General features: G+C 44.8%; 46 protein-coding genes, 1 tRNA gene and 5 pseudogenes. 27 read left to right on the forward strand and 25 right to left on the reverse strand.

Annotation, left to right across the window (positions count from 1 at the left end; all coding sequences use genetic code 11):
- Positions 1 to 462: 462 nt before the first annotated feature.
- Positions 463 to 897 carry a CAAD domain-containing protein gene (locus QT998_RS08005; RefSeq protein WP_333093038.1) on the reverse strand — a complete coding sequence of 145 codons (435 nt, stop codon included), beginning with the start codon at positions 895 to 897 and terminating at the stop codon, positions 463 to 465.
- A 366-nt stretch (positions 898 to 1,263) separates the two neighbouring features.
- Positions 1,264 to 2,685 (reverse strand): annotated as a pseudogene (gene gltX, locus QT998_RS08010) (glutamate--tRNA ligase); the annotation flags it as partial.
- 324 nt (positions 2,686 to 3,009) lie between these two features.
- Here gltX and QT998_RS08015 point away from each other — a divergent pair.
- Both QT998_RS08015 and QT998_RS08020 read left to right on the forward strand, forming a co-directional pair.
- Positions 3,010 to 3,486 (forward strand): thiol-disulfide oxidoreductase DCC family protein, encoded by a 477-nt coding sequence (locus QT998_RS08015; RefSeq protein ID WP_333093006.1) that lies wholly within the window; start codon positions 3,010 to 3,012, stop codon positions 3,484 to 3,486.
- A gap of 119 nt (positions 3,487 to 3,605) precedes the next feature.
- Complete coding sequence (locus QT998_RS08020) at positions 3,606 to 3,815, forward strand: hypothetical protein (RefSeq protein WP_333093007.1); 210 nt, start codon at positions 3,606 to 3,608, stop codon at positions 3,813 to 3,815.
- A 152-nt stretch (positions 3,816 to 3,967) separates the two neighbouring features.
- Here QT998_RS08020 and QT998_RS08025 read toward each other — a convergent pair whose 3' ends face one another.
- The 5 genes from QT998_RS08025 to QT998_RS08045 form a co-directional block, all read right to left on the reverse strand.
- Positions 3,968 to 4,561 carry a nucleotidyltransferase family protein gene (locus QT998_RS08025; protein ID WP_333093008.1) on the reverse strand — a complete coding sequence of 198 codons (594 nt, stop codon included), beginning with the start codon at positions 4,559 to 4,561 and terminating at the stop codon, positions 3,968 to 3,970.
- 43 nt (positions 4,562 to 4,604) lie between these two features.
- Entirely contained in the window at positions 4,605 to 5,270 is a 666-nt protein-coding gene (locus QT998_RS08030; RefSeq protein WP_333118524.1) for a Uma2 family endonuclease, read from the reverse strand.
- 163 nt (positions 5,271 to 5,433) lie between these two features.
- Positions 5,434 to 5,507 (reverse strand) — tRNA-Asp (locus QT998_RS08035).
- A 56-nt stretch (positions 5,508 to 5,563) separates the two neighbouring features.
- Positions 5,564 to 6,691 carry an esterase-like activity of phytase family protein gene (locus tag QT998_RS08040; protein WP_333118526.1) on the reverse strand — a complete coding sequence of 376 codons (1,128 nt, stop codon included), beginning with the start codon at positions 6,689 to 6,691 and terminating at the stop codon, positions 5,564 to 5,566.
- 66 nt (positions 6,692 to 6,757) lie between these two features.
- Entirely contained in the window at positions 6,758 to 8,617 is a 1,860-nt protein-coding gene (locus QT998_RS08045) for a TM0106 family RecB-like putative nuclease (protein WP_333118528.1), read from the reverse strand.
- A 224-nt stretch (positions 8,618 to 8,841) separates the two neighbouring features.
- Here QT998_RS08045 and QT998_RS08050 point away from each other — a divergent pair, with 224 nt between their 5' ends.
- Positions 8,842 to 9,993, forward strand: coding sequence for an aminotransferase class V-fold PLP-dependent enzyme (locus QT998_RS08050; RefSeq protein WP_333093012.1), 1,152 nt, complete (start codon positions 8,842 to 8,844; stop codon positions 9,991 to 9,993).
- A 123-nt stretch (positions 9,994 to 10,116) separates the two neighbouring features.
- On the opposite strand, the gene QT998_RS08055 is transcribed toward QT998_RS08050, so the two are convergent.
- The 6 genes from QT998_RS08055 to QT998_RS08080 form a co-directional block, all read right to left on the reverse strand.
- Positions 10,117 to 10,350 (reverse strand): hypothetical protein, encoded by a 234-nt coding sequence (locus tag QT998_RS08055; RefSeq protein ID WP_333093013.1) that lies wholly within the window; start codon positions 10,348 to 10,350, stop codon positions 10,117 to 10,119.
- Between the two features lie 26 nt (positions 10,351 to 10,376).
- Positions 10,377 to 10,505, reverse strand: coding sequence for a hypothetical protein (locus QT998_RS08060; protein WP_333093014.1), 129 nt, complete (start codon positions 10,503 to 10,505; stop codon positions 10,377 to 10,379).
- A 6-nt stretch (positions 10,506 to 10,511) separates the two neighbouring features.
- Entirely contained in the window at positions 10,512 to 10,823 is a 312-nt protein-coding gene (locus tag QT998_RS08065; protein ID WP_194063589.1) for a DUF433 domain-containing protein, read from the reverse strand.
- A 26-nt stretch (positions 10,824 to 10,849) separates the two neighbouring features.
- Positions 10,850 to 10,975 (reverse strand): hypothetical protein, encoded by a 126-nt coding sequence (locus QT998_RS08070; protein ID WP_333093016.1) that lies wholly within the window; start codon positions 10,973 to 10,975, stop codon positions 10,850 to 10,852.
- Positions 10,976 to 11,075: 100 nt separating this feature from the next.
- Complete coding sequence (locus QT998_RS08075; protein WP_333118530.1) at positions 11,076 to 11,204, reverse strand: hypothetical protein; 129 nt, start codon at positions 11,202 to 11,204, stop codon at positions 11,076 to 11,078.
- A gap of 91 nt (positions 11,205 to 11,295) precedes the next feature.
- Positions 11,296 to 12,489: a ferrochelatase gene (locus QT998_RS08080; protein ID WP_333093017.1), complete on the reverse strand. Its 1,194-nt coding sequence runs from the start codon at positions 12,487 to 12,489 to the stop codon at positions 11,296 to 11,298.
- 338 nt (positions 12,490 to 12,827) lie between these two features.
- Between QT998_RS08080 and QT998_RS08085 the strand changes: the two genes are divergently transcribed.
- From QT998_RS08085 to QT998_RS08100, 4 genes are all read left to right on the forward strand, one after another.
- Positions 12,828 to 13,412, forward strand: coding sequence for a hypothetical protein (locus tag QT998_RS08085; protein ID WP_333118531.1), 585 nt, complete (start codon positions 12,828 to 12,830; stop codon positions 13,410 to 13,412).
- Positions 13,405 to 14,130, forward strand: a complete 726-nt coding sequence (locus QT998_RS08090; protein WP_333093019.1) for a DUF3120 domain-containing protein — start codon at positions 13,405 to 13,407, stop codon at positions 14,128 to 14,130. Before QT998_RS08085 ends, QT998_RS08090 begins: the two co-directional genes overlap by 8 nt.
- Positions 14,131 to 14,620: 490 nt before the next feature.
- A complete protein-coding gene (locus QT998_RS08095; RefSeq protein WP_333118533.1) occupies positions 14,621 to 15,469 on the forward strand; it encodes an alpha/beta fold hydrolase in 849 nt (282 codons plus the stop codon).
- A 108-nt stretch (positions 15,470 to 15,577) separates the two neighbouring features.
- Positions 15,578 to 16,675 carry a pentapeptide repeat-containing protein gene (locus QT998_RS08100; protein WP_333118536.1) on the forward strand — a complete coding sequence of 366 codons (1,098 nt, stop codon included), beginning with the start codon at positions 15,578 to 15,580 and terminating at the stop codon, positions 16,673 to 16,675.
- 264 nt (positions 16,676 to 16,939) lie between these two features.
- Here the strand turns inward: QT998_RS08100 and QT998_RS08105 are convergent, their stop codons facing one another.
- Positions 16,940 to 17,797, reverse strand: coding sequence for a choice-of-anchor L family PEP-CTERM protein (locus QT998_RS08105; protein WP_194069993.1), 858 nt, complete (start codon positions 17,795 to 17,797; stop codon positions 16,940 to 16,942).
- A gap of 301 nt (positions 17,798 to 18,098) precedes the next feature.
- Entirely contained in the window at positions 18,099 to 19,826 is a 1,728-nt protein-coding gene (gene ggt / locus QT998_RS08110) for a gamma-glutamyltransferase (RefSeq protein WP_333118538.1), read from the reverse strand.
- 849 nt (positions 19,827 to 20,675) lie between these two features.
- On the opposite strand from ggt, the gene QT998_RS08115 reads away from it, so the two are divergent.
- A complete protein-coding gene (locus QT998_RS08115; RefSeq protein ID WP_333093023.1) occupies positions 20,676 to 21,677 on the forward strand; it encodes a glycosyltransferase family 2 protein in 1,002 nt (333 codons plus the stop codon).
- A 278-nt stretch (positions 21,678 to 21,955) separates the two neighbouring features.
- Positions 21,956 to 22,723: a DUF1350 family protein gene (locus QT998_RS08120; protein ID WP_333093039.1), complete on the forward strand. Its 768-nt coding sequence runs from the start codon at positions 21,956 to 21,958 to the stop codon at positions 22,721 to 22,723.
- Positions 22,724 to 22,739: 16 nt separating this feature from the next.
- Here the strand turns inward: QT998_RS08120 and QT998_RS08125 are convergent, their stop codons facing one another.
- Positions 22,740 to 23,249 (reverse strand): ATP-binding protein, encoded by a 510-nt coding sequence (locus QT998_RS08125; protein ID WP_333093024.1) that lies wholly within the window; start codon positions 23,247 to 23,249, stop codon positions 22,740 to 22,742.
- A 528-nt stretch (positions 23,250 to 23,777) separates the two neighbouring features.
- Between QT998_RS08125 and QT998_RS08130 the strand changes: the two genes are divergently transcribed.
- Positions 23,778 to 24,914 (forward strand): PP2C family protein-serine/threonine phosphatase, encoded by a 1,137-nt coding sequence (locus tag QT998_RS08130; RefSeq protein WP_194011011.1) that lies wholly within the window; start codon positions 23,778 to 23,780, stop codon positions 24,912 to 24,914.
- 56 nt (positions 24,915 to 24,970) lie between these two features.
- Here the strand turns inward: QT998_RS08130 and QT998_RS08135 are convergent, their stop codons facing one another.
- From QT998_RS08135 to QT998_RS08150, 4 genes are all read right to left on the reverse strand, one after another.
- The gene (locus tag QT998_RS08135) at positions 24,971 to 25,297 is read right to left on the reverse strand and encodes an STAS domain-containing protein (protein ID WP_194011010.1); all 327 of its coding nucleotides are present in this window, start codon (positions 25,295 to 25,297) and stop codon (positions 24,971 to 24,973) included.
- Between the two features lie 217 nt (positions 25,298 to 25,514).
- Positions 25,515 to 26,102: a helix-turn-helix domain-containing protein gene (locus QT998_RS08140; protein WP_228050239.1), complete on the reverse strand. Its 588-nt coding sequence runs from the start codon at positions 26,100 to 26,102 to the stop codon at positions 25,515 to 25,517.
- 164 nt (positions 26,103 to 26,266) lie between these two features.
- Entirely contained in the window at positions 26,267 to 26,818 is a 552-nt protein-coding gene (gene dps / locus QT998_RS08145; RefSeq protein ID WP_333118545.1) for a DNA starvation/stationary phase protection protein Dps, read from the reverse strand.
- Positions 26,819 to 26,913: 95 nt separating this feature from the next.
- Positions 26,914 to 27,174 carry a ParB N-terminal domain-containing protein gene (locus QT998_RS08150; protein ID WP_194069975.1) on the reverse strand — a complete coding sequence of 87 codons (261 nt, stop codon included), beginning with the start codon at positions 27,172 to 27,174 and terminating at the stop codon, positions 26,914 to 26,916.
- A 575-nt stretch (positions 27,175 to 27,749) separates the two neighbouring features.
- On the opposite strand from QT998_RS08150, the pseudogene QT998_RS08155 reads away from it, so the two are divergent.
- Positions 27,750 to 28,599 (forward strand): annotated as a pseudogene (locus tag QT998_RS08155) (IS630 family transposase).
- Between the two features lie 292 nt (positions 28,600 to 28,891).
- Here QT998_RS08155 and QT998_RS08160 read toward each other — a convergent pair.
- Complete coding sequence (locus QT998_RS08160) at positions 28,892 to 29,929, reverse strand: aldo/keto reductase (RefSeq protein ID WP_333118547.1); 1,038 nt, start codon at positions 29,927 to 29,929, stop codon at positions 28,892 to 28,894.
- Positions 29,930 to 30,425: 496 nt separating this feature from the next.
- Here QT998_RS08160 and QT998_RS08165 point away from each other — a divergent pair, with 496 nt between their 5' ends.
- The 5 genes from QT998_RS08165 (at position 30,426) to QT998_RS08185 (ending at position 38,607) form a co-directional block, all read left to right on the forward strand.
- Positions 30,426 to 30,827 carry a fasciclin domain-containing protein gene (locus QT998_RS08165; protein WP_333118563.1) on the forward strand — a complete coding sequence of 134 codons (402 nt, stop codon included), beginning with the start codon at positions 30,426 to 30,428 and terminating at the stop codon, positions 30,825 to 30,827.
- A 454-nt stretch (positions 30,828 to 31,281) separates the two neighbouring features.
- Positions 31,282 to 32,445: a glycosyltransferase gene (locus tag QT998_RS08170; protein WP_333118549.1), complete on the forward strand. Its 1,164-nt coding sequence runs from the start codon at positions 31,282 to 31,284 to the stop codon at positions 32,443 to 32,445.
- 124 nt (positions 32,446 to 32,569) lie between these two features.
- The gene (locus QT998_RS08175) at positions 32,570 to 33,703 is read left to right on the forward strand and encodes a CobW family GTP-binding protein (protein WP_333118551.1); all 1,134 of its coding nucleotides are present in this window, start codon (positions 32,570 to 32,572) and stop codon (positions 33,701 to 33,703) included.
- 182 nt (positions 33,704 to 33,885) lie between these two features.
- On the forward strand, positions 33,886 to 34,356 hold the full coding sequence (gene dtd / locus QT998_RS08180) for a D-aminoacyl-tRNA deacylase (RefSeq protein ID WP_333118553.1): 471 nt from the start codon (positions 33,886 to 33,888) through the stop codon (positions 34,354 to 34,356).
- 147 nt (positions 34,357 to 34,503) lie between these two features.
- Positions 34,504 to 38,607, forward strand: a complete 4,104-nt coding sequence (locus QT998_RS08185; RefSeq protein ID WP_333118555.1) for an AAA domain-containing protein — start codon at positions 34,504 to 34,506, stop codon at positions 38,605 to 38,607.
- A 331-nt stretch (positions 38,608 to 38,938) separates the two neighbouring features.
- On the opposite strand, the gene QT998_RS08190 is transcribed toward QT998_RS08185, so the two are convergent.
- Positions 38,939 to 39,139, reverse strand: a complete 201-nt coding sequence (locus QT998_RS08190) for a hypothetical protein (protein ID WP_333093031.1) — start codon at positions 39,137 to 39,139, stop codon at positions 38,939 to 38,941.
- Positions 39,140 to 39,276: 137 nt separating this feature from the next.
- Between QT998_RS08190 and QT998_RS08195 the strand changes: the two genes are divergently transcribed.
- The 8 genes and pseudogenes from QT998_RS08195 (at position 39,277) to QT998_RS08230 (ending at position 46,341) form a co-directional block, all read left to right on the forward strand.
- The gene (locus tag QT998_RS08195) at positions 39,277 to 40,515 is read left to right on the forward strand and encodes a HetZ-related protein (RefSeq protein WP_333093032.1); all 1,239 of its coding nucleotides are present in this window, start codon (positions 39,277 to 39,279) and stop codon (positions 40,513 to 40,515) included.
- Positions 40,516 to 41,482: 967 nt separating this feature from the next.
- Positions 41,483 to 41,776, forward strand: a complete 294-nt coding sequence (locus QT998_RS08200) for a protein kinase domain-containing protein (RefSeq protein ID WP_333093033.1) — start codon at positions 41,483 to 41,485, stop codon at positions 41,774 to 41,776.
- Positions 41,777 to 41,826: 50 nt separating this feature from the next.
- A complete protein-coding gene (locus tag QT998_RS08205) occupies positions 41,827 to 42,390 on the forward strand; it encodes a protein kinase domain-containing protein (protein ID WP_333093034.1) in 564 nt (187 codons plus the stop codon).
- A gap of 33 nt (positions 42,391 to 42,423) precedes the next feature.
- Positions 42,424 to 42,927: a hypothetical protein gene (locus QT998_RS08210; protein WP_333118560.1), complete on the forward strand. Its 504-nt coding sequence runs from the start codon at positions 42,424 to 42,426 to the stop codon at positions 42,925 to 42,927.
- 63 nt (positions 42,928 to 42,990) lie between these two features.
- Positions 42,991 to 43,248, forward strand: a complete 258-nt coding sequence (locus QT998_RS08215; RefSeq protein ID WP_333118561.1) for an ABC transporter substrate-binding protein — start codon at positions 42,991 to 42,993, stop codon at positions 43,246 to 43,248.
- 324 nt (positions 43,249 to 43,572) lie between these two features.
- Complete coding sequence (locus tag QT998_RS08220; protein WP_333093037.1) at positions 43,573 to 43,773, forward strand: hypothetical protein; 201 nt, start codon at positions 43,573 to 43,575, stop codon at positions 43,771 to 43,773.
- Positions 43,774 to 44,598: 825 nt separating this feature from the next.
- Positions 44,599 to 45,827, forward strand: a pseudogene (locus QT998_RS08225) (ISAzo13 family transposase).
- A 19-nt stretch (positions 45,828 to 45,846) separates the two neighbouring features.
- Positions 45,847 to 46,341, forward strand: a complete 495-nt coding sequence (locus QT998_RS08230) for a transposase (protein WP_333217971.1) — start codon at positions 45,847 to 45,849, stop codon at positions 46,339 to 46,341.
- Positions 46,342 to 47,906: 1,565 nt separating this feature from the next.
- On the opposite strand, the gene QT998_RS27430 is transcribed toward QT998_RS08230, so the two are convergent.
- From QT998_RS27430 to QT998_RS08240, 3 genes are all read right to left on the reverse strand, one after another.
- Positions 47,907 to 48,140: a transposase family protein gene (locus QT998_RS27430; protein WP_442921946.1), complete on the reverse strand. Its 234-nt coding sequence runs from the start codon at positions 48,138 to 48,140 to the stop codon at positions 47,907 to 47,909.
- Positions 48,141 to 48,428: 288 nt separating this feature from the next.
- Positions 48,429 to 48,749: a hypothetical protein gene (locus QT998_RS08235; protein ID WP_333118939.1), complete on the reverse strand. Its 321-nt coding sequence runs from the start codon at positions 48,747 to 48,749 to the stop codon at positions 48,429 to 48,431.
- Positions 48,750 to 48,828: 79 nt separating this feature from the next.
- Positions 48,829 to 49,431, reverse strand: a complete 603-nt coding sequence (locus tag QT998_RS08240) for a hypothetical protein (RefSeq protein ID WP_333093615.1) — start codon at positions 49,429 to 49,431, stop codon at positions 48,829 to 48,831.
- Positions 49,432 to 49,638: 207 nt separating this feature from the next.
- On the opposite strand from QT998_RS08240, the pseudogene QT998_RS08245 reads away from it, so the two are divergent.
- From QT998_RS08245 to QT998_RS08255, 3 genes and pseudogenes are all read left to right on the forward strand, one after another.
- Positions 49,639 to 49,980: pseudogene (locus QT998_RS08245) on the forward strand (IS630 transposase-related protein).
- A gap of 150 nt (positions 49,981 to 50,130) precedes the next feature.
- A protein-coding gene (locus tag QT998_RS08250; protein ID WP_442921947.1) for an IS5 family transposase occupies positions 50,131 to 51,682 on the forward strand; the annotation gives its coding sequence in 2 pieces (ribosomal slippage) (positions 50,131 to 50,564 and positions 50,563 to 51,682; 1,554 coding nt in all).
- Positions 51,663 to 51,770, forward strand: a pseudogene (locus QT998_RS08255) (IS630 family transposase); the annotation flags it as partial. The gene QT998_RS08250 and the pseudogene QT998_RS08255, both read left to right, overlap by 20 nt.

The raw sequence follows: 51,770 nt of genomic DNA on the forward strand, positions 1-51,770 counted from the left end.
GAGTTGTGAGTTGTGAGTTGTGAGTTGTGAGTTGTGAGTTGTGAGTTGTGAGTTGTGAGTTGTGAGTTGTGAGTTGTGAGTTGTTATATCAAATCCGGTTGCATCGGAATGATTCAGATATATATTCTCGGACTCTGTGTACTCTGTGTTCTAGCGCCGGTTAAATCATTCCGATGCCAGCGGAAACGATATTAGTTGTTAGTTGTTAGTTGTTAGTTGTTAGTTGGTAGGGGCGGTGGATGGTGCGTGCGGGCCCTCAGTTGTTAGTTGGCCCGAAAGCATTAGTCAACAGTCAACAGTCAACAGTCAACAGTCAACAGTTAACAGTTAACAGTCAACAGTTAACAGTCAACAGTTATTAGTGAACAGTCAACAGTTAACAGTCATGAAAAAATCCGACACTAACAACTCATAAAAAGTTGTCAATGTCGGGCACAAATTCAACAAATTACCAGCAAAAGTTTAGGACTTTTTGCCAAAAATTTGTTCTTTCAAAGCTTGAATTTCTTGACCTAATTGTTGGCGGTTGGAAGAGCGCAACAAATAGCGGTAGACAAACCATGCGGTGTATCCGATACCGATTAGCTCAAATGTGGGTGCTAGCAGGGGGATGTCATTGAGTTCGTCTACTATGCCCAAAAGCACTTTCAAAGAAACAATCGAGGCTAAAATTACACCGACAACTGTCAGGGGGCTTTTGTACTGCTCGTAAAAGCTACCGATGTAAGCGGGAAACTCCGACAAAATTGAGATAATTTGTTCTTTGATCTGCTGGGTCTGACTTGGCGGTTCTTCGGTAATTATGACTTGTGTGGTACCGCTCGAACTGTCTGCTTCATTTTCAGCAGGAATTTCGGTGATGATAATTGTTTTTTCTGGTTCGTTTGATGAAGTCATTTCTCCACTCGCAATAGTTTTTTGCTGGTTGGCGGCAGGTATTTCAACTGCTGCTGCGACTGTTTCAAGAGCCGGTATTTCGACTGCTGCAACCTCCCCGTCGGTTGGTTCTAGAGCCGACACTTCGCCTGTTTCTGAAGTCGGTATTTCGACTGCTGTAACTTCTGCCGCCACTGCTTCAGGAGCCGATATTTCGACTGCTGAAACCTCTGGTGCTGAAGTCGGTATTTCGGCTGGTGAAACTTCCGCTGCTGGGTGTTGTGCGACAGAAGTTTCGGCGACTGTTTCTGCGTTTGGTTGTTCTGGGGTAGGAGTTTCGGCCGCGACACCAACAGCGGGCAAATTCAAGTTGCTAATGGCCTCAAGCAAGCGGGTTTTCGCTGTCCCGCGCTGGTGAAGGATTACCCAAGATTCTATCAGGTCGGGGCCGTGCATTGCACCTGTCAGAGCGGCTCTGAGCGATCGCATAATTAGCCCTTTGTTCAGATTTTTCTCTTTACTGAGCTTTTTAGTGATTTTCTGAGCTTCGGCTGACTGCAGGGTGGCATGACTTTCCAGAACTTCTAGAACTGCTTGTAAAGCCTCTGCAGCCCCTGGCTGCTGCAACTGTGCGAGTGCTTCTTCTTCGTATTCCACAGTGGGAGAGAAGAACAACTTGCACATATCGACAGCATCGGTTAAGCGAACGAGACTAGGGCCGATTAAAGCAGCTATTTGTTCGAGCCAGGGGCGGTCTGCCTCGGTGTCAAACTCATAACCGGCTTTCTGCCAATAAGGTATCAGCAAATCTGTCAATTGCGGTACTGGCATTTTGTGGAGATATTGACTGTTGAGCCAGTTGAGTTTGTCCCAGTCAAATTTTGCACCAGCTTTGTTGACTCGATAGAATGTAAATAATTCTGCAGCTTCGGACAGTGTAAATATTTCCTGCGTTGAATCCGGCGGAGTCCAACCGAGCAAAGTCATGTAATTGACTAAAGCTTCGGGGAGGTAGCCCATATCTTTGAAGTCAGAAATCGAGGTTACGCCGTCGCGTTTAGAAAGCTTTTGCCCTTGGGAGTTTAAAATCAGCGGCGTGTGGGCAAATTCTGGGATTGTCGCGCCCAAAGCTTCGTAGAGCAATATTTGTTTGGGAGTATTGCCGATGTGATCTTCGCCGCGGATGACGTGGGTGATGGCCATGTCGATGTCATCGACAACTACGGCGAGGTTGTAGAGTGGTTGGCCGATGACGCCGCCGCTGGATGCTCTGGCAATTACCATGTCGCCGCCGAGGTCGCTACCTTTCCAGGTTACGGTGTCGCGCACCATGTCGTTCCAAGAAATTGTGCGATCGTCGTCAATGATAAACCGAATCACAGCTTGTCGCCCTTCGCCTTCAAAAGCTGCGCGCTCTTTGCTTGTCAAGTTGCGGTGGCGGTTGTCGTAGCGGGGGGCTTGTTTGTTGGCTTTTTGTGCTTCCCGCATTTCGTCGAGTTCTTCCGACGTGGTGTAGCAGCGGTAGGCGAGTCCATTGTCTAGAAGGGTTTGGACTGCTTGGCGGTATATTTCCAGACGCTCGGACTGAAAACTCGGGCCTTCATCCCAGTTCATCCCCAGCCATGTCAGTCCTTCGAGGATGTTATCGGTGTATTCGCTTTTAGAGCGTTCGACATCTGTGTCTTCTACCCGCAGGATGAATTGGCCGCCTTGGTTGCGGGCAAACAGCCAGTTAAATACGGCGGTTCTGGCGGTACCGATGTGGAGGTTTCCGGTGGGACTGGGGGCTAGACGGACTCTGACATTCATGTATATTTTTGCTTTTAGATTGGGGTTGATTTGCTGGTTGGGGGAATCGCGGATGTTTGAGACTTTAAAATTTTATTATATTTTGTTGCCGAATTAACAGTTGTGCTTGGCTGGTGCTCGGCCTGGAATTGTTTGATATTCGACTGTCGGCGAAAGTCTCCGGCAACTGGGCAAAGGGCATCTTGATGATATTAGCATTGCGGGCGGCCTAGACTGAATTCACCTTTGGGACTATTTTCAAAGCACAAATAATAAATGTCGTAGGGCTACCAGAAAATTCTTGTAAAATGTTTGGGTGCGATCGCTCTTAAAACATATTTCCCTATGTCTGCTGCTAAAACCGAGTTTTCCGAATCTGTTGAGGTTAAGCCCTCTTGGCAAATCGAGTTGCTGTACGACGCTGAATGCCCGCTGTGCGTGCGAGAGGTGAATTTTTTGAAGAAACGGGATGCAGGGCGAGGTTTGGTGTCGTTTGTGGATATCGCGGAGGATGGCTACAACCCGGAAGCCCACGGCGGAGTTGACTACGAAACGGCGATGGGCCGGATTCACGCGGTGTTACCCGACGGTACGACGGTTAAAAATGTGGAGGTTTTTCGCCGTATTTATGAGATTTTGGGAATGGGATGGATTTATGCTGTTACTAAATTACCGGTTTTTGGGGCGATCGCTAATTGGCTGTACGGAATTTGGGCAGATTGGCGGCTGAGGTTGACGGGAAGGCAGGATTTAGCAAGTATTATGAGCGATCGAACTGCGCGGGTTGAGTGCGAAGTTCAAGGCCGCTGCCGTTCTAACTGAAAATGAGTCATTATTAGTAAGTGCGATATTAGTAAGTGCGATCGACCGATTTGCAGATTTCAGCAGGAACCAACTGCAACTAACATTAAAGATTAATTGATCGAAAGCAGGTAAAAACAATGCAAGATGCAGGATATACAGTCTTCATGGGCTTTGGCGGCCTCTGGGTAGTCATGGGAATTATCGCTGTGATTGTCCTGTTCAAATCGGACGGCCAAAAGTTGAGATTTGGCAAATGGGGATTGTTGGTTGCTATTCCGATCCTAGTGCCGATCGTCCTGGTTTTGACATATCAGATCGCCCGACCTTTTATTATTCCACACCTTTGAGCGCTGCTTGGAGTCGATCGTCCAATCATATCAAATCCGGTAGCATCGGAATTATTCATCTCTGTATTCTCTCCCTCTGCGTTCTCTGCGCTCTCTGTGGTTAAATCATTCCGACGCTACCGGAAACGATATCAATAGAAACTCAATTAATCTCAACCATCAGGCTGAACATCGAGCCACAATCGGGAATATTCTTCTTGGACAGAGCGATCGAGCTCCTGTGCTAATTCCGCAGGCAAACTCAGAGCTTTAATCAATTCTTGTACATCCGCCAAATCTTTCAATCGACCGCGACCGCTCAAACCTGATGACAACTTCAGTTCAATCAGTGTAACCAATCGAACGACTTTAATGCCGTCTTTTTCAACAGCTACGGCTGCCGGGTTAGGGAAACTAACTGATTTAGGTTTCCCATCTCCAGGGAACTCTCCGGTTGTGATAATCTCAACAGACACTCCTGTCTTCACATCCTTAAACATTTTAGTAGCACCAGCAAAGGCAGGCACAAATCCACGACCGAGCAAAATCGATCGAAAGGAATCCAACCCTTGTGGTGTCAGTAACAAATCTACGTCTTGAGTAGTTCTGATATAGCCGTGAATCACAAGGGCCATGCCACCAATTACTGCATAGTCAATGCCTGCTCTCGACAAACTTTGAGTAATGTTTTGGAGTGCTTCATACACCTTACCTTGCTGCATAAAAAAAAGTTCAACTTCCTGTAAAATAACGCTTGTGTCTAACATTTAGCAGATTCCTCAATTAAAATTAGTTAAATTTAGTTAAGTATTATTGCTCAGTTGCTTCGGGCGATCGCAATTTCTCTCTCACCCATACTCGCAAAGCATCAATTATCGTCATATCATCCTCCGTCTGCGCCATCTGCAAAAATTGATTGATTATCTCCGCAGAAACAATCGGAAAAGTATTGCTGTATTCACAGATTACATATTCTCCATTCTGAAGTTGAACAAATTGTACAGTCTCTCCAAGATATCTCCATATTTCAGGAACTCCAAGGCTTTTGTAGATAACAAACCGATTAGTAGATGGACTGGTGAGATCTACTTCAATGATTAAATCTGGTGGCGGGTCAGTTGATAAGTTAATTCTTCTGCCGCGAATGCGAACGACATTTTGGATATAAAAACACGAATCTGGTTCTGCACCTTGTTTTAAATCTTCACGGTTAAGAGTTGTTGAGCCAAATCCCTTACGTTTCAATTTTAATTCGTCACTTAAAGTAGTCACAAACTGTTTTAGCAAGCAGTTAACAGTTTCATGCAAGTCTGATGGCATGATAATTTCTAAGACTCCTTGAGAATAAGAAAATCGCGAGGATCTCTTGTCACCCGCTTCTGCTAATAAGCTTTCGTAAGTCTGCCAACTGATATTAGATAATACTACCCGTTGTGTAGTTGTTTCCGGTGACGGCTTAATGGGCGTAACGAGCATATTTTCCCACTCCTTAATCATCTCTGGCTATCTAAAGAGCATAAGATTCGCAGTCAGGACTTTAGTCATTTTTTCTCCGCAGGAGCAATGAAGCCCTGACTACAAACAAACTCTATTTAGAAAGAGATTTATGAAAGGTTTAAACTTTCTATTTACGAGAGAACGGGACAGACGGGGCTCGAACCCGCAACTTCCGCCGTGACAGGGCGGTGCTCTAACCAATTGAACTACTGTCCCTCGTTTTGCCTTTTCTTCAGGCACAATTTCTATTATGCCTATAACTTCACCTTTTGTCAAGAGGTTTTTTGAACTTTTATTTGGAAGCCCAAAATTTGAGTCTCTTGCAGGGGACTGAAGTTGTTGTCGCTGACCAAAATCAGACCTCTGCTACCATCTGCCAACTCCGGGCCGAATGTCAACCCCTCAATGTTGTCTAGGGGAATTTTTAGGGTTTCCAAATCCAGCAACAGCCGTTTTTGAGCGGGAGAAACCTCGTCCCGACTGCTTTTGAGGCTTTCTATCCCTTCTGTGCGATCGGCTTTTTCCAAAGAAACCTCAAATAGCCTAACAGTAACGCCGGTTTCCAGGGAGAAAGCACGCTCTAAACTCAGCAAGCGCTTGTCGTCGATCGCCAACAAATCCGCTAAACCGTTGGTAGTGAATTTTCCCACAGGATTTGCACCAGGGGGTAGCGGTTCGGTGATGTAGGCAAAGGAGGCATCTGGATTGCCGCTTAACGCATCGTAGCGCAAAATCCGGCACGGACTGCCTTTTTCCAGAGAAGGTACATCGCCATCCTGTACCATAGCGTTTTCGGTGGCGGTGAATAGATATTGGCGATCGGGCGTTAAAGTTAAACTTTCAAACGATCGATTGTTGCGGATGCCTTTAGTGCCTTTGTCATCGGGCAAAAATAGATCGGGAATTGGCAGCGTTTTGAGCAGTTTACCGTCGAGGGAGAATTCTTTGATGAAAGGATTGATTTGGCGATCGACATCTCCCTCCGAAGAAACAAACACGCTATTGCCCGCAAAAGCTATCCCCTCTGGATCTAAACTTAAACTCGGAAAACTTTCGCCCTTTTCATCTAATAAAGTAGTGACACCAGTAAATTCAATGTTGTCTTTTTCCAATTTACCCGATTTCAAATTTATTTTGAGAGTATAGAAACGCGCCGGACTCTTGCTGCTGCGGTCATCCGAAATGGCATAATAAACTTGTTTTTCGGCATCGTAAGTAATCCCCGAAAGTCCGCCAATCTCCGTCCCCTGAAACGGAGAACCAGTAGGAAATATTGCTCTGCCAATAAAATCTATTTTGGTAAGGGCGAAAGATTGGACTGACAAATTTATCAAAATTGCCACAATTGCTGCTATCAAAAAACAGGAAATAAATATAATTATTTTTGCTGACTTTCGCATCTTACTATCTTCTTCTCTTTCTAACTTCGCGCCCTTTGCGCCTTCGCGGTTCGTTTAATCATAAAATCACTGTTTCTGATTTAGCAAAAAATTAGTCAACCAATCTTTAACCACATAAGTAGCGCGACAGTCGTCCTCATTGTAGCGGACGATCGCCTCCAAGAGCGATCGATCGCCAGTTTTGAGCCAATCATCGTACCAACAGACACACTGAGCCCCATTAGCCTTAGCATCCCGCCAGTCAAAACCCAACCAGCGGGCTATTGGTTTGAGTGCGTAACTTTCCACCGGCATAATAGCTTGTTGCGTCACTTGTTTGTGAATATCTACAAACCGTTTCAGCACTGGTTTCCACAAATAAGCTGGAGTATTGTAAAGTTTAGCTAGGCGTTTAAAAGTCTTGACTTCGTAATCGCAAAAGTGGAAAATCGGAGCAATAGGATAAGCCCACATTAATTCTAAAAATTGCTCCCAAATTGCACCTTCCTCTGCTGCTGATTCTGCCAGAAAACCGTGGAATTTTTCAGTTTTATTGTACCTATCGACAACTAAGACTCCGTGGAGGTAATCCAAGTTTAACTCGGGTTCCGCTTCAATGTCAAAGTAGAGTTCGATTGGGGCGATCGGCAAAAAGACAGATTGGGAATAGGGAATTGGTTTATTGCGGAGAAGTGGCGCAGGTATAGAAGATGTGGCAGGTTTATTTTCTCTAATTTTTACTTCCTCAACCGCGATGTCATTCAAGATATTGTCTACAATATCTGGTACTATTTCAGATGAGTTAAGTTCTTCTGAATTCTCACTTCTACCTTCTTCTCGATCGTTAATCCGTGTATCCGTGTCAAAATCCGTGTCGTGCCTTCCTTCTTCCCTTCTTCCTTCTTCCCTTCTTCCTTCTTCCTTCTTCCTGACATCCGTTACATCCCGTACATTGCTCGTTGCCGAACTTCCTTCTTCCCGCAACAGCGGTTGATTTAGCAAGTGAGATCGAGCTTGCTGCACCACATCAAAAGCAACTCTGTCGGGGAATTCGGGATACTCAGCAAGCAGTGCGGAACTAGCATTAGCGAGAGCTTCTACATCAGTAATTTCGAGAGTTTTTAGTCTAGCATAGCGTCCGGCAGTAACTCCGGGTAATAGCGAAAGATGTTTAATAGATTCTGCTTCCCCATGACAAGTAGTATACCAACCGCAAAGATTGCACTTTTGCCGGGAAATGAACACCTCTGGTTTATCCCGATTTTCTATCATCTGAATGCAGTGATCTAATATCTCGAACATCTGAGGATTTCGCTGATCGAGATTCACTTCCCAAAACCCTTTTTTTCGCAGCATTAGCCACGCAGATTCGGGGGTTTTTCCCTGCACGGTAGCTAATATTCGGGCGTGAAAAGCTGCAATAATTTGATAGTCTAGTTTTGGTCGCTTGCTGAGCCAAATATCGGCAGTAACGTAACTCCAATCGCCAAATTTGGATTGTCCTGGCTGTTTGATTAATAAATGCGGGCGGCTGACGAGGGTAATATTTGAAGACTGCGGAGTGGAGGATGAAAGATGAATATTAGTTTGGGAAACTTCCCCCATATCTGAGAAATATTGACCGTCAATTCCTACCAGAGAAGTTAATTTACCGTTGGTTTGGCCCAATTCGCCTTGGATTAGAACTCCTCGGTAAATGCGATCGACCCCTTGCTGCATTAAACTCAATGTAGCGGCCGCGCCAGCTTCCCAATCCCCTCTAGGATAATATGGTTGTTGGTAAGTCTCGTGTTCCAAAACCTGCTGCTGGTATGCGGCGCTGTCGCGCATCAGTTTCAGCAAAAAGTCGCTGGGGGGATCTAGTTGTTTCCAGTCTCCGCAGGTGTCTAAAAACGCTCGGAGATTGCATCGTTGATAGGAAAGTAGCAGTTTGTCAGTTATTAACATTTAGTATTCGCAAGGGCATAGAGTATTAGGGAAAAGGTATAGAACTCACGGGTTCAGTTGTAGTTCATTGCCAAAAAAACAATATAGTATTGTAGGGGCGGGTTTAGCTGAAAATCTATAGTAGCAGCCTGTTGATCGAGGCAAAATAAGCCCAACCCATCGAATGTTTATTTGTTCCCACCTACTTATTCAATATTAACGCTATCAATAATTCCCCAGAAAAAATGACAAAGGACAATCACCGACAACAATTTCCAGCTTTGGCCAATAAAGCTTATTTTAACTACGGCGGACAAGGGCCACTGCCTGAGTCTGCTTTAGAGGCGATTTATGAGGCTTACAAGCGGGTGCAGCTTGGAGGGCCGTTTTCGGGGGAGGTGGGGGCTTGGGTGGTTCAGGAGGCGATGCTGACGCGACGGGCGATCGCATCTGAGTTGACAGTACCTCCTGAAACCATCGCCATGACTGAGGATGTCACCGTCGGCTGCAATATTGCGCTGTGGGGCATTGATTGGAAAGCAGGCGACCATTTGCTGATTTCTGATTGCGAACATCCGGGCATTGTAGCTAGTGTAATGGAACTTCAGCGCCGTTTCAACATTGAGGTTTCGATTTGTCCGTTGGCGGCAACTTTGAATGAAGGTGATCCGGTGGCGGTGATTGCTGATAGTTTGCGGCCAAATACTCGCTTGTTGGTTATCAGTCACATTTTGTGGAATACTGGCCAAGTTTTGCCTCTGGCTGAGATTGTGAAAGTATGTCATCAAACAAAAGTCAAAGTATTAGTTGATGCGGCTCAATCTGTGGGGGTTTTGCCTTTGAATTTGATTGACTCTGGGGTTGACTTTTATGCTTTTACCGGTCATAAATGGTGGTGCGGCCCGGAAGGTTTGGGGGGGCTTTATGTGAGTGCGGAAGCTTTGGCAGATTTGCATCCGGTGTTTATCGGTTGGCGGGGAATTGTGACGGATGCTAATGCTAAAGTGCTTGGATGGAAGTCTGGATCGCAGCGCTACGAGATTGCGACTTCGGCTTATCCTTTGTATGGGGGTTTGCGGAGTGCGATCGCCCTTCAGCATGAATGGGGAACTGTTGAGGAAAGGTATGCAGAAATTTGCCGTTTGAGCAAGTATCTCTGGGAATGTTTGTCGGAACTTCCCGATGTGGAATGCTTGCGAACATCTGCACCGGAAGCTGGTTTAGTTTCGTTTAGATTGATGAATAAGATGCCGCACAAGCAGTTAGTTGATTTGTTGGAGAAACAGGGAATTATGGTGAGGACAATTCTGAATCCTGATTGCGTGCGGGCTTGCGTTCACTATTTTACAACTGAGGCGGAGATTGATAAGTTGGTTGGGGCGATCGCGATACTGTAGGGTGTCTCGCCCTTAGCTATTTCAAATAGTTGAAAAATCTCACAGCAACGCACAATACAAAGTGGTTGAGCCGATCGCCCTTAAGTCCGTATATTGGTTATGCTGTGGCTTGAACAATTATTATTAAGAAGATTTTGGGTATTCCTGAAGTATAAATGTCTGGAGTCTACCTTTAAGATTCTGTTTCATCACCCGAAGCAGACGATTGTCCATTGGCTGTTTCTCTTGAGTGAAAAAGTCGTGGAGTACCTGCACTTTGCCTGCATAATCTCGATCGGCTTTACAAATTACAATTCCTGCATGATTTGAGGTTGTCAAGTGGAGATTGATAAAATCTTGACGATTTTCTGCAATCACTATGGGCCCTACATTTGTCGCGTACTTCAAGACTCGATCGTCTGGATTTTTTTGGCTTGTCTGGCTTCATAGGATGTCAAAACATCATAGCCACGCGATCGCAGTAAATCCACTGTTGCGATCGGAAAATTTTCATTTGAGTAAAACTTTAGCATTAGCAGTTATTCATTTTCAGCAAGCCACAGCTCGATTTCTTCTCGGTTGCGATCGTAATAATTCGCAACCGCTTGTAAATCTTGAAGGGTAATTCCTGGATAATTATAAAGAAGTTCGGCTTCAGTTGCGCCCTGTTGTTGGTAGGCGATAATCGTCCAGACGGGAATGCGAGTATCGCGAATTCGCGCTGCACCGCCACAAATTCCTGGAGTTTTGTGAATGGGATGTTGAAGGGTTTGGACGAATTGCAGCGTTTGTGCTAGCAAGTCATCAGGCAGTGTTTCAATGGTTTGGAGAAGTTGTTCTTTGAGGGTCATAATCGATATCCCGATGCAATAGCCGTTTAGACAGCGACTTTTTCCGGTACAGCCCAGAGAATAAATCGATCGAGCGAAATGCTTTGGAGTGCCGCCAATTTTTCAGCTTCTTGTTGTAGCTGAAGGGGTAAGTTTAAGGTGTGGGATGTCATTAATACAAGTTCCGTTTTCTAAGAGAATTGCAGATTGGCCGGTAGTTAAGTTTAAGCTTTTCTCGATTTTTCAAATTTTGGTAAAACTTTAGTTTGTATTTTAGCGCAATATCTCTGCGGGATGTTGCGTGATTTCTAAGAATTGACACCTGCTGATAAAAAAGCCGATCGCCATTTCAGCCAAAAACACCAAAAGTCGATCGCCTTTTTCACCTAAATCAATCTCCATTTACCCACTCAAACAAAAGAAACCGGGTTTTTACTTAATCTGTCGTCTTCAACGCAGTATTCTCGCAAAAACCCGGTTTCTCCGATCCTAATTAATGAGAATGGCCGTGATCGTGAGAATGTCCGTGCCCGTGAGAATGGCCCCCATGAGAATGACCGTGATCTCCATGAGAATGACTGTGCTCGCCGTGTGCAGACAAACTCGGATTCACCGCCACAGCCGTCTCACTCAATAACGCTTCAATCTGCGGATTTGCCCACTCCGCCGCCATTTTCAAGAACTCAGGACGATCGTTCACGCAAGGCAATTTGCGGTAAGTTACTCCTTGACGCTGCTTCTGCAAAGACTCAATAACATGATCAACATCTAACAAAGTTTCGTGATTTTCCGTCGCAAATCCGATCGGCATAAACACGATCGCAGTTGCACCCAAATCAATCAAATTCTTCGCAGCCAACGTCGCATCCGGCTGAGTCCATTCAATCAGCGGCGTGTCATGGTTCAGCCAACCCACCGAAATCAAAGGATAGCGATACATCAAACGTTCCCGCACGCGATCGTACAAAGCCTGACTTTCCACAATACCCGAAGTAAAACCCTTCGCCTTGTGCGGACAACCGTGATTCATCAGCACAATCCCAATCTGAGAAGGCAAATGCGCCACAGCCAAATCGTTCTTAATTTCCTCTTCCACCATATCAGCCATTAGCTGAATGTAAGCCGGTTCATCGTAAAAAGAAGGAATGTAGCGCTGTCCTTTTACCCAATGTTCGCCGCCGTCAGTGGTTTTGACTAAAGCATTATTCACCTGTTCCACTGCAATGCCGCTAGTGAAAATAGAATCAACTACCAACAGCGGATAAATCAGGATTTTATCAAATCCTTCCGATTTAATTTCGGCAATTACTTGTTCCGGCAAAAACGGCGCGCAAAAGTTAAAAGCTTTAAAAACTTTTACTTTATCGCCCCATTTTTCCTGCAAATTCTTTTCAATTCCGGCGCGCTGCTGTTCAAAAATAGCATTGTGCGGCGAAACAAATTGACCGTGTTGGTGACTCCACTCGTGCAAGTCAAAAATTGCTAAAATCTTCGCCAGCGGCGGATAAATCCAAGTCGGTACCGGCGCGAATTTGGCGGTAAGTAAATTTAAAGCTTGTTCGTTGTAGTTGGCAAAATCGTCGTAGCTTTCGACTTCGCCGTAACCCATCAGCAATACAGCAACGCGATCGTTACTTGCGGGTGCAGCAGATGTTTTTAACTCAATTTTTTCTGGAGAAGCAACCACTTTGTATTCCTCAATTTGAATTTTTTTAAGAGTCGCAGCCAGGATGAACCAGAATTGCGAAAAAAATCTGGTTTCTCGACTGCCCGGATATCCCCATTATCCCGTAGTCCGCCAGGGGTTTCGGCTAGCGTTAAGTTTTATGTTTTCTTAAGACTTCCTCACCTTGCCTCCAATTTCGGTGTTTCGGAGCGTTCCCAGCGTTTATTGTGGGGGGATACTCTTCAAACTCGACTCTGTTATTAGTTTAACACCCTATCCCCCTGGATAGCATATAATTAGTTAGGGTGTACAATTAAGTAAAGTTATGTTAAGCTGATAATTAATTTTAGTGAAGCACGATGAGACTGGTAATTTGTCCGGGAGTTCACGACCCAAAACTAACCGATCGCTTCCTAGCGGGACTTTCGGAGGTGTGGGAACCAGACAATCCTCGGCAAAATACCCAAACATCTTACCCTGTCAAGATTTTTCCCGCTCATAAACACCCGCCTTTTTCAGCGCTTGACATTTTTCACTTTTTGTGCAGTCAAGAGTTGACCGGAGAAAGTTTAGTATTTGTGAGCTTTTCGGCAGGAGTAGCCGGGGCGATCGGGGCGGCTTTGATGTGGCAGCAACTAGGCGGCCAAGTCGGGGCATTTTTTGCCCTAGACGGCTGGGGAGTAGCCCTAGGGGGCAATTTTCCCATCCACAGGCTCAGCCACGATCGCTTCACGCACTGGAGTTCAGCCATTCTCGGCAGCGGTGGAGACAGCTTTTATGCAGATCCGGCGCTCGCACATTTAGATTTATGGCAAGATCCCCAAACCGCCAAAGGCTGGCACCTCAGCCAAAACCGAGCCGGTATTGAAACCGCAAAACCCACAACTGCAGCCAATTTTTTAGTCCACCTATTGAAACAGTACGGAGTCCAATCAGTTGTTTAATTTTAATTTAGTATCATCGGCTATCCCACCTATTGTCACGGTTTCTAGTCTAGAAAATCCTCTTTCTTCAGACAGAAAAAACAGCATCAAACAGTGGCTAATATTTTGTGCCTCAGCATTTTTAGTCTCAATTCCCGTCTTCGTGCAAGCACCCTTAGTTCGCTTGTATCCCACCATCAGCTTGCTTTCCACAATTCCCTGGTTCGTCCTCAGTTTAGTGCTAATTTTTCGCCCCAAGACCCAACTTTGGGGAGATTTATTATTAGGATTTGCCGGATGTTGGCTGGCTGGTTCCATCTATTGGGGCTGGTTTAGATGGGAACCTATTTTACATCTACCTATAGAAGCAATTGGGTTGCCTTTTGCTATTTGGTGCTTGAACAAATCTTGGGGAAAAGTGGGCAGCTATTTTTACTTGGGCTCGCTATTTGGTACTGCAATTACTGATTTATATTTTTATTTGACTGGGTTGATGCCTTACTGGCGGAAAGTTATGTACGCAGAACCGGAATTCGCTATGCCGATTTTTCAAAGTGCGATCGGGCAAATTGACACTCCTTGGGGCATAGGCTGCGCTCTACTTTTAATTGCTGTATTGCTAACCGTGGGTTTATTGAGTTTGCGCGACGCACAATTGCACTGGCGCGCCTTCAGCGGTGCTGTTTTGAGCACGCTTTTGGTAGATGGTTTGTTTTGGCTGGCTGCTTCTGCTGTTTGAGATTTTTGACCGCTGATGTGGGCGGATTGACGCTGATTTTTTGATAGTTCGTTTGTCTGGTTTGTCTATTAATTTTGACTTGAGATTTTTGGGTATTTTTGACCGCAGATGTGGGTGGATCGATATCGTGTCCGGTCGATTCACAACAAACCGATTTTGACTGTTCGCTCGATCGAAGTCACAGTTTGATCGGGATTGCTCGGATTGCCGATTAACCGCTGATTTTTACAGTCCACCAGCCAATCTAACTGCTTCTAATCTATTGATTTTTTTGACAGTAAATTTTCTTTTAATCTTTTCCTGCTTGCATGATATGAGTTATGCTCGCCTCAGAGGCGATCGCCCGATCGCTCCTAAAGCAATCTTTAAGTGATTTGTAGGACTACTCGCTACCAGGCAAAAAGGTCGGCAGAACGTCTAGATATGCCCTGTCAGGCAGAACGATGAGTTAAAATCTAAAATCTAAAATCTAAAATCTAAAATTAAGCTCATGGCTTTCATTTCAATTGGCGGTGTAGAACATTATTACGAGTGGATAACCACAGACAACAGCGCCCAACCCAGCGGCAAACCAGTAATGGTATTTCTCCACGGCTGGGCCGGCTCGGCGCGCTACTGGGAAAGCACGGCGCGGGCTATGGCTGATGATTTTGATTGTTTGCTGTACGATATGAGAGGTTTTGGTCGATCGCCCTTGCCGCCATCACCACCTGAGTCTAGCTACGAACTCGAAACCTACGCCCGCGACTTGGCCGAATTATTAGAAGCTTTGAATTTACCCCGCGTCTTTCTCAACGCTCACTCTACAGGTGCATCGGTTGCGACTTTATTTCTCAACCTTTATCCCGAAAAAGTAGAAAAAGCAATTCTTACTTGCAGCGGGATTTTTGAATACGACGAGAAAGCCTTTACAACTTTTCATAAATTCGGCGGTTATGTCGTGAAATTTCGGCCGTCTTGGCTGGCTTCTATCCCGTTTGCCGATCGCATCTTTATGGCCCGGTTTTTGCGTCAATCTCTCCCTACAGAGGTCAGTCTGGCGTTTCTCAAGGATTTTTTAATGGCAGACGAAGAAGCTGCTATTGGTACAATGGTGACGGCCGTCAGCAAAAGAGCTGCTGAGGAAATGCCAGAAGAATTCGCACGGTTGAGCGTTCCCACGCTGCTTGTAGCCGGAGAATTCGATCAAATTATTCCCGCCGTCATGGGAGAACAAGCAGCCTCCCTTAGCAAAAAAGTAGAATTTGTTATAATTCCCAATACGGCTCATTTTCCGATGTTGGAGGATGCCGCAACATATTTGCAGCGAATCCGAGACTTTTTGCCTGCAGCGGTTTAGTTGAGTTGTTGTTGGTTTAATGTACGATCGGAAAAGCCAGCTTTTAACGCTGTCTTTATTCCGATCTTAATTTTTAATTCGTAATTTCTTAAAGCGAAAGGTGGTAATATGAGCGACCTCGACCAATACTATAAAGTCCTGGATCTGCTGCCGGGAGCTTCCCGAGAAGAAATTACGCAAGCCTACAAGGATTTAGCGTTCATTTGGCATCCAGATCGCATCCCCAAAGACAATCCCAGATTATTGCAGAAAGCGGAAGAAAAGATTAAGCAAATTAATCAAGCTCGCGAACAATTGCGATCGATTCAGGTAAGAGGTCAGAATCAGAACGCTCAGCACAAAAATACTCAGTACAAACAAGCTCAGCAACAAAATACTCAATACAAACAAACTCAGCAGCAATACACCCAGCAGCAATACACCCAGCAGCAATACACCCAGCAAAAACAAACTCAGCAACAAAATACCCAGCAGCAATACACCCAGCAAAAACAAGCTCAGCAACAAAACACCCAGCGAAAACAAACTCAGCAACAAAATACCCAGCAACAAAACACTCAGTATCAAAACACTCAGTACAGAAATACTCAGCAACAAAACACTCAGTATCAAAACACTCAGTATCAAAACACTCAGCCACAAAACACCCAGCCGTCACAAGCAACGCCAAAAGAACCCCGCTACTATCCCGAACCCTCTTCAGGAAATTATGCTGGCAATTATGCTGAAAAATATGCTGAAAAATATGCTCCCAATCCGACAGGGCCCTATTCTGAGGCTTCCCGCTACCAATCGCCACCGCCACAGCCATCTCAACCTTACCGCCCTGCTGCGCCGCAAGCTCCCGATTTGAGCGGTTCTAACTTTAAAGGAGCTTCCTTGAAAGAAAAAGATTTTTCAGGGAGAAATTTGAGCAATGCAAACCTGAGCGAAGCTGACTTAAGCGATACTTTTCTGCACAATATCAATCTTACAGGTGCGAATTTGCAAAAAGCTAACTTGTTTAGGGCCAACTTGTTAGGGGCTTGTTTGATCAATGCTAATTTGAGAGAAACTAATTTAATCGGAGCAGATTTGAGCGGTGCAGACTTGAGCGGTGCGGATTTAACGGGTGCTAAAATCGGTTATGGCGATCGGGTAATGGTCAAACTTACGGGAGCTAGATTAACAGGTGCAATATTACCCGACGGTAGTGTTCATAACTGAATGATTGAGTTTTGCAAAAATCTGATTTTAGCAAATTTCCGCTCCCAACTTATATTAGCCCCTGAGAACAACAGCAATAAAATGAGTTCGTAGCGCGGAATACGAGTTTTTTCTTAAGTTGCGGTTCGTAGCGCGGAATGCGAGTTTGTTCTTAAGTTGCGGACTTTAATCCGCAACTAAGCGATATTTACTTATCGCGGTCAATCCACCGGACATCATATAAAACCCCGTTACTGGCTCCATCGAGGTCGATCGAATTTAATACTAATTCTTCCGCCCGCGCAACTTTCGTCCAGCAGCCAGCATCGCGCCTCCCGCCATCAAACCCGCCACAGTCATCGGTTCGGGAACTGGCTGCGCTGGAACCGTCCCCACAGAACCGCCTTTAATAAATACAGCAGAATCTAAATTACCGTCACCCACATCTTTAATGCGGATGCTCAAAACATTCGTCTGATTTTGCTTGAGCAAACCCTCAAAACCTAAAACTTTAGTAAAACCATCCAGCCTAACAATATTAGCAGCAATACCTGTCAAACTTGGGTTGTCAATATAGTCTGGGTGATCTTGAGAGCGATTATACGGATCGGGAACAAGATTATTAATTGTCACTATTTGTCCGTCGCTCAATTTGGCTAAATTAGTGCCGTTTAGCAGCAGTTCAAAATCGTCATTAAATTCAGAGCCGCCAAACTCAGGAAACTCCTCAGAAGCAAATACATATTGAAAAAACAATTTTTCAACCGTGCTATTAGCAAAAAAACTGAGGTTGAGCTGAGTCAAATCTCCCTCTTCGCCCTTTGGCCCAAAGTCCGTGTTTAAATCGCTGCCGTTGGTGATTACGTTATCTTTCTGATTCTTACCCGGTATATCTGTGACTTTACCGGTACTGAGAACAACACCTGATGTCAAACCAAAGGGGTCATTCATAAAAGTACCAAAAGCAGCAGAATTCCCGCTAATTGAAATTGAAAAATCACTCAGTCCGGCTGTATTATTTCCCAATAATTTGTTTTTCAAAGTCTCAGTGTTGTTAGTTGCTCCTACCGAAAATGCCATTGCTGGGGCGGCCAACAAGCTCAGAGCAGCAGTTAAGCTAGCAAGTTTGTTAAGATTTATCATAGTTTTTGTGTGATAATTGTTAAGCTGATTCATTACGTAACTTCATTTTCACATTATATAAGTATCAATGTCTAGGGCCTTTACAATGACTTCACATCTCCGTATATTTACGGTTTTTGTGGAAAATTGTATGGATATTTTTTGGTGGTTAGTCAGTCAATAAAGCTCAGTGCAAAAATATTGAGTCCGAAATACACGCAGACAAATGAATAATTTCCAGACTTACACACTCGATAGCAATTAAAACGAGTTTGTATACGGTTGGCGATCGCCACAATTACTAATGACCGATCGTGGATGACTAAAACCCTTTTGCTTCTCCTTCCCCGCGCGGATCGGCAGCCCCTTCCAACCAACCATCAGGTGTCAGGACGATCGCATTAGCATTTCCCCAGCCGTCACGTTCGACAATCTGGTGTCCCCGGCGGCGCAACTCCGATAGCGTCGCAGCATCAAAACCTCCGCGTTCCACCATCAGGCGATCGGGCTGCCACTGGTGGTGAATTCTCGGTGCAGATACAGCCTCGCTGACATTCATGTCGTAAACCAACACGTTCAGCACAATTTGCAACACCGTGGTAATAATCGTACTACCTCCGGGAGCACCGGCAGCGAGGCGAAATTTGCCATTTTCTGTGACAATCATCGGTGTCATGCTGGATAAAGGAGTTTTTCCAGGGGCGATCGAATTTGCTTCACCGCCCACCAAACCAGACGACAAATTCGGCACTCCCGGCGCAGCGGCAAAATCGTCCATCTCGTTGTTGAGCAAAATTCCCGTACCCGCCGCCACCACCGCAGCCCCAAAACCGCCATTCACCGTAAACGTCAAACTCACCACATTCCGATCCGAGTCAACTACCGTCAGGTGAGTAGTTTCCGGCGACTCGCGCACAAAACGGCTCAAAGTTTTAGCATCAACAGCTTTTACCTTTGTCGAGGGTTTGGCTGTTGTCATGTCGATTTGCGATCGGCGAAATTTGCCATAATTCTTGCTAGTCAAAGCTTTAACCGGTACACTCACAAAATCGGGATCGCCCAAATACTCAGCCCTGTCAGCATAAGCAATTCGCATCGACTCCGCCAGTAAATGTAGCGTATCTGGACTTTTCCTCCCCAACCTTTTGAGATCCGTATCTCCGAGGATATTTAAGATTTGCAATAAATGAACGCCGCCGGAAGAAGGAGGCGACATCGCACAAATTTGGTAAGCGCGAAAGTTACCGCAAACCGGATTGCGCCAAATCGGCGTATAGTTTTTCAAATCTTCGAGAGTCATGATGCCGCCGTTTTTAGCCATGTCGCTGGCGATCGCCCGCGCAATATCCCCGCGATAAAAACTTTGCGGGTTTTGAGAAATTTGCCGCAAAGTCCGCGCCAAATCCCGCTGCACCAAAAGTTCTCCCGGTTGGTATAAAATGCCGCCACGAGTAAAAACATCCCGTGCCGCCCGGTTTTTTTCGATCGCATCCACTCGCCCCCCAACAGCCTTTGTGAAGCGGGAACTTACCGGAAAGCCATTTTCCGCAAGGGCGATCGCCTGCGCCACCACCTGCGCCCAAGGCAACTTCCCGTACTCGCGTTGCACCGTATAAAGTCCAGCCACCGTACCCGGAATACCCGCAGCCAAATGCCCGTCCCGACTCGCCCTAGGGCGCACCTTGCCTTGCTTGTCGAGGTACATATCCCGCCCCGCCCGTTTCGGAGCTCGTTCCCGGAAATCCAGCGCTTGCACAGTCCCCGTTTCGGCCCGCCGCAGCAGCAAAAAACCCCCGCCCCCGATACCCGCCGAAAAAGGTTCCACCACCGAAATCGCCAAAGCCGTAGCAGCCGCCGCATCCACCGCATTGCCACCCTCTTGCAACACCCTCAACCCCGCAGCACTCGCCAGAGGGTGAGCCGAAACTACCATGCCCTGTTTGCTGCGCTGCTGCAACTTTGGCTGTAGTTGCTGCTGGCAGCCGCCGAACAGCAAAACCGTTAGGAAACAAGTATAAATTCGCACTTTACCGCTTAACTTAAAAAACATTCGCCCCCCATTTTTCAGTTCATTTTACAGCATAATTTGAATAACATCATCCTAAAGATATAGATTAAATCTCAATTAAAATACAATAATTAATAGCTACAAAGTTACTATTTCAATTAGTCCGATAGTTTAATTACAATACTCCCGACACTTTTTGAGGTGGCGACCAAAACCCGCATTCTACCGTTAATATTTCACAGAATGGAGAATATCCCACCCTAATCATACCGATTATCGTTACCTAAATCTCCTAAAAACCCTCACCGCGATACCGCTCTTAGAATAAATTCCCTGACTAAGAGCGGTATCGCGCGCGTGAGGGTTTCACCAGAAATGGGCAATAACAATAATTCTACCGTTGGCGATTAAAAGCTGTCCCGACTATGATGATATCAAAAGTTAATTCAATGAATTTAGTCTCAAAAAATTAACAATGCTATATAATAATGGTCGAACTAGAGTCTTGTTAACAGTGCGTACAAAATACGATCGGACAAAAATAGCATGGGAGCATTTTCGACTTTAAAAAAGCATTTTTTTAAGACTTGCGAGCGTTAAAGTAAAACACAGATGCTCCTAATAGCATCCTATTTCTGTACGTGCCTAAACGCGAGGCAGTGGAAAAAAGCTGGAACGATCGAAACGATAACAACATTCTGGCTGGAAAGTTAACAGTTCAAACAAAGCCTTGGAAATCGTACTCGATCGCACTTCGTGGCTTTCAAAGCCTGCAATTTGCAGTTTATGTATAAAACTCCTACTTTCTAAGTATTTTCATGGAAGCTTCATTCCTAAGTGGCGAAAACCATACTTAAAATAATAACTACCAAACTCTAGCTAATTCAATTCATGAACAACGAAAAAGTCAGTATAATTATTCCTGCATTTAATGCAGCAGATACTCTAACCGAAACAGTTGTTTCCGCAGTCAACGGTACTCACAAGCATTTAGAAATTTTAATTATTGATGACTTCTCTACAGACGCTACAGCCCAAATTGCTACTAAACTTACCGAGCAAGATTCCCGAATTCAATACTTCCGAAATTGCGAAAATTTTGGAGTTTCTAAGGCTAGAAATTTAATGATAAATCGAGCAACGGGCAAGTATGTAGCGTTTCTAGACAGCGACGATACCTGGGAAGCAAACAAGCTAGAAGTGTGTTTGAAAATGCTCGAAGACAATCCCGAAGTCAAAGCTGTGGCTCATGCTTTGCGATATTTAGACAAGCACGGCAACAAGTTGGGCTATATTGCCACCTATCCTACAACTAAAGCAGAAATGCAGGCGATTAAGGAGACAGGTGAAAGTCCTTGGGTTTTTCCGTCTTCTGTGGTAGTCGATCGCTCTATTCTACTCCAAGAAGGTGGCTTTGCAGAAGATTGGCAGGTAGGAGAAGATACAGAATTATTTACCAAAATTGCTCAAAAGCACGGCTTGTTAGCAACGAAGACACCTTTAGGAAATTATCGAATTAGAGGGAACTCTCTGACAGACAAACACTGGCTGAAAAAGCGCATAGCTGCTGATTGTGTCAAGGAAAACCAACTGCGACGCTTGCGGGGAGAACAAGAGTTATCGCTCAACGAGTACGAACAGGTATGTTTTAATAATTTGCCACGGTTGAAAAAATTTAACAAATTTCGAGAACTTTTGGCACTGCACTACATGAGAAAGCTAGGACAAAGCTGGTTAAATCGGGAAGTGTTGCAGACTCTAATGTACGGCATTGCTACCACAGTGTTGTCTCCGAAAGGTGCTGTGAACAAATGGAAATGGATAAAGGCTCACGATCCGTTGGGCGATTTAACTGTAGAAGACACCAGTGATTCGGTAGAATTGAACTCTTAGCAATCGTCCCAAATCGGCAGGAAATCCTAGAGAAGATCGTGTCCGGTCAATTGACCGCAATAAGATTGGTTCGCGCCGGCCCAATGCGAGTCCGCTTTGATTCTGCAGACGGTCGTCCGCACTACGAACCTTTTTTTTGTTACGATCGTAGACCGGACATGATATTAAACCCCTTTTTTAGGCAGAAAGTTAAAAGCAAAGATTTAGAAAAAATTCTGTTTTGTACTTTCTGCTTTTCTGAGGACGATCGCCTTTTTAGTTTAAACTTGATGAAATTTATGGACTGGCAAGAAGTTTCCGGCAACTGGGTATTAATTCCTTCTAAACCGATCGCGATCGTACACTTTCTCGGCGGTGCATTTGTGGCGAGTGCGCCGCAACTAACCTATCGCTGGCTGTTAGAAGCTTTGGGAAATCAAGGATATGTTGTAGTAGCAACGCCGTTTGTCAATACTTTGGATCATATTGCGATCGCCCGCGATGTCCTCAACAAATTTGAAAATGCCCTCGATCGCCTGCGCGCCACTAAATTGCTCAAATCTTCCTATCTCCCCATCTACGGGATAGGGCACAGCATGGGATGCAAACTGCACTTGCTGATCGGTTCTGTATTTGACATAGAAAGGGCAGGCAATATTCTGATTTCTTTCAACAATTATGCAGCCTCCGAAGCCATTCCCATCGTCGAGCAAATTTCCCCCGTCTTTAAAGTCGAGTTTACCCCTTCCCCGCAAGACACCAATCGCCTAGTGCAAGATAGCTATCAAATCCGGCGCAATCTTTTAGTCAAATTTAACGGCGACAACATCGACCAAACCTTGCTGTTGACAAATCTGCTCAAACCGAGATTTCCCGACATGATTACAGTTCAAACCCTGGCCGGCAACCATCAAACGCCATTAGGTCAAGATGTTAGCTGGCCTATGGGTCAAATTTTTACACCCTTCGACGCGATCGGACAATGGGTCAAACAAGAAGTGTATCGAGAATTAAATGAATTAAAACGGACAATTCTGCTGTGGCTAAATCCTCTCTCCCGCCTTTAAAAGCTGCGGTTGTTCCTCAATCAGAAAGTTCCTCTGGTAATTGCAAACTCTCATTTTCATCGTCCGCCTGCGAGATTGGAGTATAATTTTTGACGATCGACAAACAGTTCCGTCCATCAGCCATTCTCTTGTAACTGAGACTGTCTGCGATGTCTTTCATCAACTTTAGGCCCCGCCCCCCCGAAGCTTCACAATCGATTTTTTCCGACATATCTTTAATTTTTTGCTCTAAATCAAACGCAGCGCCCGAATCCCAAATGTCTATCTCTAAAGATTCACTGCACACCGCCACCTGAATCTCCACCGGCAAATCCGGCGGTTTACCCTCGTGGGCGTGACGCACCGCATTTGTAAAACCCTCAGCCAAAGCTAATTGACAGCGTATCCACACACTTGTGGGAATTCGCGGGTCGTATAATTGTGCAAACCACGATAAAACTTTTTCTAAAGCACTCAGACCAGTATTGACTTGAAGATCCGCTTTCTTTAGGACTTGCAACTGTTCGGAACCTTTGAATTCAATCACGCTCTGCCACTGAAATTATAGTTCCATAAAATATAGACAAATATGGTATTGCCTGTACTTTACGTTTTTAACTTTTTTCCCAAAAGGCGGGCAACTGCTAGCGCCACGATCGCCCATCGCAGTAATTCACCAGCCGAGTCATTTTCCACCTTGTCAACTCTTTTGCCCTGTAAAATTAGGCAAATTTGAATGGGAGTTCGATCGTACTAGCTTTTGCTGCTAGGAAAATAAATGTCAAATCGAGTAATTAGCTCTTCATTATACCAGAAGTGTCACCCGGATGTCAATTCACGCCCGCCGCCCAAAAAAGTCTATAAAAGTTTATATTTTGAGTATAAACTGGGTAAGTTCGACTTCGCCAAAATTTTGCTCAAATTTAAAGGTAAATTGAACTTGATGGCTGGCAGGCAAAAGCATTTACCTGGAAAGCGATGTTATTAGACTATACTCAATCTCAGACTACCGCGCTGACAGAATATATTTTTAATGACCCCCAGACCTTGAAAGACTTGTAGTACCTGAGTGCCCATGTTTCAAATTCTGGTTATTGACGATGATACTGCTGTTCAAGAACTGCTGAGGAGAACCCTGAAAAAACAGGGTTACGAAGTGACAGTAGCAAGTAATGGCGAAGACGGCGTAGCCCAAGCGCAAAAAATACGTCCGGCGCTGATCATTTGCGATTGGATCATGCCGCGCTTGACCGGCATTGATGTTTGCCTTCGAGTTAAGGCCGATCCGGATCTGTCAACTACACAATTCTTTTTGTTGACTTCTTTGGGATCGATCGCCGATCGAGTCAAAGGGCTCGACGCAGGTGCCGACGATTTTATCTCCAAGCCGATCGAACTTAACGAGTTACAGGCGAGAGTACGCGCCGGATTGCGGCTGCACCAACTCGGCCGAGACTTGAAAATTGCGATGCAAAACCTCGAAGCCGAGTTAGCCGAGGCAGCCGAGTACGTGCAATCGCTGCTGCCAGATCCGATGACGGAACCTGTCAGCATCGAGGCAAAATTCATTCCCTCCCGGCAGTTGGGGGGAGATTGCTTCGACTACAACTGGCTGGATGCCGATTCTTTGGCGATTTACTTGCTAGACGTAGCCGGTCACGGTTTGCGGGCGGCGCTGCCTTCTGTCGCCGTGCTAAATTTGTTGCGATCGCGCGCGCTGCCCAACATTGACTACTACAAACCCAGCGACGTTTTGCGCGCCCTCAACACCACCTTCCAGATGAGCTACCAAAATGACAAGTATTTCACCATCTGGTACGGCGTTTACAACCGCATTTCTCGCCAGCTAGTTTACGCCAGCGCCGGCCATCCCCCGGCAGTGTTGATTTCCCAGTCGCCGACAAGCACGGCTAAAATCCAGCGATTAAAAACCCCCGGAATGCCCGTCGGGATGTTCCCCGATGCCCCCTATGTCGATAATTGTTGCGATGTGGAGGCTTTTAGCACTCTGTACATCTTTAGCGACGGGGTATACGAGATCCACCAACCTGACGGCAATATCTGGGGGCTTGACCCATTCATCGACCTGCTAGCAGCTTACAACGATGCAAGTGCCGACCAGTTAGAGCAAGTTTTGAAATACACTCAAAAGTTGAACGCCAAGGCAGTTTTTGATGATGATTGGTCTTTACTCAAGGTAAACTTTGGCTAGCTGAGTTATGGCAGCACATCTGCAACCAAATAGCAAGAATACAGCAGCCACTGGATTTAGTTAGTTGAGAGAATTTTGCTATTAAAAGCATCGCGGGTGGAAAATATCTCGAAAACTCGATCCATGCTGGTGAGTTCAAATAAGATGCGGATTTGCTCGTTGATAGAACAGACAACTAATTGACTTCCAGCGGCCCGGACTGTTTTGAGCGCCAAGACTAAAGCGCCCAAACCAGAACTATCCATAAATGTCACATCTTGGAAGTCGATCAATACCACATCGGCTCCCGCTTCCACTAGGTCACTAATCTCTTGGCGGAATTGACTTGCCTTGGTGCCGTCTAAAATGCCAGAGGGTTGAATAATTTTAACTACAGGACTCATATTTTGCGGTGGGAATGTCAGAATTTCTAGCCAGACTAGGGTTAGTATAGCTGCGAGATGGACTCCGATCCAAATAACAGAGGGAAAAAGCGCCAGAACCCCGCAGCGCCCCAAGGGTTTTGAGTGCCAGAGATGGCGATCGGACTATCGGCGCACAGGGGGCGAGTTATTTTTGAACTGGAAAATCTTTATTGTACCGAATGCCTTGGGCGATCGCTCAAACCAAGCTAACTTTGGCGCGGTAGAGGAGTTTGTCGCCTTGTTTGTAGCCTGTGTAGCGAACTTTAACTAATTCTCCCGGCTCGGCTTTTCCTTCGATGAGCTGGTGCTGTTGCGGGTTGTAGGGAAGTTCGGCTCCGACTGGGGCAATCGACTCTATTCCCCAATGCTCCAATAACTGCTCGACTGGCCGCAACAACGGCAGCAGTTTCTGGGCCCGCAAGTTGTGATTTTCCTCAGCCTTGCTCGCCGCAGTCGGCCACTGCAACATCCAAGATTCTAAAATTTGCACGCTAGAAAGCTGAAATTCCTGCAGCAAAGATTCTCGCTGCTGTTCGATGGTAGCTTGCAGGCGCTGATATTCTCGCTCTAGGGCACTCGGCGGCGCAGGTTCTAACTCTACAAGCTCGGGGGCAAAGGTTGCGAGCAGTTCATTTAAGGAAATTTCCAAAGCTTGACTGATTTTGAGCAGGATGTCGGCTCGGGTTTTGAAAGCTAAGCCGCGACGCAGGCGGCTTAGCTGAATTTCGGGAACTCCTGCTTTTTGGCTGAGTTCTCGATCGCTCGAAAGCCCCGCTTCTTGCATCAGACGCTGAAGTTGAGGAGCATAATCAGGAATATTAGCTGCCACGAAAAAGTCATCCAAATTGATAAATGGACATATTCTCGATCGTAAACTGTCCCGAGTCTTAAGGACAATACATCTTTGGGGCCTACTGGTAAAAGTGCCGGCCCCACAACGCCAATTAGCTATCTTGCGGCCACTTTTTCGGGTGCGACTGTTGTTCCTGTTGTCGCAGAACCTTGCAAGTGGGCTTCTAGGAACCACAAGCGCTTGTCAATTACTCGGGAAATTTCGGTGTACAAGTCGGAGGTGTCAGCATCGCCGAGTTCCGATGTTTTGTCGATCGCCGCGCGTAGGTGTTTGGCGTAGGGTGCATAGCGATCGGCCAAAGCAGTCACGAATTGTTTGCCCTCTACAATGTCAAAAGGAAATTCTGGCAGGATCGAATCGGCGGCGGCGCTGCGGGCTGTTCCTACAGCCAAACCGCCCAACGCTGTGATTCGTTCGGCAACCATATCAATGTATTCTTCAAGTTCTCCCGCCATTTCATCGAAGAGCAAGTGCAACTGATAGAAGTCCATGCCTTTGACGTTCCAGTGAGCTTGCTTGACTTGAGTTTTTAAGTCCAGAGTCGTAGCCAGCGTCCCGTTGAGCAGCCCGACTACTTGAGTGCGGGTGTCGGCTGACATATCGATCCGCGTCGGGTAAAGATGTTGTTTGTGGTTGTTGGCAGTCATAAATTTGTACCTTGTTATTAGTGATTGTCGATCGAATATCTGAGAAAGGTTTGGGCGATCGAACGAAAGCCTGTCGTCAATTGCTGTTGAGAGGCTCAGGCCAAGTGCATCTGCAACACGGCACGGGGAGCTCGGCGGACTTTGCAGCGGATGGTTTCTAAACCGAGACGCTGGCAAGCTTCGTACCGGTGGCAGCCGGAAAATCCGTAATACTGACCCTCTACTTCTAGCACATCGATGGGTTCGTTTAAACCTACCTCGCGGATCGATTCCATCAGGGCGGCTACTTTCGTTTGATCGTTGACTCGCGGCAAGGGGCGGCGAATCTGGTTGAGGGGTATTTCTGCAATCCTCATGGCGGCTGTCTGTTTTACTCTTATTTAAATCATACTCGTAATGACTTCGACTTGGCAAGCAAATGTCAGGGAATATTTAGATTGGGGGAGGTGCGATCGATCGTGCGACTGCAGCAAGAGTTCGATTTATGGTTTTTGATATTTCAATTCGCCTGTTAACAATTGTTGGGCTTGTTTATTTAACCATCCTGTAATAAAAATTCTCAAAAACCATACAATAGCGATCGCGCGGGTGCGTCGCCGTTAAAAATCCCTTAAAAAACTTGAATGTAGGGATTGTCGATGTATCCGCACCATACAAATATTCCCACTCTCTCCTAGCTAGCCACGCCTTGCAAACTTCTTAGAGGCTACCCGCAAATTCTGCATCGACCTTTTAGTCTTTTATTTTGTATAATAGAGAAAATTTGCGTTCTACTTTTTGTTGCCATTTAATTTGACAAACTTCACCTCTTTTAAGCTTATCCGATCGCTGCTAAGTAACGTTTGTATCCTCATATATAGTCATTTCAAATAAGTATGAGACTATTTAAAAATGAGGTAAAATGAATAAAAATAGTCAAGCCACTAGGAAAATGTCTTACAGTATTGATTTGAGAAAAAGAGTAGTGGATTATGTAGAAAATGGCGGTCGTATCGCTCAAGCGGCCGGACTTTTTAAGGTAGGAAGGGCAACGATATATCGGTGGCCGGGTCGGACCGACCGTATTGGCCACACAGGTAAAAAGGCGTAAGAGAAAACTAGATTGGCAAGCCTTAGAAAAGGATGTAAAAGAAAATCCAGATACCAGATTAATCGATAGAGCAAAGAAGTTTGGGGTAAGACCAAGTGCCATATCTTATGCTCTTAAAGAAATGAAAATTACTCGAAAAAAAAAAGAACGGGGTTACCAGGAGAGAAACCGAGAAGCAAGAATGAAATACTACAGATATCTGAGAGAATTGATTAAAGTATCGGGAAGTCAAAGTCGGGTCTTTATTGATGAGTCAGGATTTGAAGAGTTTCAAGATGGTGCTTATGGCGGGTCTTAAAGAGGAAAAAAAATCTGGGGCGAAAAGTCAGGAAAACGGGGGAAAAGAGAAAATCTAGTAGCGGTTCGACTGAAAGGGAAAAAGGACTTAATTGCCCCAATGGTTTTTACGGACAGCCTCAATGCAGAAGGTGTTGAAGGGTGGTTATCTTTATATTTATTACCCTCTCTGACAGAGCCATCTATATTAATCATGGATAATGCACCGATTCATCGAAAAACAGCCATCCGAGAACTGGTAGAGGAAACGGAGCATCAAGTTCTTTTTCTCCCAAAATATTCTCCCGACCTGAACGATATTGAACACGATTTTAGTGCCTTAAAGCGAGCCAGAATGTATGCTCCTCCTGGGACATCTTTATATGAACTCATCTGTGACTACTGCGCTCAATAGTGTCTCTTTTTTATTTGAAATGACTATATATAAAGATTAACCAAAATTTATAACTTGCGATAGATTCATAAATAACAGTTTATGAAGCCGGGTTTAACCCACATCTTATACCCGCTCGACAATATCGCGGAAACCAGGTAAGAGCGATGAGAAGCCTAGGATTTTATGGTGATGATATTGGTGCTGGGGTACGAGGTTAAAGTCACGCGAGACAGTACCAATCTCAATTATTCCTCTGAGGGCGGGTTCGCCCATATCCGCGTTAACCCGCCACTAGAAGATAGCAGCAACTTTAAAGTCGGCGGCTGTCTATTTTAGCGATTCCCCCTCCAAATCCAAAATCTTGCACCATCGAACTCTTTAAGAAATCGTGGGGAAAACCCAATTCAATTGCACTTACTTTGTCTAACTGCTGCATTTGTTCGGGAGTTAATTGAAACTCTAAACAAGCGAGATTTTCCTGCAGTTGCGAGAGTTTGCGGGAACCCACAATCGGAATAACTTTGACTGACTGTTGTCGCAGCCAATTCAGGGCTACTTGAGAGGCTGGTTTGCCAATTTCGGCTGCTATGGAGCTAACTTCGCGAGCAATATTGAGGTTTCGTTCGCTAATTTTTCCCGATTCAGGCGAATCAAGCCGTTTAGTTTCGCTGGCGGTTTCTGAAGTGTTGTATTTTCCTGTTAGCAAGCCGCCTGCTAGGGGACTCCAAGCTGTCACGCCAATGTTTAAGGCTTTTGCCATCGGGAGCAAATCCCGTTCTGGTGTTCGCTCTTTTAAAGAATACTCGATTTGCAGGCCGATAAATGGTGTCCAACCGCGCATTTGGGCGATCGTATTTGCTTGAGAAACAATCCAAGCGGGTGTATCGGAAATGCCGATATAAAGAACTTTGCCGGCGCGAACCAAATCGTCAAAGGCGCGCATTACTTCTTCGACTGGTGTGGTAAAATCCCAAGCGTGCAGCCACAGCAAATCTATATATTCAATTTGCAGTCGCTTCAAACTTGCTTCTACTGCTTGCACCATATTTTTGCGGTGGTTGCCGAAACCGTTGATTTCGCCATTCTTGGTGTTGAGGCTGTATTTGGTGGCAACTACCCATTTTTCGCGATCGGCTGCGATAAAATCGCCGATATATTTTTCGCTTGTACCGTTGGTGTAGAGATTCGCCGTATCAATGAAATTGCCGCCTGCTGCTGCAAATGCGTCGAACATTTTGCGGCTTTCTTCGTAGGAAGCGCCTGAACCCCACTCTTCGCCAAAAGTCATGGTTCCGAGGCAGATTTCTGAAACGCGAAGTCCGCTGTTACCTAGTAATTTGTATCTCATGTCGGCTTTTTTTAGCTAGCTAATTGCTTTTAACAGTTTAGATCGGGATTTGCTCAACTGTTGCCATTAGTCTGCGGTGGCTGGCTTGAGGGTGGGTTAGGGCTGTGCTGGATATTGAATGTTTTGTTAATTAAGTCAAAATGCCGATCGGCAGGATCTTAGTTTTGCTTTTGTAGTGCTGTCCCCGCTTGCTAAATATATAACCTGCAGAATCTACGGGAGTTCGCACTATCACAAAAAAAGTGCTTTTGACTTTCAACACGGCGCTGGGGCGAGCCTCTTACCTATGTATTTATAATCACATTGCTAATTTAAAATACAGTAAATTACTAAAAATATTATCTACCTTTAGATAGGTATTTTGCGAAAATAGTTAAATAAAAAAAATGCTATATTAATCATCAGCAAATCTGATTGAGATCGAGAAAAATTAGGTAGCTAAATTAACTTTTTAGCGCTATATTGATATACAGAATACAAAACCTAGGTGACTCACTTGGCTGATATCGTTGATACCGCCGTTGCGGCAGGCTCTTTTACAACTCTAGTTGCTGCCGTCAAAGCTGCTGGTTTAGTAGATACTCTCAAAGGCGCTGGGCCCTTCACAGTTTTCGCTCCTACAGACGAAGCTTTTGCTAAGCTTCCCGCAGGTACTGTAGAATCACTGCTTAAGGACATTCCTAAGCTCCAAAAAATCTTGACTTATCACGTCGTTTCTGGCAAAGTTATGGCCGCTGATGTGGTCAAACTGAAATCTGCGAAGACAGTTGAAGGCTCAGAAGTTAAAATTGATGCTTCCAATGGCGTCAAAATTAATGATTCTACCGTTACTACACCCGATGTTGCTGCTGACAATGGTGTCATTCACATTATCGATTCAGTCTTGCTTCCTGCGTAAGCACAGATTTAGATAACTCGATATTATCTTGAGGGCGGTGGCTATTTTTAGCCACTGCCCTGTTTTAGTTGAAGTTTAAATATTTTACGCAGATTAATAATTAAAACTATTGTAGAGCAGGGGAAATGGACCGATCGCACTGGCGAAAGTCTGCCCCAATTTTTTCGTGGCTGGGTTTACTGGGAAAACAGGTGACAAGCCAACAAGTGCCGTTGTACTCTGGAGTTGATTGCGGGCTCGCGGGTAGGTGCTGTGCCGCCGCACCCAAAAATTCTCCCAGAAACCGGGTCGATCGGGGCTTGTTCTAAATAAGATACAATAAGAAACACAATAAAAGTGCGATCGACATTATTTGATAGTTAAGCTATGCAATCTACAACTCAGTCCGAACAATCGTTTACATGGTTGCGTTTTGCAGCGTTTAATTAATTAAGAATTAACAAGTAACAAATAAATGCGTATAATTGTTGAAGGCTGGCGCTTTTTGCCACACTCCTACGCCATCGCCAATCAATTTCAGCTACTAGAAATGCTGAAATATCCCAACTTAGAAATTTTCCACAAAGATATCCCATATCTAGACGAAAATTGGCAGCCAGCAATCGGTTTGTTAGACGCAAATGCTGAAGCAGCAATAAAAAATATTCCTCACCCTTCCGCGTCTCTAAAAGCAGACGCTACGTTACGGATCTCAGTACCTTACAATTTTGCACCCTCAAATACAAAACGGACGTGCTTGTTTGCCACAACAGAATGGGGAATTCTGCACAACGAAAACTTTAGAATAACGGGCGCAGCTTCCCTCCGCGAAGGACACAGCAACTCTGATATAATTATTATTACGCCTTCCCATTGGTCGAAAACCGGATTTATCCGCAGCGGTGCAAATCCCGATCGCACAATTGTCATACCTTGCGGCATCGATCCGAATATATACAAACCTTTAACAAAATCGGAACGCGAAGCTTTGCGGAAACAGCTAGGATGGGAGGGATTTGTATTTTTGAATGTCGGTGCAGGATCTCCAAATAAAGGCATCGATTTATTGTTAAAAGCTTTCGCAGTTGTAGTTGAAAGTTATCCCGAAGCCAGATTAGTATTGAAAGGAGAAGAATCAATATATGAGTCGGATTCTCTGATCGCTCAAAACATAGACGAACTGACATTTGACGAAGCAGAACAAGTTTTGCCGCGCATGGCTTATATAGGAGAAACACTGCCTTTTGCAAAAATGGCTCAACTTTATCAAGCCGCGGATGCCTACGTATCTCTTTATTTAGCAGAAGGGTTCAATTTGCCAGCACTAGAAGCAATTGCTTGTGGGTTGCCGATCATCTGCACTAAAGGCGGCCCGACGGATGATTTTACAACTCCAGATTTTGCTTGGCACGTCGAAAGCACGTTTCAAGAAGGTACTTCTAACGGTATGCCAATATTTCGCCTGATGCCAGATTTAGAACATTCGATCGCCTTAATGAAAAACATTATAGAACAGCCGGAGTTGTGCGATCGCTCTCGCGAAGCAGGCCCCAATTTTGTAGCGGCTGGGTTTACCTGGAAACACGTTGCAGACAAACTCCTAGAGGTACTTTTGCCAAGTATTCGATCGCCCAATTAAACAGGGTGCGATCGAACACTTAGCAATTTCCGATAATTAGCGCTTGCAGGGCGCTGTTCGGAATTAATATAAGATACAATAGGACAACAAGTTTAAGCTTCAGACGTTATTTGACATTCAAGCTATGCAATCTACAACTCAGTCCGAGACAGAGCAGGCGATGGACGCTCCCAAACACGGCTTGCCCGTTACCATCATTACAGGATTTCTCGGTAGCGGCAAAACAACCCTGCTCAACCACATCCTGACCAACCAGCAAGGTTTGAAAACAGCAGTTTTAGTCAATGAATTTGGCGAAATCGGCATCGACAACGAACTGATTGTCACCACCGACGACAACATGGTTGAGCTGAACAACGGCTGCATTTGCTGCACAATTAATGAAGACTTGGTAAATGCAGTTTACAAAGTTTTAGAACGTCAAGAAAACCTCGATTATCTAGTAGTAGAAACAACCGGACTCGCCGACCCCCTGCCAGTTGCTCTAACTTTTTTAAGCACAGAATTGCGCGACCTGACCCGTCTAGATTCGATAGTGACAGTAGTAGACGCAGCTAACTATAGCTTAGATTTGTTTAACTCAGAAGCAGCTTACAGTCAAATAGCTTACGGCGATATAATTATCCTCAACAAAACAGATTTGGTTGAAGAAGCAGATTTAGATTTGTTGGAAGTTAAGATTCGCGATATCAAAGAAGGTGCTAGAATTTTGCGAACAGTAAAATCGCAAGTTCCCCTACCGCTAGTCCTCAGTGTCGGGTTGTTTGAGTCGGACAAATATTTCCAATCTGAGGAAACTGCTAGCAGTCACGAACATCACGACCACGGCCATCACGACCACGGCCACGACCATCACGACCACGGCCACGACCATCACGACCACGACCACGACCATCACGACCACGACCATCACGACCACTCCGACCATTTAGAAAATGACGGATTTACTTCAATTTCTTTCCAAAGCGACAAGCCGTTTTCTCTGAGAAAATTTCAATATTTCTTAGACAACCAACTGCCAACAAACGTGTTTCGTGCGAAAGGGATTATGTGGTTTGAAGAAAGTCCGAAACGGCATATTTTCCATTTGAGCGGCAAGCGATTTTCGATGGACGACGACGAGTGGAAAGGCGACGATCGCAAAAACCAGCTTGTTTTGATCGGTCAGGGTTTGGATACCGAGACTTTGCGATCGCAAATCGAAAACTGTCTATGTATGCCTGCACCCAATCGCGGCAAAGGTTTTGGGAAAAACTAAAGCTTGAAAATTAACCAGGGAGACTTGGCTGCGATCGCCAATGTCTAACAGTTCGATCGTTCGGACTTTAGTCCTCAGAATTGTGCGGACTAAAGTCCGAACGATCGAACCAATGTTAATTCGCTTGTACTCAAGAAACGTTTTGATTTTTACACTTAATTGTCAACTGTCGGCTGCTATAAATGCGAGTAATCATCCAGCGAGTCAAATCGTCTCAAGTCCAAATTAACGGTGAAATTGTCGGCAAAATTGGCTGCGGACTTAACTTGCTTGTAGCTATTGCAGACACCGACACCGAAGCAGAACTCGACTGGATGGCTCGCAAATGCCTGGAACTGCGTTTGTTTCCCGACTCAGCCAGCGAGGGCGGCCGCTGGGACAAGTCCGTACAAGACATCGGCGGCGAGTTGCTGGTTGTCAGTCAGTTTACCCTCTACGGGGACTGCCGCAAAGGTCGGCGACCTTCCTTTGACCGATCGGCAGCTCCTGAACGAGCCGAAATTTTTTATGATAAATTTGTCGAAAAATTGCGCCAGAGCGGCTTAAAAATCAAAACAGGCGTGTTTGGAGCTCAGATGCAAGTCTTGATAGAGAATGACGGGCCTGTGACTTTGGTATTGGAGAGAGAATCGGGGCGAGTTATGAATTTATAATAAAAATAGTTGCAGTGAGTAGTGTCACAATTAAAGGTGATTATTGTCATGTAACCGCTAAGTTAATTGTGAGATGATTACTCAAATTTAGTCGATTTGCAGAGTTTATGCCAGTCTGACTAATTTAAACATTTTATTTTTAAATTTATGTTAAACCCAGTAACCAAACCATCTGTCCGAGTTACGGAAATCGGCGAGTACATCCATTATCAATCATGCGATCGCCGCTTTAAGCTAGAGCATAATAACCGAAAGCTTGCCCGAGAGCTTCCCTTTGCAGAACGCCTCTTCAACTCCTTAGATCCAGTTCTCCAAGAGGCGGGGCGATTGAGGGAGAACGAATGGGAAACTTCTCTCCAAAAAAATGGTCTCATTGACCTCACTTTGTACAGCCAAAAGTCTGCTGATGAAAAGAAGACACCCTGGACTACCTTTGTCGCACAATTGCAAGGTATAAGCTCAGGACAAAGAGCCTATGGACGCGAAATTTCCGTCGAAGCAGACGAGGGAGCTTTCCAGATCAAAGGCCAAATTGACTTTGTACTAATCCTGTGGGAAGACAATCGACCAAAGCTGCGAATTGTTGAATGCAAAGCCAGTCGTCGAGACCGTACCTACCACCGCGTGCAGGTTGCTCTATACCGGATGCTAGTACGGCTGCTTATCCAAGCGAGTCCAGTGGCAATCTGTGGCGTAGAACTCAGACCAGAAGATATCGAATGCGTGGTCGCTAGGATTGATGAAAGTACAAATAAAAGTCAGCTCATCCTCGATCTAAAACCGTTTAAGCTAGATACAGAAGAAGCTGACATTAATCGCCTTCTGGCATCTGAGGGCACACTAAACCGCGTAGTTCAGGCTGATTTAGCTGATTTAGACTATCAAATCGATCCGAAGTGTGATGGCTGTGTTTTCAATATTCATTGCCTATCAGAAAGTGCCAGATTGCGTCGCCTTGAACTAATAGGCTTAGATCCATCAGCAGTACGAGTTTTGCGAGAGGCAGGGATTCACAAAATCGATGACTTGGCTGAACTCGACTTAGCCGGACAGCAGGCAGTTAAAGTGCGGCAAGATCCAAGCTTTAGCGATAACCTAGAACTTATCCAGTTAAAAGCAAAAACTCGGAGGCGTACACTTCCAGGCGGGAATATTAACCCAGATTCCTATGAAGTAGAGTCGCTACCTTATGCAGGTCAAGGTCAACTTCCAGAGCACATAATTAATGGTGAACGGCTGATTCGCGTTTACCTTTCTGTGGATTACGACTATGTAGAAAACAGGATAGGAGCGCTCGCAGCTCATGTGACCAAGAGCGAAGGAAAATTACATACAAGCTTCACGCAGGTAAATGGACACTGGCAGCCAGACCCCACGGTAAAGGAACGGTGGGAGGTAGGGCGCGATCAAAATAATCGCCCAGTCTATGAAGAGCGTTCCCTCCAAGGTAGAGAAGTTATTGAGTTTCAAACCTCCCCGTGGACGGGGGAATACAGAGAAGACACAGGCGCTGAGAAACAGCTAATTCAAGGGTTTCTAATGAAGCTGGTTGAGGCTATTGATGAGGTAGCCGAGGCCGAAACCGCTCCTATTCACTTTTATGTCTGGTCTCGATCCGAGATGGCTCAGTTGCTCGAAGGATGCTCCCGCGTCAGCTCGCAATTGCTCGGCAACCTCCGAGAACTGCTAGGATGCCGTGAAAGTTTAGAGCAACTCATCTACTCCTGCTTGCACGATGAAGTCGATCGGCGTTTTGCCTTGGGATGGACAGGGAGAGGCTTAGCTGTGGTTACTTCTCTGCGGTGGTTTGGGAGGCGCTATCACTGGCGGCGGCGGGTGTCTGGTGCCGAGGTCGATCTCGAGCAAGCTTTTACACAGGATATCTTCGATTTTAAGACTGATTTGGATTTAGATGCTCAGGGGAAGTGGGCAGCTAAACCTTCTGAGCAAGCCAGCAAGCACAAGTTTGAAATCCGCAGTCGCTTTTTTGATTCCTTAACAGCACCCTACTGGCGCGCCTACTGGCGAAAATTGCCAGATCCAAAAGACCCAAATCTATCGCCAGCAGTTGCTAAGGCAATTGAGCGTTACAACAGCGCCGGGAAACTTAACTATCTCAAGGATTATTTTCGCGCCCGCGTACACGCGCTGCGATGGGTTGAAGAAAGCATTCGGTTTAAGAACCCAGATATAGTAAAACCATCTCTTGTCATCGCTAAGTTGCTGGAATTCACGCTTGGGGTAGATAATGCAGCTCAGGCGGGGATTGACTATCTCCGGCTGGATCATCACGTTAAAGTGACAAACTGGATTGCTACTCACCTAGTCCCGCCTGTCTATCGCGTCCCTCTAGGGCGCACTATTCCTATTAGTGATGTTGTCTCCCACGGCAATAATAGGCTGACAGCCACTATCAACCTTGATGGGTACGGTATTAATTATGAAGTTTTCGAGACTAACTGCACGATCGAAAAAGGCAACTTTGTAAGGCTTAGCCCCTGTTTTAACGATCCGCATCGCGGTCAAACATTAGCTCAACTTCTACGCGGTGGAAGTACGTGTGTTGTGGATAATATTGACTGGGAGACCGGACAAATTGAGCTTTCAGTAATACTAACAAAGGAACGAGACGGCTATAAACTCCTCAGTCGGTTTTATAATAAGCAAAATGAAAACATTTTTTCCCATGCTACTTTAGATGAAACTATTTCTAATTTTGTAGCCGGAAAGGTTGACAATAGACTAATAAGTGGTTTGGGAAGTCATGTATGTCAATGGTTCGATCCCGAGCGTCCTCAGATCCCTCTGCAACAGTCTCCAGCCACAGACAAGTTAGAACAATACCAGAATTTGCTAGAGTCTCTAAAATTGCCTAACGCGCAGAAGTTGGATGCCGATCAAGTAGCTGCTGCTGTCAGTGGCTTAACCGCTAGAATTCAACTTTTACAGGGGCCCCCAGGAACTGGCAAGACACAGACAACTGCGATCGCTACTTTTTTAAGAATTTTGGCGCGTTGTTCGATCGGAGATATCGTTCTCATCGCAGCACCTACCCATACTGCTGTAAATAACTTGCTTTTGCGCCTCGATAGCCTCTTGCCAACCCTTCAGCAACAGGCAGATAAATCGGGATTAACAGTACCGCCGATACAACTTAGCCGAGTTGACCCTAAAGAGAGTGAGGTTTTTCTCGAAAAAAATGTTGAATGTTTTCCCTCTAAGCCTTGTGCAGCCAAGTTGAAGAAAATGCGTTCAAATGCTGTCTTGGTCATCGGCGGCACAACCAGTGCTCTTTTGAAATTATCGCTGGAAATGAAAGGTATCCAAGTACCTACACTAATCGTTGACGAAGCAAGCATGATGGTGTTTCCGCACTTTCTGTCACTGGCTACATTAGTAAAAAGTGACGGGGAAATCATGCTTGCCGGAGATCATCGGCAGCTCTCACCAATTGTTGCTCATAATTGGGAGCAGGAAGACCGTCCGCCCATTCAATTATACAAGCCTTATGTGAGTGCATATGATGCGGTTAAAAATATTAAAATTACAGGAGTTTCAGATTCAGCCATTATGAGTTCTGCGTTGAGTTTTACTTTCCGTTTGCCACCGCTGATTTGTAATTTAATTTCTCGTATTTACCAACTGGATAATATTGAACTAAAAGGAAGGTTGCCCGATTCAAATAGTCTTTTGCAGGAGGAGTCAAAAGGTCTAATTCTTGTTCTTCATTCTGAGCGCCTGTCAAAACGCAGCAATATGCTTGAGGTGCTGATTATTGAGAAAATTATTGCTGCTGCAAAAAATAGAAGAGCAATAGAAAACAACTCTGTGGCTATTGTCACTCCACACCGAGCGCAGCGCACACTGCTTAAAAGTTATTTGAAGGACTCCAGCGACCTGATCGATGTAATTGATACTGTTGAAAGCTTACAAGGTGACGAGCGACCTTATATCATTGTGTCGGCAACAGCCAGCGACCCCTCAGCAATTAGTAAAAATGTGGAATTTATCTTAGACCTCAATCGGTCTAATGTGGCTTTTTCTCGGGCTCAGAAACAACTGATTGTGGTCTGCTCTCAAACTCTGCTAGATCACATTCCAGCCGAATTAGAACATTACGAGGAGACAATGCTTTGGAAGTCTTTACGAGCTGTGTGTTCGCAGCTCATCGGTACTGAGATTGTGGATGGGCATCAGGTACAATTTTTTAAGCCACCACCCGATATTCTCGAAAACCTGTCGCGTACTTAAAATTGCATATTTCAGCTTGAGAGGAATTATCACCTTTAATATTTAATTCGATCGACTCAGCATCGCTGTTGTCAATTTGCGGGTCTAAACTTCTGTAAGGACTTACCTGCCGTCATCAAACCAACCGGGCTGATTTAATAAAATACATCGCTTCGGGCCTCGCTTTGGAGCCAGAAATCTGGCTTCGGTCAATAAACCTGCCTTCTGCCATCAGAGCAAATTTCTAAATTCACCGGGTTTCCTAACTTCTGTGGCGTAGGTTTTGAAGATAGTGAAGTTCGCTACACTCTGCCGACTCTTGATTCCACAATCTCCAACGCCGAAAACCCCCTCAAAAGGCCAGTTGGTAAATTGTCCACTCAGAGGCCCCAGAACACCGTCTGTCAAAGGAGCGATCGCCACACCCGCATAACAGCTCAGAATGCTTGTACAATAAGGCTTTAAGGGCAATAAAACCAATCTCCCACAGCCAGCGCTTAGAATCAGATTCAGCAGCCAAAAACTGTTGCATGAGAGAGTGGAACAGTGGCATCACTGCGATTATCTCTATTTCCCTATATTCAATGTATAGAGAGTTGAATCAGCACAGCAAGCGAAACCGCCAGCAACTGCCGCCTCGCTCCCTGACAAATGTCCTCGCACGCTGTGCGCTACCACGAGATAAACGCCATGACTGTCAAAACTGCCACCAACGCCGTCAACTGCAACACCGCTTCTGGCCTCAACTTCATTCCTGCTGCAGCAGGCGCACAAACCGCCGAAATCAATACTGCTCCCAGCATCGATGTTCTGGCTTTGGCTGAATTCGCCCTGAAAGAATTGCAAGCCTCCATGAAAGCTCCCAGCCGCAGCGCTCAAGCAGTGGCGATGCGGATTGCTAAGGAAGTTGAACGGATTTGCCAAAAAAGCGATCGCATCCAAGTTTCCGGCGAAGTAGAAGCTTGGCAAATCACCTTGGCCGAACACCGGTTGCAAAAAACTCTGCAATTCTACCGCCTCGGTTCCAAAAGCGGCCGCGTCGAACTGCACTCTCACCTCGCATCGATGATTTACCGCCATGTTGCATCTTTCCGCTCGAACTTGAACTTCCAAGCTCGTTACAACATGATTGAAGACTTTTTGCAAGGCTTTTACATCGAAGCTTTGCGAGCTTTCCGCCGCGAACACCAACTCGATCTCAACTACACTCCCCGCACGCAAATTGAATTGGCTGAGTACATGGCTTTTACCGAACACTACGCCAAGCGCCAAATCGGTTTGCCCGGCCGCAACCGCCAGCGCCTGATCGTGCTTCGCGCTCAAGGATTTGCCAAGGGCCAGCCTCCCGAAACTGCGATCGACATTGAAATGGCTGTAGAGTCCGGCAAGGGAGAAGATGCCGAAATGTACAGCCGTTCTCCGGCGCTGCAACAAGTGCGCGAACAAATGGTTTCGGAAACTGTCGATCCGGCTGATGCTGTGCTGCGCGATCGAGTAGTCGCTGAATTGATCGCTTATCTGGAAGCTCAAAATCAGCCCGAATGCGTGAACTACTTAATGTTGAAATTGCAAGACCTTTCGGCTTCGGAAATCGATCGCGTTCTCGGTTTGTCTTCCCGCCAGCGCGACTACTTGCAACAACGGTTTAAGTACCACGTCGAAAAATTTGCCCGCACTCAAAACTGGAAACTCGTACACGAATGGCTGGGTGCTGATGTGGATCAAAAGCTGGGAATGACTTCCGACAAATGGGAAGCATTTCGCGCAGGGCTGTCTCCCCAAATGCTGGAATTGTTGGAAATGAAGCAGAATCAAGAAAGCGACAAGGCGATCGCCACAGCACTTAACTGCACTCCCAAACAAGTCCAAAAACGCTGGGCACAACTGTTGGAGCTGGCAAGCCAGACTCGCAACAGCAACCAAGCTTAACGGGTGATGCAAAATGAATGCAACTGTTTTCTGGAGACTGGAAAATGCGATCGGGTGCGGCATCTGCACGGGAACGCCCGCCCCGCTTTCCGCTCTCAACTCTCCAACTGGGAATGCTGGATTATGACAGCTTTTGAGCTAATTAAATATATTAAAATAGCACTAATTTTTCTTAATATTTATGATTCCCAGGAACAACCTGGGATTTTTTTTGTTAGGAATTTGGAAGATTCTCGTTATTAAAAAGAATATCAAATCCGTTAACATCGGAATAGTAAATCAACAGTCAACAGTCAACAGCCAACAGTCAACCGTTAACAGTCAACAGCCAACAGTCAACAGTCAACAGTCAACATCATTCCAATGCTACCGCATTTGATATCATATCCTGTCGATTGACCGCAATCAGCAAGGTTAATGCGAACTTGCATACGCTCCAATTTGCGAACCAATTCGACAAAGGTCAATTTATTGGACACGATATCAATTATCTAAATATTTGCTACAAATGGCAGAAATTCCCCGAATTATTGCTTTCTATTACCTATTCAAAAGCTGGTAATTTCCCGGTTTTTAAACTTTTCATTTACCTAAGAGTCCTGCTTTTGTTCCAACCTAGGGGAAGCGAGTTTGCATTCACTTAACAAATCACTAAACACACTAATAAATTAGTCAGTTTTAACTGACTTAAGCTATTAGTCAGGGAATTTATTCCCTGGCGGTATCGCGCGTCACGCGAGCGCTTTTAGGAGATGTGGGTAATGACAAGCTTTCAAAAAAGGGGGAACAACACTTAATTTTAAGTCCCCCTTGTCAAAGGCGATTTAGGGGACTATCCAATATCTAGGATTATTTTTTATATTTGAGATAAGTTGCAACCGCTAAATCCCATCCATGAAGTAGTGAACCCAGATTTTGTATTATAATCAACATCAACGGTCGAAGCCCAAGATGAACTATAAAATTTATGTGTCTCAATCCCGGAGATATACTGGCTGAACGCTACAGAATTATTGATCAATTAGGACAGGGAGGATTTGCTAGAACCTACAAGGCTCAAGATATAAAAAAATCCGAAAATCCTCCCTGCGCGATTAAGGAAATTCCTTTTCCTGAATGCGACGAACTCCGGGTATTGGAAAAATGCCGGGAGCGATTTCAAAGGGAAGTTAGGGCTTTGCAGACTCTCGGAAATCACTCGCGCATTCCCAAATTGTTCGATCGCTTTGAAGAAAAAAAACATTTTTATCTAGTTCAATAATATATTGAAGGAACACCCCTAAGTCAGGAATTTTTGCCGGCAGGTCAGCAGTGGACGGAATCACAGACGATCGCCTTTTTACGAGAAATTCTAGAATTTTAAATTTTGTACACCAAGCAAATATTATTCACCGCGATCTTACACCGGCTAACTTAATTCGGCGCTCCAAGGATGGTAAAATTGTTTTGATAGATTTTGGGGCTGTTAAAGAAATCAGCACCTTTACGGCTAACTCTACGGGTGAAATATTAACATCGCAGGCGATCGGTACAATCGGTTATATGCCGGCGGAACAATACAATCCGAGGTCTGTCCCGCAACCTTATAACGATATTTATGCTTTAGGAATCATTGTGATTCAAGCCCTCACCGGTAAGCTTCCTACGAATCTCCCGCAAGACCCCCAAACTTGTGAAATTGTCTGGGATTACTCGACGCACAATAAACAGATTTTACAAGTTAGCGACAGTCTAAAAAATATTGTTAGTAAGATGGTGCGTTTCCATTTTATTGAACGCTACCAATCTGTTACTGAGGTTTTAGAAGACTTGGATGCGATCGCACCGCCGCCTGTACGCAAAATTGCTCCTCAAAAGCGATCGCGCTTTCCCTAGCCGCTGTTAGGCTTTGCTGGAATTGCGATCGGATTGGCGATCGTACTTTTAATCCCCAAAATTTTGCCGCGACAAACGCTTCCAGCAGATGGTGTAAGTTCTGGCGAAAAACTCCTAGTCCAAACCTCCGCCCTGTGGTCAAAACAAAGGGGTATTAATGAATTTGCCGACTCAAATTACCCCGAAGCTTTAAAATTGCTCAAACAGTCCTGGCGAGAAGACCGCAGAGACCCCGAAACTTTAATTTACATCAACAATGCTCTGCTAAAAGCTATCAATGCAGAATATTACACGATCGCGATCGTTGTGCCCATCCGCAGAAATCTAGATGGGAGCATTCTCAACGCCAACTTAGCAGAAGAACTGCTGCGAGGTATCGCTCAAGCTCAAACCGAAGTGAATTTAGGTATCCTCCCTGCAACTGACACCAATCGAGATTTTCCAGGTCAAGGCTTTCTGCAACCACAAGCTATTATAAAAAAAAGTCTAAAAGTCATCATTGCTGATGACGGAAATATCAAATCATACGCCAAATAAACGGCAAATTACCTAGTCGCTCAGCCAGATATTCTCGCAGTCATCGGACACTACACCAGCGACATGACCGTAGAAACAGTAGATATTTACAATCGAAATAAACTCGTCGCAATTTCTCCGGGAAGCACCACAGAAGAACTGACGCGCAAACCTCGAAAATATTTCTTTCGGACGGCTCCGACAACTAGCATCGAAGCTGAAGCTTTGGTAAATCAACTATTGAAAGTAGGGCAAAAACGAGTTGCCGCTTTTTACAATCCCAACATTCCCTTCAGCGCTTCTTTGTGGGAAGAATTTAAAAAGCAATTTGAATCCCGATGAGGAACGACTTTTAGGAGCAGTAATTATTACGATTTATCTAAAGATAATTTAGACACCAAAGCTGCGATCGCAGAAGTTGAAAAATTTCCCAAAACCGCCTTACTTGTAGTTCCCGACGGTCAAGTCACTAATTCGCTGGAAAATGCGATCGAGATGATTAAAGCTAACGGCGATCGCAATTGGATTGTCGGGTCTTGGACGCTGTACGAGCAGAGAACGCTAAAACTAGCAACATAACTAAAGTCTGTTAAAAAACTCCGCGTATCTGTATTTTGGCATCCGTTAATCAGTTTTGATAAAAAATTTCCGGTAAACGCACAAAAATTGTGGAGAGGCCCGGTAAATACTCGCTCTGCCTTAACCTACGATGCAGCAAAAACGCTGATTAAAGCTATAGAAATGCAGCCGGAACCCAGCCGCGAAGGAATGCAAAAAACTATGGCCGATCCTAACTTTAAAGCCGAGGGAGCTACGGGTATAATTGAATTTGAGTCGAAGACTGGAAATCGGAAAAAACTCTCCTAAAGCATTGGCGCATATTGTACCCTGTGCTAAAAAACAATTTAGCCTTACCTTTGTACCGATCGAATTTCCCACAGCCGCAGCGGCAGGTTTAAAGTGCGATTGAATTGATAAACAAGAATTCATTAGTCATCTTGCCCGAAGAGCGAAGTCGAAGGGTAGTCATCTGTCATTAGTCAGATCATTTCTGGTCGATTATTATAACTGGAGTTTAGACTAAATAAAGATGAGAACGGTGGCTTTCAGAAGAACTAGAGCCACCGCGCCAGGAGAGAATGAGGGTGAAAAATAAACCCCTCCACTCCTTAAATGAACAGTGAACGATTAAAGGACTTTCGTCAAGCAGCATACAAGTTATTGGTGAAAGCTCTCCTATGCAACATTCGAGCTCATGGATGCAGTGATGACCACGCCCGAATGCGGCTTGTTTGGCGGAATTTTCGCTCAATCCATTATTCCATCGTCAATGGTCAAGCGTCTACGAGGCATTGCAAGACTGTAGGCCAGACCGGAAAAAACTGATGTTGCTGTATCTGGAGCAATTACAGGAGGAAGCACCCCCAACGGAACACATATTAGTTGCAATCGATCATACTGCATGGCGGAGACCAGATGCCAAAACATTAAAAGACAGAACCCATGAATATCAGGGAGGCGTAATTATTGGACAAGGGTACAGTACCCTTGCGTGGATACCCGAATCTCAAGGAAGTTGGACCCTACCCCTACTACATGAACGAATTAAGGGACATCCAAGAAATAAACTCTTCCAGTCCCCGGAGAGGGTAAACTGAATTAAGTAAGGCTAACGCACAAAAAAAACTCAACGTGCTAGAACTAACTGAAACCCTCAAAGCTTGTCTGTGGCAAACAGCGAAAACGCTCAAAGGTACACAGCGGCGAAGATTTATGCCCCAGATAGTCCAAGAATTAGGCACAGGAGGTCAACGCCAAGCTCAAACAGAACTGGGGTGGTGTCGAGATACCATCAGAAAAGGACAACGAGAGCTAGAAACAGGGCTCTCGTTGTATCGATGCCTTCTTTTGCCAGGGGCCGAAAACCAGTGGAAAGCAAGTTGCCGACTCTAAGTGAAGACATCAAAGCCATCGTGGATAGTCAAAGTCAGACCGACCCGAGCTTCAAAAGCACTCGTTTGTATACACGAGTGAGTACCGCCAAAGTCAGGCAACAACTGGTAGAACAAAAGCACTACCAGGAAGCTGAACTACCCAGCAACGAAACCATCCGTCAGCGGTTGAATCAGTTGGGATATCGCCCGGCCAAGGTAGCGAAGACTCAGCCTCAAAAAAAATTCCCGAAACCGATGCCATATTTGAGCAGTTGAGTCAAGTTAATCAGCAAGCTGATAATGACCCGACAACTCTCCGACTCTCACTTGATGCCAAAGCCACGGTGAAAATTGGTCTCTTCTCCAGAGGAGGTAAGAACCGGGTGCCAACTTTTGCCTGTGATCACGACTTCGCCCCAAAAGCCAAGTTGACTCCCTATGGAATTTTTTTGCCCCAATTAGATGAGTTGTTTTTATATTTCACCACATCAAAGGTGACTAGCGACTTCATCGTTGATATTTTGGAATCGTGGTGGGAGAGTAACCGTCACCGTTTTACTCATATCCGCACCTTACTACTCAATCAAGACAACGGACCTGAGAACCATTCCCGACGAACTCAATTGATGAAACGTCTTGTGGAGTTTGTCAGTAAGCACCAGTTGAATCTGCGTTTAGCCTACTACCCGCCATACCACAGTAAATACAATCCTATTGAGCGGACGAAAGGGAGTGTTGGAAAACCACTGGAACGGTAATATCCTTGATGATATTACCACCGTGCTGCATTTGGCTGAAACGATGACTTGGAAGGGTAAACATCCGATAGTCAAACTCGTGACCTTGACTTATCAAACTGGGGTTAAGCTCACAACTCGGGAAATGGCTGAAGTTGAAACTCAGATTCAGCGTCTGTCCCAACCTGTTGGGGATAGCCTCCCCAATCTCGGTAAGTGGTTTATAGATATTGTTTACAGTACTGCTTGATTTTGGACGAGTTTTTTATTTGGTAGTCCCTAATAGTGGGTCTTCAGCGATACTTCAAGCAGCTTCCCAACTCAAATTTGTTTGTGAACAGAGCATCAATCCAGTCTTAGCAGTCTTAGACCGAGAATATGGCAATGCAAGTTGGGTATTAGCTCCATCGGAAATTCAAGCTGATTGTTTAATGAGAGTCCGAAGCAATGCCTGCTTGTGGTCAGCACCACCAGCCTATAGTCGTCGCGGCAGACCACGGAAACATGGACAAAGAATGAAGCTCTCTGACCCAAGCACATGGCTCCAAGCGGATGCTGTGATTGAAATTGACGAACACCCAAAGTTGGGACAAGTCCGAGTCAGGCAATGGCTTGACTTACATTTTTATCGTGCCGCTGGACAGAGAGTCAATTTAATACTTGTCGAAAGGATGAATCCCATGTCAAACGGTCAGCCGTTTCCACCCTTATGGTTGGCTTGGGTGGGAGAACGAACTCTCCCTAAGCGAAACAGTCTGGTTTAAGTATTTACGACGCAAAGAGAGTTGATCATTGGTATAGGTTTGCATTCGCAACGATTACATTGGACATTGCCTAACTTGAGAACTCCCGAACAATCACCAGCGGTGGAGTGATTTAATGCCATTGATGAGTTGGCAACTTTGGCTAGCTAGGGATTTAGTGGTGGAAAATCAACTCCCTTGGCAATCTGAAGCGTATCAATTTAACTCCTGGACCTGTTGCCCAATCAATGTTGTCGGTTTTAGTTGACATTGGTACTCCCGCAAAAATGCCTTGCGCAGAGGGGAAAATCCCCCGGCTGGGAACAAGGAAAGGTACGTACCAAGGCACCATGCTATCCCACTGTGAAAAAACGGTTTCTCGACGCAAAAAGTCTTCAAGATTGGCTATTTAACCTTCTCTCTCTTGACTTTTTGAGCAACAGCTTGCCGGATCTTCAAAGGCAGCTACTTTTAGATGCGATCGTTTTTTAGTCTAAACTCCAGTTAACAGGTTTATCTTGACCAGATAAATCAAAAAGCAACTCACTCAAATCTTCTATTCGATTAGCCATTAATCTTAAAGCTTCAGAAAAAGTATGAGTACCTTTCATTCGAGCCAATGACACTAAAAATTACCTGACCCTTGCCCAATTAGCAGGTGCATTGCCACCGCGACGAATATCGTTATCCTCGTTTAACGTTACATGTTTAACCCCATGCAGTCGATCCTCAATTAACCAGTACCCACGAATAGCCTCGGCAAATTGACTCGCAGACCAATCCAGACTACTTAAATAATAGTGTACTTCATCGAAATTAATCAGGTGACGACGACTTTTTTCCCCTCCCATCTGGTTCCCTATCTCCTGACCACAATTATGTGTTTTGCACTCCTCCAAAGGGGTAATAATTGAGGTGGAATTGGATAAATCTTGGTGTGGCGAGTTGTGGTTCGCCCATGTACACATTCAGAGACTTCGTATTCGTCAGTCGCCACGGCAGAACTGACTAATTTCTTAGCCGCTTTAAACAGATTTAATTGATTCTTTTTGAGCGTAACTATATAGTCATTGCCACAATTAATAATTAACGCTAGCGTTTTTTTTGACAATGTAGTGCATCAAGGGTAATTACTACTTTATTGCCGGAGAGTTCTTGAACGATATCCTGTACGACTTCGACTTCACTTTGGAGTTTGTTTTCCCTAACTTGATGTCTCACTACCCATCCATGATGATGACTCTAAACGGAAACCATAGTGACAAAGTTGTGGTAAGAGCTGTTACCACCTGCAATACTTCGGACAGTTTTATATCTAGTCGAGTCTCCGAAACCCTTGCGGGCTATAGACTAGACTCTTTTTTCAATGTTTGAGTTCAGCCCTAAGTTTCAGAAAATGCGTAAAAAATGGCAGGGCTTACTCTGTAAGGCTTACACGGCCGTTAAAAAACTGTCCGAAGTATTGCACCTGTCAAGGTGCTTTTAAGGCCTTTTCCGTCCATTGCCATCAATTCTCCTTCGTCTATTGACAATGTTTGTTTACACCACACATTAAAAACAACTGCTAAAATCTCAAAATCTAATGCTTAAATTATATTTCTAAACCTTGAATCTGATCGAAAGCGAATATCCGGCGGGAGAGCCAATAATTTTATGAGGGTTTTTCGATGATTTTTGGTAAATTCTACCAAGGGCTTATACCCCCAATATCCCGTGCAACTACCCAACAAAATTATGGTGAGCATAAGCCAGAGTGGATGTCTAATTCCTCGGTTTTTTCGATGGTCTGGAACTAATTTAATCGCTTCTAATAAATTCATTAATTCTTTGTGCTATAGTGATAGTTTTACCCGATGGTAATATCTGATTGCCTCTTCTATGATATATTATTGCGTTGAGAATTAATCCACCCTGCCCTTTCGTCAAGTCCAGCGAGTGCGCGCACTACTTATATATATAGTCATTTCAAATAAATGTGAGACAGAGGCAAGATCATGATAAAATGGCTGGGGGGGGGTGACAAAGAGGTCTACGAGATAGACTGTATAAGGATTACAGCCCGCATACCTTGTTGATAAAAGCGGCGTTTAGAAGGAGTTAACTTGCGTTTACTGTTCCACCTCCAAAGAATATTCTTCTAGATAATTAACCCACTTTTCTCCATCTATACCAATACCAAATGTACTCCGTCTGCGATATTTCTTCTTGGTTTTTTTGCGACGAGATACATATTCTAGTACCTGCTTTTTCTTCAGTTCAGTACCTTGAAATATTGCCCAAGTGTACGCAAGTGTCATGAGCAGAATCATGTTAATAAGTCTGTTCCCTTTGAGGCTCATTCCTTCAAGATCGTAGCCTCCTGTTTTACAGTCTCGGAACATTTCTTCAATACCCATCCGCTGCTTATAAGCATTGAGAGCTGCTGGCAATGAGCCTAAGTCCGTGAGAATAAACCAGGCTTCTTTAACTTGATATTTCCCATAGTTCCTTTTCCACTTACAAGCAAGCTCAAATCCGGTTAGAGACCCGTGTTTTTCTCACTTTTTTCCCTTGAACATACAAAGAAGTTCCGGGTACTATTCCTAATTCATCCAACCGTTGCCAAACTAAATGTTCTGTTTCGATACAAAGATTCTTTTTCAGTCTTAAGCAAAAAGACACACCCTTTTCCTTAAGCCAGTTTCCCAAATCAACAGAACAAAATTCACAGTCTCCTAAAACGATGACTTTATATTCTGAAAACAATGGTAAAGCTTGCTCTAAACTGGTAGTTTGTAACTCGAAGTTACTGTTGCCTAATTTTGGCAACAGCGACCAGTATAATGGAATTGCTCTTCGCTCCCAGATTAGGCTAACCATAAAGAGATTAATGCGCCCCCATTGACTGCGGTCAATTGCGATTGATAAACGAGTACCAATGGGGCAATAAGTGGTCAACCAATAAGTAATCAAGGGGAACCAAATTAATGAGATAGTTAAGTTTGGTAAATCCCGAAATCTTTGTAGTTTTCTACGCCGACTTTCCGTTGTAATTGGGTAAGGAAATACCCGTGCCACTCGTTCTAGTCTCACTTGTTTTTCTGATTGCATCACAGATAGCAAAGTTGTCATTACAAGAAACTGAGCTGATGTCAGTTGTTTTTTTTAATGAGTCTGGTAAAATGTTGGTATCATTATTTTTTTGATAGGCAAGCGTGTAACAATTATGCTGCCTATCTTTTTTTAGCACACATTGGCTTAATCCTCACCACCTCTCGGTTTCAGGCTGGTTGTCACCCCCCCCGGATAAAATGGATAAAAATAGTTAATTAGAAAAAAATGGCTTACAGTCTAGACCTAAGACAAAAAGTAGTCAATTATGTGGAAAATGGAGGGAGTATAACGAAAGCTGCCGCCATATTTAAGGTAGGAAGAGCAACAATTTATAGATGGCTAGGTAGGGAAGACCTTCGACCAACTCAGGTCAACCACCGTCAACGAAAGTTAGATTGGGAAGCCCTTAAAAAAAGATGTTGAAAAAAATCCGCTCAGCAAGATTAGTAGAAAGAGCAAAAACTTTCAGGCGTTCGACCTAGTGCCATCTGCTATGCCTTAAAAAAACTGAAAATTACAAAAAAAAAGAACTTCTCTATAAAGAAAGAAATAGAGAAGAAAGAATGAAATATTATAGAAATCTGAGAGAATTAATTAGGGCTTGCTGAATAACCGAGCGCATATTGCGTGGCGAAAGGTTTCGAGCGCGCGAGCGAGAGAAGCGTGCAAGATAAACAGGTAAAATAGGTCAAAACCCGTGCATCACCACCTGCGATCATGTACAAAAAAGCTGAGCTTGCCTCCAGCCCCCCATCCGAGTTTGAACTGCCTTTCGGAGGAAGGTTGTCTGCTGACAACCGTTGGGTAAAAATGGGCGAACTAATCCCGTGGTCAGAATTTGAATCAGAATATGCTGAAAACTTCCCCACAGAAAAGGGCGCACCAGCCAAATCCTTTCGGATGGCATTGGGAGCGTTAATTATTAAAGAAAAGCTGGGAATTAGCGATCGCGAAACGGTAGAACAAATCCGTGAAAACTCCTATATACAATACTTTATCTATAATTCAAGATACAGTAATAAACTCGCATTTGATCCATCTTTATTAGTGTACTTTCGCCAAAGAATTAGTCCCAACCTAATTAATAAAGTGAACCAACGCATGGTCGCAAAAATGCGAGAAATCACCGAGCGTCAAACCCGAAAGAAAAAAGGATTCGGACGGCAAAAATGAGTCACCCAATCGTCGTCAGTTGATCGTAGATGCAACCTGCGCCCCAGCCGACATTACTTATCCAACCGACTTAGGACTATTAAACAGAGCCAGAGTTCATACAGAAAAAATCATAGACATCCTGTATAAACAAATCAAAGAAAACACTCATAAAAAAACCAGAACCTACCGTAATTTCGCCCGAAAAGATTACTTATTAATAGCAAAACAAAGAAGACAATCCCGCCACAAAAAAAGACAGGCAATTAAAAAACAACTTCAATATATCAAAAGAAACCTCGCTTATATTGAACAGCTAATCGAGTCAGGTGCGACTCTGGAACGCCTGAGCAAAAAGCAATATAAAACCTTGCTAGTGATCACAGAAGTCTATCGTCAACAGCAAGGGTTATTTGATAATAATAAACAGAGTATTGAGGATAGAATAGTAAGTTTAAGCCAACCCCATATCCGTCCCATAGTCAGAGGAAAAGCCGGAAAAAGCGTAGAGTTTGGAGCCAAACTATCAGCCAGTTGTTTTGAAGGATATGTATTTTTAGACCGGATGAGCTGGGATAATTTTAACCAATCAGGGGAATTGAAAGCCCAAGTAGAAGCATATCATAGGTTCACAGGATATTATCCAGAGTCCGTTCATGCAGATCGCATTTACCGAAATCGGGAAAACCGAGCGTGGTGTAAAGAAAAAGGCATTAGAATTAGCGGGCCTCCTTTAGGAAGACCTCCAGCAACTGTGAGTAAATCAAAAAAGAGGCAAGCGTTGGAAGATGAGAGGATTAGAAATGCAATTGAGGGCAAGTTCGGACAAGGCAAACGAAGATTCGGTCTGAATAGAGTGATGGCTAAACTTGATAATACATCTAGTACAGTTATTGCAATTACTTTTTTGGTAATGAATCTTTCTACCTGGTGGTGCCGGGTTTTTTGTGTGTTTTTATATCTATTTAGAAAAAGAACACCTGTTTTGTGGTTGGAGATAATCCCCAATTATTATTGGGGTAACTCGATACAGAAAAACTTATCTTTAACCGAGCTTGAATATATCGATCGCACCTGTTCTTGGCTGGCGATCGATTATTCAGCAAGCCCTAATTAAAATTTATGGCAGCAAAAGTCTTGTATTCATTGATGAGTCAGGATTTGAGGAATTTGAAGGTTCTGTGTATGCCTTTCAAAAAGAGGAA

This window comes from Microcoleus sp. S1D4 (assembly GCF_036700765.1).
GTDB lineage: Bacteria > Cyanobacteriota > Cyanobacteriia > Cyanobacteriales > Microcoleaceae > Microcoleus.

Coding starts and splice junctions, on each gene's coding strand:
- QT998_RS08005 (WP_333093038.1), bottom strand. CDS start 897: ATGACTTCATCAAACGAACCAGAAAAAACAATTATCATCACCGAAATT.
- QT998_RS08015 (WP_333093006.1), top strand. CDS start 3,010: ATGTCTGCTGCTAAAACCGAGTTTTCCGAATCTGTTGAGGTTAAGCCC.
- QT998_RS08020 (WP_333093007.1), top strand. CDS start 3,606: ATGCAAGATGCAGGATATACAGTCTTCATGGGCTTTGGCGGCCTCTGG.
- QT998_RS08025 (WP_333093008.1), bottom strand. CDS start 4,561: ATGTTAGACACAAGCGTTATTTTACAGGAAGTTGAACTTTTTTTTATG.
- QT998_RS08030 (WP_333118524.1), bottom strand. CDS start 5,270: ATGCTCGTTACGCCCATTAAGCCGTCACCGGAAACAACTACACAACGG.
- QT998_RS08040 (WP_333118526.1), bottom strand. CDS start 6,691: ATGCGAAAGTCAGCAAAAATAATTATATTTATTTCCTGTTTTTTGATA.
- QT998_RS08045 (WP_333118528.1), bottom strand. CDS start 8,617: ATGTTAATAACTGACAAACTGCTACTTTCCTATCAACGATGCAATCTC.
- QT998_RS08050 (WP_333093012.1), top strand. CDS start 8,842: ATGACAAAGGACAATCACCGACAACAATTTCCAGCTTTGGCCAATAAA.
- QT998_RS08060 (WP_333093014.1), bottom strand. CDS start 10,505: ATGCTAAAGTTTTACTCAAATGAAAATTTTCCGATCGCAACAGTGGAT.
- QT998_RS08065 (WP_194063589.1), bottom strand. CDS start 10,823: ATGACCCTCAAAGAACAACTTCTCCAAACCATTGAAACACTGCCTGAT.
- QT998_RS08070 (WP_333093016.1), bottom strand. CDS start 10,975: ATGACATCCCACACCTTAAACTTACCCCTTCAGCTACAACAAGAAGCT.
- QT998_RS08075 (WP_333118530.1), bottom strand. CDS start 11,204: ATGGAGATTGATTTAGGTGAAAAAGGCGATCGACTTTTGGTGTTTTTG.
- QT998_RS08085 (WP_333118531.1), top strand. CDS start 12,828: ATGAGACTGGTAATTTGTCCGGGAGTTCACGACCCAAAACTAACCGAT.
- QT998_RS08095 (WP_333118533.1), top strand. CDS start 14,621: ATGGCTTTCATTTCAATTGGCGGTGTAGAACATTATTACGAGTGGATA.
- QT998_RS08100 (WP_333118536.1), top strand. CDS start 15,578: ATGAGCGACCTCGACCAATACTATAAAGTCCTGGATCTGCTGCCGGGA.
- QT998_RS08105 (WP_194069993.1), bottom strand. CDS start 17,797: ATGATAAATCTTAACAAACTTGCTAGCTTAACTGCTGCTCTGAGCTTG.
- ggt (WP_333118538.1), bottom strand. CDS start 19,826: ATGTTTTTTAAGTTAAGCGGTAAAGTGCGAATTTATACTTGTTTCCTA.
- QT998_RS08115 (WP_333093023.1), top strand. CDS start 20,676: ATGAACAACGAAAAAGTCAGTATAATTATTCCTGCATTTAATGCAGCA.
- QT998_RS08120 (WP_333093039.1), top strand. CDS start 21,956: ATGGACTGGCAAGAAGTTTCCGGCAACTGGGTATTAATTCCTTCTAAA.
- QT998_RS08130 (WP_194011011.1), top strand. CDS start 23,778: ATGTTTCAAATTCTGGTTATTGACGATGATACTGCTGTTCAAGAACTG.
- QT998_RS08135 (WP_194011010.1), bottom strand. CDS start 25,297: ATGAGTCCTGTAGTTAAAATTATTCAACCCTCTGGCATTTTAGACGGC.
- QT998_RS08140 (WP_228050239.1), bottom strand. CDS start 26,102: ATGCAAGAAGCGGGGCTTTCGAGCGATCGAGAACTCAGCCAAAAAGCA.
- dps (WP_333118545.1), bottom strand. CDS start 26,818: ATGACTGCCAACAACCACAAACAACATCTTTACCCGACGCGGATCGAT.
- QT998_RS08150 (WP_194069975.1), bottom strand. CDS start 27,174: ATGAGGATTGCAGAAATACCCCTCAACCAGATTCGCCGCCCCTTGCCG.
- QT998_RS08160 (WP_333118547.1), bottom strand. CDS start 29,929: ATGAGATACAAATTACTAGGTAACAGCGGACTTCGCGTTTCAGAAATC.
- QT998_RS08170 (WP_333118549.1), top strand. CDS start 31,282: ATGCGTATAATTGTTGAAGGCTGGCGCTTTTTGCCACACTCCTACGCC.
- QT998_RS08175 (WP_333118551.1), top strand. CDS start 32,570: ATGCAATCTACAACTCAGTCCGAGACAGAGCAGGCGATGGACGCTCCC.
- dtd (WP_333118553.1), top strand. CDS start 33,886: ATGCGAGTAATCATCCAGCGAGTCAAATCGTCTCAAGTCCAAATTAAC.
- QT998_RS08185 (WP_333118555.1), top strand. CDS start 34,504: ATGTTAAACCCAGTAACCAAACCATCTGTCCGAGTTACGGAAATCGGC.
- QT998_RS08190 (WP_333093031.1), bottom strand. CDS start 39,139: ATGCCACTGTTCCACTCTCTCATGCAACAGTTTTTGGCTGCTGAATCT.
- QT998_RS08195 (WP_333093032.1), top strand. CDS start 39,277: ATGACTGTCAAAACTGCCACCAACGCCGTCAACTGCAACACCGCTTCT.
- QT998_RS08200 (WP_333093033.1), top strand. CDS start 41,483: ATGTGTCTCAATCCCGGAGATATACTGGCTGAACGCTACAGAATTATT.
- QT998_RS08215 (WP_333118561.1), top strand. CDS start 42,991: ATGACCGTAGAAACAGTAGATATTTACAATCGAAATAAACTCGTCGCA.
- QT998_RS27430 (WP_442921946.1), bottom strand. CDS start 48,140: ATGAATTTATTAGAAGCGATTAAATTAGTTCCAGACCATCGAAAAAAC.
- QT998_RS08240 (WP_333093615.1), bottom strand. CDS start 49,431: ATGACAACTTTGCTATCTGTGATGCAATCAGAAAAACAAGTGAGACTA.